Origin of the sequence: Acinetobacter sp. Ag2 (assembly GCF_001005515.1) — a bacterium.
GTDB lineage: Bacteria > Pseudomonadota > Gammaproteobacteria > Pseudomonadales > Moraxellaceae > Acinetobacter > Acinetobacter bereziniae.
The window spans coordinates 1-44,275 of record NZ_LBNA01000024.1; the positions used below are offsets into that span (position 1 = coordinate 1).

Here is a 44,275-nt window from a genome sequence, read left to right on the forward strand (position 1 = left end):
TAAAAGTGTCAACACACCCTACTTATTTTTAAAGCTCGTTGTTATTTTTATATGTCATCTTTCGATGTAAATTGAGATCAAAATACCCAAAAAATAAAGGAATGCCATCATACAGAACATCGAAAAAGAAAAAAGCAGCCAACACCTTGACTGCTTTTTTTACACACAATAGTGAGTTTAGATGCTCATATCTTCACTTAATGACAGTGGATTTGGCAGAATTTTTGCTAACTGACGGCATAGCGTCGTTAATTCCTTAGAATCATTTGGCATCAACGTGATATGTCCAATTTTACGACCTTCACGCTCAGTCTTGTTATAAAGATGCACATGAGCACCTTCTAATGCCAAAACCTCTTCCAATGGTGGATATTGACCAATGATATTGACCATCACCGTTGGACGTACAACTTCTGTTGAACCTAAAGGTAACCCAGCAACCGCTCGGACATGATTTTCAAATTGCGAGCATACAGCACCTTCAATTGACCAGTGCCCCGAGTTATGCACACGTGGCGCCATCTCATTGGCATACAAGCCTTTTTCAGTGACAAACAGCTCCAAAGTCAATACACCCACATAATTCAAATGATTTAAAAGGCGAGTGATATAGTCTTGTGCAACAGGTTGCAAATCTGAACTATTTGGAGCAGGAACGATCGAATGTGAAAGGATACCATTGTGATGATGATTTTCAGCCAATGGCCAAGTTTTTACATCTCCATCAATACCACGTACTGCGATAATTGAAACTTCACGAGAGAAAATAACGAAGCTTTCAGCAATTAACGAACCTGCTGGACCAAGCTCTGTCCAAGCTTGGTCAATTTGATCTTCTGAACGTAATACAAACTGACCTTTACCATCATAACCACCAGTCGCGGTTTTCAGGACAATCGGCAGTCCTAATTCAGCAACTGCAAGCTTGAGGCTATCCAGAGAATCTACCGCTTTATATGGCGCAACTGGAATCTCTAACGCATCAAACAACGCTTTTTCTGAAAGGCGATGTTGTGCAATGGCTAAAGCTTGGCGTGGTGGATGTAAGTCCTTATGTTTGGTCAATACATCTACATCAATCAATGGCGTATTTTCAAATTCCAAACTAAATACATCGGCACTTGCAATAAAGTCTTGCAAGCCATTTTCAGCTTTTGTTGAAAATACTTGCCCTAATATCGCAGATGGACAATCTGTATTGGCTTCAAGAAAAGTACATTGAATATTTAACGGTAGCGCAGCTTGCGCCATCATACGGCCGAGTTGACCACCACCAAAAATACCGATGGTTTTATTCATAACCTGTGTCCCGTTTTAAGCTTGACCCGGAATGTTTTTACTAGCCACTTTATCAGTTTGTGCCGCACGGAAATCTGCAACATTTTTTGCGATCTCTGGACGGGTTAAACCTAAAATCTGTGCTGCCATAATCGCGGCATTGGTTGCACCAGCAGGACCTATCGCCAATGTACCTACGGCAATACCAGCAGGCATCTGCACGATAGACAATAACGAATCAACACCATTTAAAATCGAAGACTTCACTGGCACACCAAGCACCGGTAGATCTGTTTTTGCTGCACACATCCCTGGTAGATGCGCTGCGCCACCTGCACCAGCAATAATCACTTGAATACCACGTTCACGTGCTGTTTCAGCATACTCAAATAAGCGATCTGGCGTACGATGCGCAGAAACAACTTCAGCTTCAAAAGGAACACCAAGCTGTTTAAGCATATTGGCAGTGTTTTCGAGAGTTGCCCAATCTGATTGAGAACCCATGATAATTCCAACTAGAGGAGCGTCTTGTACAGCGGCCGCATTCATTGCATATATTCCGTAAACGAATGTAAGGAAGTTTAAATACTGGTGATCAGTGTTTAAATGAATATCAAGAAGCTCGCTATTATAGACTGATTTTTCATCTCACGAAAATTTAACAGACGTAGCAATGCAATATTTTTTAATTTAACCACCTTAAATGCTTGAGTCGAAGGGCAATATCAGGCTGGAGTCCCTAAACAACATAAAAATCGAAAAAGCCAGCCAACTCATCAGGTCAAAAAATCATGATGGACGCTTCTAAAATCATCATGATTTTAACTCAGTCTATTGATCTTACTGACTTCTAAAGACAAAAAATACGCATCCCAACAAGCACAATCCTGCCCACAGATAGTCCAATTTAAAAGGCTGTTTAAATAAAAAAATCATAAAAGGAACAAATACCAAGAGTGTGACCACTTCTTGAGTAATTTTCATTTGTCCCAATGACCAACCATGTTGAGCCAAAAGGCGAGTCGCAGGAATCATAAAGCTGTATTCAAGTAGGGCAATCACCCAACCAAATAAGATGGCTTGCCACAAAGGTGCTTCATGGAGGAACTTTAAATGACCATACCAAGCCAAAGTCATAAAACAATTGGAGATAATCAGCAATAAAAGCGGTAGAGATAAAGCCATTTTTAGCTCAACAATGATGTATGCCTCAATAGATTACACTGCATTTTTTTAAAAGTGAAAAACCTTCAATCTCGATCATGCTGCCGCGCGTACCAATACACATGATGAGCAAAGAATCTAGATTTGGCATGAAGGGGAGAAAACTCAAGCTCACTTTGAGCTGTTTTTAAAAATTTAAGTAATACTAGACGCTTTTCTTCATCAACGATATTTCTATAAGAAGAATCATTTAAAAATATTTTTTGACCCTGATCAAGATAAAAATGAATGGAAACTTTTGAATTGAATAATAAAGGTGATTTGGTTGAATAATCATAGCTGTAAAAACCTAAAATTTCCTGTTTGGCATATTTTTGTGGCGCTTTTTGATTGAATTGAAGATACATATACTGATCATCAAACCAAATGGTGACATCTTTAGAAAATAGTCGGATTATCCTTGTCGTTGTAGCAAAATAAAGCAAAAACGTTAAGCTTACTGGACCTAAATAAAAACCGTCACCCAACAAAGAATAATAGGCAATGCCATAAATCAACATCATTGGCAAAGCAATCAATAAACTACTGATCGAAGAATAAGGATAAACCTGATTTAAGACGAATTTTTTTGCTGTTCTTTTTCGAGATTTTGACATGTTTGGCAATAATAAAATTTATGCGAGCAACTCTATTCAACTGCAAATATGCAGGATTTTATCCGCAAAAGCTATGCTTTAAAATCGTAACAAGAAAAACTATCTTTTCGCTTTAAGCCTTGCTATCGTTGCTCTCAAATCAAATGAATCGGCTACACCACAAGCAAAAAGTGATGAGTCTATAAAAGCACTGGAGTTAAAACGAATGCATCTGCATATTTTGGGTATTTGCGGCACCTTTATGGGCTCATTGGCATTATTGGCACGTGATTTAGGTCATAAGGTTACAGGTTCAGATGCAAATGTTTATCCGCCGATGTCAACCCAGCTTGAAAATGCAGGTATCACCTTGATGCAAGGCTATGACCGTAGCCATTTACAGCCCCACCCAGACCTTGTGATTGTTGGTAATGCCATGAAACGTGGTATTGATGCTGTTGAATATATGTTGAATGAAGGTTTGCCCTATATTTCAGGACCACAATTTCTTGCTGACCATGTATTACAAGGTAAACATGTCTTAGGTGTTGCAGGCACACATGGTAAAACCACCACCACAACCATGTTGGCATGGGTGTTGGATCAGGCAGGATTAAATCCAGGCTTTTTAATTGGTGGTGTACCTTTAGGTTTTAGTGAAAGTGCACGTTTAGGCGGTGGAAAATACTTCTGTGTCGAAGCAGATGAATATGATTCTGCATTCTTCGATAAACGTTCTAAATTCGTACACTATCATCCAAAAACTGCGATTTTAAATAATCTTGAATTTGACCATGCCGATATTTTTGATGACTTGGCTGCGATTCAAAAACAATTCCATCATTTAGTCCGCACCATTCCCAGCGAAGGTCGCATTATTGCACCGATCACTGAAACCAATATTGATGAAGTTTTGCAAATGGGGTGTTGGACACCAGTGGTTCGGACTTCATTAGATGCCAACGACAGTGCTGAAGTCTATGCGGAGCAACTTTCTGCGGATGGTTCACATTTTAAAGTCTTACAACACGGCATAGTCAAAGGCGAAGTTCAATGGAATATGACAGGGCAGCATAGTGTTGCCAATGCCTTAGCAACGATTGCTGCTGCGGAGCACGTAGGTGTCGACATTGCAACGGCTTGTAAAGCCTTATCGAATTTTGGCGGGGTGAAACGCCGTATGGAATTGCTCGATACTGTAAATGGTATTGAGGTATACGATGATTTTGCCCATCATCCAACAGCGATTGATACAACCTTAGAAGGTGCACGCAAACGTTTAGGCGAGCGTAAACTATGGGCAGTCATTGAACCACGTTCAAATACCATGCGTATGGGTAGCCATAAAGATGGGTTGGCGTATTCTGCACGTTTGGCAGATGAAGTCATTTGGTATCAACCTGAAGGCTTGGATTGGGATTTACAGCCCGTGATTGATGCAGCCACAAATAATGCTGTTGTGGCTCGTACCTTAGATGAGATTATCAATACCATTCGCACTGAGGCAGGCGAGGGAGATGCCGTAGTGATCATGTCGAACGGCGGTTTTGGTGGATTACACCAAAAACTAATTACTGCATTAAAAGCAAAATAAGTTTTCTAGAAACGAAAAAAACCACAAAATGTGGTTTTTTCGTTTAATCTGGGGTCGCTGTTTTCTGCAAAGCTTTAAAGTCTTTAAGTTTGACCCATCCTTCAACCATGTCATCTTCTATATGTTGATTTGGATCATTAAATACCACATAGACCCATGCTTGTTTTGCCCGATCTTTATACACTGAATATGCTGTAACATTATCATTTTGAATAACAAAAGTATCATTCATTTTACAAAAGTTTTTAGGCGCTGAATAAAAATATATACGATGTTTCGATTGAGCCACTAATTCCCAACGTGGGTTGATCTCTTGCTCTTTTTGATAAGCGCGTAAGTTTAATTCAAAACAACTTTCTGCATAACTCAGTATAGGGCTGATCAATAATGATAAAGCGATCAGAATTTTTTTTAACATGTTGAAGTATCTAACTCAATTTTAACAGTCCAATCCAGGTAGGACATTAAATGTATGTATATCTAGCTATGCTTTGACATCTGCAAAGCTTTTTTCTCGTTTAAACATCACGTCCACATATGAACATGTTGGCACAATTTTTAGTTGTTTTTCACGCGCAAATTCAACCAAAGTATCTAATAATTGGCGGGCGATACCCTGACCGCGTAGGGAATCATCAACCCAAGTGTGGTTGGCAATAATCTGCTGTTCACCACTCCAAACATAGCTGATTTCAGCAATACGCTGTCCTTGAGGATTATCTAAGAAAAACTCACCCTTATGTTGATTATCGATATGTTGGAATTGCATCTATTATTTCTCATTGATGATTTATGACACAATTCCACTTTAACAAAGCAAACTTAAGATTTCAAAACATCATGTATCGATTGATCTTTATCAAATACAGATTTTGAAAAAGGGCATAGAGGGATAATTTTCACATTTTTTGAACGTGCCATATCCACCACTTGATCCAATAACTTACGTCCCACACTTTGACCACGCAACTCATCTTCTACAAGTGTGTGATCAATAATCAACATATTTTCACCTGCCCATGTATATGCCATTTCAGCCAAATGGTGACCGTCTTCACCAATATAAAACTCACCTTTTTTTCCATCATCTTTGTGTCTAATTTCTAACATTTTATTTACTCTTTATATACATACAAACTTAAAAGCACATTCAAAATGCCATAAGTTTATTGGGTTTATTGTTAAGTTTTGTCCGACAATCCTAATTTTTATGTATCAAAACTTAAGCTTAACTTTATGCAAAAATCAGCCTAAAATTTAGTGCTAATCTTTGAAAATATGATCATGTCCAGTTCTTCTTCCCAAACGCCCACACCCCAATCTGCCCCCAGTGAAACGCAGCAATGGGTCAGTGTAATCAGCCTTGCCTTTGCTGCTTTCATTTTTAATACCACAGAATTTGTACCCGTAGCTTTACTCAGCGATATTGGTAAAAGTTTTAGTATGCAGGCAACGGATGTCGGCATCATGATTACTCTATATGCATGGGTAGTTGCACCGATTTCTTTGCCTATTATGCTCCTCACAAAAAATATCGAAAGACGCTTTTTGCTGATTGGCTTATTCATGGTTTTCGTTGCCAGTCATGCCTTGTCTTATTTTGCATGGAGTTTTGATGTACTGCTTGCCAGCCGAATTGGTATCGCATTTTCGCATGCGCTATTTTGGTCGATCACTGCCTCGCTAGCCGTTCGTGTCGCACCCAAAGGTAAGGAGTTTCAAGCTTTAGGTCTATTGGCCACAGGTACAGCGCTGGCGATGGTCTTAGGTATTCCTTTTGGCAGAATGGTGGGAGAATCTTATGGTTGGCGTAATACTTTTGGCTTGATCGCCATTGGCGCAGCTGTTGTCTGTTTAATTTTAGCCAAAACATTACCACGCTTACCAAGCGTTAATTCAGGCTCTTTAAGCAGCTTAAAAGTATTTCTAAAACGCCCTAGTTTAATGATGGTCTTTGCACTCACTGTGATTGTGATTACAGCACAGTTTACGGCTTATAGTTATATCGAACCGTTTGCCTTAAATGTTGCACATTTTAGCTCAACACAAACCACAACCTTATTACTCATCTATGGCGCAGCAGGCTTTTTTGGCTCCTATTTATTTGGAAAATTTGCTAAAAAATATCCCAAATTGCCGATCCCTCTCAGCAGTCTGATACTGGCGATTTCTATGCTGTTATTGACCACATTAAGCATCGATTTTGTCAGTTTCAGTGTGTTGAGTTTGTTCTGGGGAATGGCAATTATTTGCTTTAGTTTAGCTCAACAAGCCAAAGCATTAAATTTAGCTTCTGATGCAACAGATGTGGCGATGGCCATTTATTCTGGGCTTTACAATGTCGGTATCGGCGGTGGGGCACTTCTTGGAGGTTTAGTTACTGCCAGTTATGGGCTCAATCATATTGGTGTGGTTGGCGGTATCATTGCTGTATTGGGCACACTGCTTGCCTTAGTGCTGGTACAACGTAAAGATTTTATTCAAAAAGCGTAAATTTACAAATTTTAAAGTGACATCTCAACTCAATAAGTTTAATTTAATCAAAGTTATCTAGTCATTATATGATGATCAATGCAAACTTTCTTTTTCATTAGATTATTTACCACCACACTGCATCGGCAGTGTGGTTTTTTGCATTTAAAATAAATTGTAAAGCCAACCCTGCCAAATGTGCGGGGTTATTTTTTGGCTCCGTGATTGGGCACATCGTTACGGAGAAACTCATGTCAGACTCTCAAAACAAACAAGCCTTAATTGTTGTTGATATGCAAAATGGTTTGTTTTATGCATCGCAACCTCCATTTGAAGCTGATCGATTATTAAAAAATATCAATCAACTCATTGCATACGCTCATTTAAAACACATTCCTGTATTTGCAATTCGTCATGTGGGTGCTGCCAATACTGCTATGGCACCTCATAGTCCAATGACTCAATTGATTGCAGAATTAAACATTGATCATGATCTTGATCAGGTGTTGGAAAAAACTCGCCCAAATTGTTTTTTTCAAACTGATTTAGAACAACGATTGAAGTCATTGAATATACAAGAGCTGATTGTTTGCGGTTTAAAAACTGAATTTTGCATAGATAGCACTTGTCGTGCAGCAAAAGATTTAGGATTTAAGGTGCAATTGATTTCAGATGCGCACAGTACTGTTGATTCAGCCGTACTCAATGCACAGTTGATTATTCAACACCATCATCAAACACTCAGTCAGGCTTTTGCACAGCTAAAAACCTGCGCTGAATTTTGTACATAATTTAAGCTACATAAAAACACATTCAATATTTGCACATTTTAAATAAATGTGCGATTCTCTGCGCATATAAAGAAATTTTTATTTCTTACACAGTTTATTGAACAAGGGGAGTAGCCTCCTCCAATCAGAATATCGTCATTACGCTTTGAAAAGCCGGTATCTGAGCATTTTAGTCATGTTATAAACGCTAAAATGTAGGCAAGACCTTGATCATGTTGATACAGATGTTTAATCATCTGGCAACAGGTCAAGGTTTTTTTATGCCTGATTGCCAGATTCGGAGAATTTTATGGAATCTATAGGCAATCCATGGCTGTATTTAGCGTTCTTCGCTATCGTCATCGTGATGTTACTGATTGACTTTTTAGGCTTTAAGCAAAAAGAAGGTCAAGACGTTAAAATTAAAACTGCTGCCTACTGGAGTATTGCGTGGGTCAGTGTCGCTGCTTTATTTGGTGGCGGTTTATGGCTGTATTTACAGCAAACTGCGGGTGTTGCCATAGCCAATACGAAAACCATGGAATACTTTGCAGGCTATCTCTTAGAAAAATCCTTAGCAATTGACAACGTTTTTGTTTGGTTGATGATTTTTGCTGCATTTGCAATTCCCCAAGGCTTACAGCGTAAAATTTTACTCTATGGTGTATTAGGGGCAATTATTTTACGAACAATATTTATCTTTATAGGTGCTTGGTTCGTTCAAGAGTTCTCTTGGGTCCTCTATATCTTTGGTGCTTTCCTCGTTTATACAGGATTCAAATTCCTGAAAGGTCAAGATGAGGAAGAAACCAATATCGAAGATATGGCTATTCTAAAATGGCTACGTAAACACATGCGCATTACACCTAAACTGGAAGGCGCTAAATTCTTTGTCCGTCAAAATGGTGTACTTTGGGCAACGCCGTTATTTCTAGTATTAATTTTAGTTGAAGCATCTGATGTGATCTTTGCTGTCGATTCAATTCCAGCTATTTTTGCGGTCACCAGTGATCCTTTTATTGTACTCACGGCGAACTTAATGGCAATTTTAGGCTTGCGTGCGATGTTCTTCCTATTGTCTGGTGCTGCGTCTAAGATGCACTATTTACCTTATGGTTTAGGAATTATCTTACTGTTCATTGGTTTTAAAATGTTAATGTTGGATGTATTCCATATGCCAATTTGGATTTCTTTAGGGTTCATTGTTATTGTATTGACCATTACCGCTTGGCTGTCGATCCGCCATAACAAAAAGCATCAGGAAACCCGTTTATAAAACTAAACCAAGCCTTCCACTCGGAGGGCTTTTTTATCAGGACATCCTAAGCAAGGAATGCGTTTTAAATACCACTTGATCATGGGATGCTTTGGAATATTGAATTCATTCTTTACCGAGCTATTCCTGATCTCTAAATGGTTGATCGACAATGACCAATTTGTCCCATCTCTGCAAAAAACGCTTAGACTCGATTCGTTGTACAAAGGTGGCATAACTGACTAAACGAGCATTCCATCTTAACTTTAACTCAAATAAATCATTGAGCCCAAAAGGCGCAATCCATTCTAATTGACCAGACTGTTGTAGACGAACAGCTATTGCAGTTGAGGTTTCAACCCAAACAGATAAAGCATCAAATAATGAAGAATATTGACTAATCGCATTCCCATCATCGGTTTTGTACCATAGATGAACATAGGCTTGATTGACCACATCCCAATCATTGTTTGGGAATTTTTGCTTTAATTCTTGGCTTAAACGCCGTTGTTGTCTCCCAGTCTGATCCTTTAGATCATAAAAAATCACATCAATCTCGGTGTTATCAAGACAATAAACCTGATCGTGTAAATTAGACCATACCATATTGCGAATGACCCCTGCACTCAAATAGGCATCTGCATGTAGTTCTCGCAAATACTGTAACCTCATCATCAGTTGAGGGGAGCTATAAATCATCTGTTCAAGCTGTTTTGTATAGTTCATGGCTCTTTTTATTCAACGCTATTTCGCAATCATTCAATGTCTAAATGGTTTGAATATCGATTTATTTTCAGACGATTATCCAGATAAAAAACAATTTTATAAATCCCAGACTGTACATTCAACATACATCCTCATATCATACAGCGCATAAAACAATTTCTTTTTATCATGTTATAAAGCAAATAGATAAAAATACTCGATGATCTAAGGCTAATCATGCGTTCAAAAAAAATCAGTCTGGTTGTAGTCCCTCTTTTAATTACAGCATGCAGTAGCAATAACAAACCCCTTGTTCAAGATGTTTATAATAGCCAATATGACTGTTCATATGACTGGAACACTGATCTCTGTGAAGAGGAAACAGCATCAAGTTCTTCTGGCAGTCACTCTTCTGGTGGATACTATGCTGGCTCTCGTTTTATTGGTCCACAATATTATGAAGGCAATCGCAAAGTAAATTATTTAGGACGTAAAGTTGAACCCTCTACAAATCTAAGTGTTGGACAACCACAGGTTTCTCAAGTCACCAAAAGTAATAGCAAATCTTCGCCTGTGCGTGGAGGCTTTGGGCGCAGTGGGTTCTCTTTTGGTGGTTAGACATCTTATACGCAATCTTATGATTTAGAATATTATGAAAAGAAAATGCTTCCAAGCTCGTCCCAACTGGCAACAAGAACACGAAAAAATTGGTTTTGATTATTACAACTTACCTTCTCTGGATGGCTCCATTTACTGGTCTGAAGGGGTTGCTTATGAATTTACCCTAAAGCAAATTGAGCAACTTGAAGATGCCTCGAATGAATTACACCAGATGTGCATGCAAGTGGCAGGAGAAATCATTCAAAAAGGTGATTATCCTGATTATTTTCAAATTCCACAGGCTGCAATCCCACTCATTGAACATTCATGGCACAACCATGCACCTATGCTCTATGGTCGATTTGACTTTGCCTATGATGGTCGTCAAATCAAAATGCTGGAATACAATGCAGATACACCCACGGGGTTACTCGAAGCCTCAGTTGCTCAGTGGCATTGGATTGAACAAGTGGAAAATATTCCGCATCGTGATCAATTCAACAGTATTCACGAAGACCTGATTAATCGCTGGAAAACGATTTTTCCACGAGGTTCGCATATTCATTTCGCTGCTTGCCAAGAAGCCGGACGTGAAGATTGGGGAAATCTCGAATATTTAATGGATACGGCGTTCCAAGCAGGACATCGTGTGTCCGAACTTTCGATGGAAAATATCGGATGGGATGGACAAAACTTTGTGGATCTGAATGATCAATCGATTGATCAGCTATTTAAACTGTACCCTTGGGAATGGGTCTGGGAAGAAAACTTTTCTCAATATTTAAAACCCACAACACAATGGGTAGAGCCATGTTGGAAAATGTTGCTGTCAAATAAAGCAATTTTGGTAGAACTTTGGAAAAAGTTTCCAAACCATCCTTATTTACTTGAAACCCATGCCTTTGATACCAATGTTTTGTTACAAGGCAAATGGGTGAAAAAGCCTATTCTCGCCCGAGAAGGTGCAAATATCCGTGTAGTAGAAGATGATATTGATCAGGGTGCTGCTTCAGGAAGCTTCTACTTTGATGATTATGATAAATACGGTTATATTGCACAAAAATGGGTCAATACCCCATTGTATGACGGTAAACTTCCAACACTAGGTTTATGGATGGTTGGACATACTTGTGCAGGTATGTCGATTCGAGAAGATGAATTTGACATTATTGGGAATGATGCACATTTTGCAGCCCATTATTTTATAGAGTAATTTTAAACAGACCAATATTCAGTACAACACTGTCATTATTTTGGCGATTAAACATTTAAAAATCTCTAAATATCATATCCACTATTTAAACTAAGGGATTTATCCAGTGAGATAAATCCCTTTTATGACTCTGCTTATTGTTAAATTGTATGATCCGCAACACGTTTCATGTATTGATTTAAGCGGGTAAAAAACACGATCTGCAAAAAAATCGTAAAGGCAGAAACACACCACTCATACCACATTTCAAAAGCAGTATTTTCAAGATTAAAAAATTGATAAATGCCGAGCAGAATCAAACCAAAAGCAATTCCCGCAACAGTGGTCTGCAACAAAATAGGGAATGAGAGTGCAGTGACACGATTCATAAAATGCACGCCCTCATCACCACCGTTTGCAGCATAGCAACGTTGAATGCCAACAAACATAATGATCAGCGTCAATATGCCTTCTAAACCAATCACACGAGCATCATAATAAGGCGAAAACATACCATAATAATAAACCGCACTGACCACTAAAGCAGCGATCAAATAATAATTCTTGTAATGGCGTTTTTCTAAAGTATCTTCTGCTAGTTCATGCGCCAAAGCTTTGGTATTCCAAAAATACATAAATATTATTTTCTCTTATTTCCATCATTTGCCGACACTGTACCTATTCTTAGATTAAAGATAAAGTCACAAACTCAAATATTCGTCTAATGCTTTTCATTTTTTCACAATCTTCAACATCAATTACATTTTTGAGCACATAAGAAAATAAAACTGCTTACAGCAGCTTAAATAAATTTCAGGTACAATCAATCGAAAAAAGGATAAATTGCAGGTTTTACATGTCTTCTGTTGTGCAGAAAACGGCGATTCGCGGACGTTTTCTTGATATTCAAAATACCGTTTCCCAAGCCACTCAAATTTTAGATCAAACGCGTTATATTGAAGATGGGTTATTGATTACTGAACAAGGTAAAATTATCTGGTTTGGTGATTGGGAAGCAGGGCAGTCGCAATTAAGTAATGATATGAGCGTTGATCATTATCCTGAACAGTTGATTGTACCTGGTTTTATCGACACTCATATTCATTTTCCACAAACAGAAATGGTGGGTGCCTATGGTGAACAATTATTAGAATGGCTCAATACCTATACCTTTCCAACAGAAATTCAATTTGCAGATAAAAACTACGCAGATAAAATCGCACAGTTTTTTGTTCATGAATTACTAAAAAATGGCACAACAACAGCACTGGTTTTCTGTACAGTACATCCGCAATCTGTGGATGCTTTATTTGAAGCTGCAGAACGTCATCAAATGCGCTTAATTGCGGGTAAGGTGATGATGGATCGTCATGCACCAGAAGAGCTGACTGATACGGCTGAAAGTGCTTATATCGACTCAAAAGCACTGATTGAAAAATGGCATGGCAAAGGTCGTAATCTTTATGCCATTACGCCACGCTTTGCACCAACCTCTACACCAGAACAGTTGGCAAAAGCAGGGCAATTAAAAGCAGAATATCCTGATGTTTATGTCCATACGCATTTAAGTGAAAATAAAAACGAAATTGCTTGGGTCAAAGAATTATTTCCAGAACAACAGGGATATTTAGATGTTTATCATCATTATGGGTTAACAGGGGAGCGTTCTGTTTTCGCCCATTGTGTTCATTTAGAAGAACACGAATGGGATTGTATGCATGCAACTGATTCTGCGATCGCATTCTGTCCAACCTCCAACTTATTCTTGGGCAGTGGTTTATTTCCATTAAAAAAATCTTGGGAAAAACAAGTCAAAGTTGGTCTTGGAACTGATATTGGCGCAGGCACCGCATTTTGCCACTTACAAACACTTAACGAAGCCTACAAAGTTCAGCAATTACAAGGCGATAAACTTTCAGCCCTGGAATCGCTTTATCATGCAACGCTTGGTGGTGCTAAAGCGCTGCATTTAGATGATCGATTGGGCAATTTCAATGTAGGCAAAGAAGCTGACTTTGTCGTGCTGAATTTAAAAGCAACCGCATTACAGCAATTGCGTCAAGAGCGAGCAAAAAATATTGAAGATGCATTATTCGCCTTATTCACTATGGGGGATGACCGTAATATTCAAGCCACCTATATTTATGGACAAAAAGCCTATGCACAAGTCTGAAAAAAATCCTAAATCATCACCCTCCAAGAAAAAACTACTTTTGATAGGTGGTGTTTTTATCGTATGTGCGCTGTTGTTAAAACAAGATGCGCACTAGACATTTAGCTTCAAATTTCAGCATTTACATTTTCAAATCGTAAAAAGGATGCATCTGAACCTGATATGTTTTAAAATTATGCCATCTTTTAGGGTGTTGCTAGTCAACACCTTTTTTAATTTTAGAATTTGATGTTTAAGTTTTAGGTATTTCCCATGACTGTTGAAATGAAAGTAATGATTTCTGCTGAAGAAATTCATGCAAAAGTTCAAGAACTTGGTAAAAAAATTGATGCGCATTATGCCAGTAGTGATAAAGAATTGGTTTTAATTGGCTTATTGCGTGGTTCAGTGATTTTTATGGCAGATTTATGCCGTGCCATTACTAAAACTCACGAGCTCGATTTTATGACAGTTTCAAGCTATGGTGGCAATACAACATCCTCTCGTGATGTCAGAATCCTAAAAGATCTAGACGGAGAAATTCGTGGAAAAGATATCTTGGTGGTAGAAGATATTATTGATTCAGGCAATACCTTGAGCAAAGTTTTAGAAATATTAAGTACCCGTCAACCGAATTCAATTGAACTGTGTACTTTAGTCAGCAAACCTTCTCGCCGTGAAATCGACTTAGACGTGAAATTTCTAGGCTTTGAAGTAGAAGATAAGTTCATTGTGGGTTATGGCTTAGATTATGATCAAAAATATCGCCATATTCCATTTATTGGAGAAATTGGTCTATAAGATCATCTTCCGTAAACCCATTTTACCTAAACTGATTTAAGCGACCACGGTCGCTTTTTTTATGGCTTCCCCCAGCAACCGTCGAACAAAAATGCAACAACTTGTAGCAAATCCAACCTTTTACTTCCTGTAAAAATATTTGAATATTAAATTAATTCGATGCAGTAACTCACGACAAAATAAAGAAAAAGGAGAAAGATTATGATGTCATTGATTAGTGCAATTGTGATTGGTTTTATTGCAGGTCTTATTGCTCGAGCAATCCATCCTGGTGATGATAAAGCAGGTTTTATTGTAACCACAGCGTTGGGGATCGTAGGTTCATTGGTTGCAACCTACGGCGGTCAGTTATTAGGACTTTACCCTAAAGGTGCATCTGCCGGTTTTATTGCCTCTGTGGTGGGTGCAATTATCGTGTTATTTATTTACAACATGATTGCCAAACGAAGTTAAAATTTTGCATTTAGAAAAGCACCCATTCAGGGTGCTTTTTTTTCTAAGTGCTTATGAAATTATCGTTTTATAATCCAAATTTGTTCCATAACTTCTCAATTTCTTCAGCAGGGTAGGCACCCATTGCTTTATAGCCATTTGAGAAAATAATTGCTGGTGTACCGTGTAGCGCTAATTTTTTACCTAATTCTAAATTACGCTCAATCGGTGTTGGACAATTTGCTGGTGCAGTGGGTTTTACCCCATTTTGAATCAAATTTTTCCATGCATATTCACGATTTGCCGAACACCATACTTGCTTTGCAGGCAAAATAGATTGTGCTTTGATCGGATAGATAAAAGTATAAATCGTCACATCATTGAGTTTAGCTAGATTCCCTTCAAGCGTTTTGCAATATGGGCAATTTGGGTCAGAAAAGATGGCTAGCTGGCGTTTTCCATTCCCCCTGACTGTTTTTACTGCATCATTGAAAGGAAGACTTTTAAAATCAACCGTATTTTTTTCAACAACGAGATCTTTGGTTAAATTATGTTGATCTTTTAAACGAATCATAGAACCAACAAATATATGTTGAGCATCTTCATTGATATACACGATTTGATTATCTAACGTACCACTATACAGACCTTGCATTTCAGTCGTCTGTAAATGCTCAATTTTGACATTGGGATAGTTTTTGCTGAGTTTTGCTTTCACAGTTTCAATACTGGCAAAACTACTCCCACAAAAAGCAAAACTTAAACTCAACGCAATGATGTGCTTTAACATAAATCAAAAATTCAGAATATATTGTCAGTTATTAAAACACAGTTGCCTTGTGAGCTTGTTTGAAAACTGTGATTAAACCAACTTGAGTAAAATATGCTCGACTCAAATCCAGAGTTATAATAAAGGGATAAATTTAAATTATGGTGATGAAGTTTCACGTGGAACCCAGCTAAAAATCGCAGTTTGATTAATTTCAACGGAAATATGAACCAATTCGTTGTGGATTGATAATGCTTTACGAATTTGATCAGCATTTAAATTTTGATCAGATGTTTCAAGTGCCAAAATGACTGAAAACTTGGCTTTGCCCACCTTCCAGACATGGAGATCAGTTATTTTGGCGTTTACTTTAAGACCTGTAATAACTTCACGGATTTCATCCACTACAACATGATCCATTTCAGCATCCAGTAAAGTTTTGCCTGTTTCTTTAATAAGACCAAATGACCAACGTCCAACTAAAATTGCGCCCACAATACCCAAAGTCGCATCCAAAAAATCCCAACCAAAATATTTACCTGCAAATAATGCAATAATTGCCAAAACAGAGGTCAGTGCATCTGCGACTACATGAAGAAAAGCCGCTTTCTGATTTAAATCATGTCCATGATGTTCATCATGATCATGTGAATGATGGTCATGGTCATGGTCATGGTCATCATGCAGTAACCATGCACAGATTAAATTGACCAATAAACCTAAAATAGCAATTAGAATCGCTTCATTATAATGAATCTGAACAGGATGAAATAAACGTTCAATCGATTGAAAAGCCATAAATAAAGCGACAACCATCAGTAAAATTGCACTGCTATAACCTGCTAAAATCTCTATTTTCCATGTACCAAAACTAAAACGAAAATCCTGCGCATAATGGCGCGCGGCTCGATAAGCAGCATAAGCCAAACCGAGCGCCAGCATATGTGAACTCATATGCCAACCATCAGCAAGCAATGCCATCGAATTAAAAATCCAGCCTCCCAAAATTTCAAACAGCATCATCAAACCTGTCAAAATGGTTGCCCATAAAATTTTCTTTTGTGCCAATGGATTACCTTCATCAAACTGATGAGTGTGTTCACGTTGTATCGTTTTAAATTGCATGTGGGCATGATCCTATATACTCCCCATGAGTATATTATTTTATTTTTAAATATACTATAAGGGAGTATATTTTTAGCGGATCAGTTTATGAGTCATGTCCATCAAGATAAAAAAGTCCTTAACCGTGTCAAACGTTTAAAAGGACAGCTGAATGCCATTGAAGAGGCATTGAATGATCAAAGTACTTCATGTATTTCGGTTCTCCAACAAGTCGCAGCAGTCAAAGGAGCCGTCAATGGTTTAATGAATGAATTAATTGAGCAACATCTCACTGAACATGTGATTCAAGACCCTGAAGCTGTTGATGCAAATGAGTTACAAGAATTTTTAAAATTGCTTAAACGTTATTCATAAAATAAGCTCAATACAGGTGATTAGATAAAGTCTTAAAGTTTTAATTGACCCCCTACTGATTAAGTTCTAAGCTTTTCGGTATATACGATTTCTTCGTTGCCGATCTTAATACTTATCTTCGGCATTTATCCGCAAGATTATTTGCACTTTAAGTCCTAGATCTATGAATCAGCAATCATGGCGTCCATTTCTCATGGTCAGTCTTGCCTTATGTATTGGCACCATCGGTACTGCACTTGCGAGTCCGTTATATCCAATCTATCAACAGCTTTGGCACCTGCTCCCGAGCCAAATCACTTATATCTTTGTTGCATATATGTTTGGTTGTTTAACTACATTGCTGTTTTTAGGGCGTATGAGCAATAGCTTTGGCTTTATTCGTACCTTACAGATCGGCTTATTATTCGCTATTATTGGTCTGAGCCTCTCAGTTTTTGCCTCGAATCGTTATTATCTGGGTTTAGGTCGTTTCATTATCGGAATCGCATCTGGCTTAATCAGCACCTCGGCAATGCTAGGATTAATCTATACTATCCCAGATTCACACAAACAAAGTGCAGCACAATTAAGTTCAATTATTACCGTGATTGGTTTTGGGTTGGGACCTTTTATTGGCGGTGCAATTGCTCAATTTTCAGATCACCCCCTAATCACACCTTATTTACCTGTCATTGTCGCAGCGCTGCTGAGTTTATTCAGTTTATTTCGCATTAAAACTGTTCAATTTGAAAAACAATCTTTTTCCATTGCACCTCATTTACAATTACCAGAAACACAATTTAAAGGCTTATTTTATATCACCAGTTTTAGTGCGTTTTGTGCTTTCGGATCATTCAGTTTATTTGCATCTTTAGCGCCCTCATTTATACGTGATGTTATTCCGTGGCATGGTCCTTTGGTCAGTGGTGCAACCATTGCCAGTATTTTAATGGTTTCCGCGATTGCTCAATTCGCTGCCAAATCAATGAATATGCACAAAGCCCTAAATATCGGACTGATTTTATTAATCAGTAGTTATTTGATTTTGTCTGTCTGTATGCTGATGCATTGGAGTTTTTTATTCTTTATCAGTGTGATTTTGGTTGGCATGGGACATGGGCTCAGTTTATTGAGTGCTTTTGCATTGATTCATCAAATGACCCAAATCGAAAATCGTGCCGCTGTGGTTTCAACATATTTGTTTATTGCTTATTTTGGTACGATTGTGCCAATTATTTCCGCAGGATACTTATCCGATCATTTTGGTTTAATGATCGGTGTTTTAGGCTTTTGTGCAGGAGTCGGCACATTATGCTGTTACTTATTGATTCAGCATTTAAAAAACAAATACCGCTTAAAAATAGGCGCTTAGCACCTATTTTTAAATCAGTTATGGAACAATATCTATTTTAACCACTTCAATATCTGTTGGTTTGTAGCGATGCGTGTCGACTTCACCCACGATTTTTACTTTGGTGCCAGGCTTTAATTTTTTTAAATCAATCAGATCATCATCCACTTCGATTCCAATGGTTCCTGTACTGTCTTTTAATTCATAATGTTCATGCTTAATTTGACGCACAATCGAACCGGTTAAAGTTACCGCAGTTTCGTCACTGGCACGTAATGCTTGTTCAATGGTGATATTATTTTTCGCTGCTTCTTGAATAATCACATGATCTGCCTTACCCGCCCATACATTTGAAGTGATCACGAATACTGCGAGGGAAAGCAATAAAGGAGACTTTTTCATAATACACCCTTTTGAATATGTTATTGATCTTACAGTAAACAATTCAAACTCAGATGTAAAATCAGCTTACAAAAGCACAACTTTTCATCAAAAAAGCTGACACTTGGTCAGCGTTCATGTTCACTATTTTAAGCTTATTTACCAATACAGAACGATCCAAAGATAACTCCCAAGAGATCATCAGCACTAAAATCACCTGTGATTTCACCCAAAGCGTTTTGGGCAAGTCGTAGTGATTCCGCAACCAACTCTCCTGCATGATAAACCACAAGTTGCTCATGTGCCTCTGCCAAATAGCGCTGTGTGCGCTTCATTGCGTCTAAATGGCGTGTTCGTGCAATAAAGGTATCTTCCTCAGGCTGAAAGCCTGCATGCGCTGTAATCGCATCTATGAGTACTTGCACACCCACATCCTGTTTGGCTGAAACGGTGATATGGCGAAAACCTTGCAAATCATTTAATTCAGCAGATTGATCAGTGAGATCACACTTATTTCCAATCAGTATTAAACGCTTGTAATCTAAGTGGTTTTCAAAGTAATTTTGTGCAAGTTCTAAAGGATTTTCACCTTGGCTCAAGTCATAAACCAAGAGCAATAAATCGGCTTGCTCAATCTCTTTAATTGCACGACGAATGCCTTCTTTCTCGACCACATCGCCTGTTTCACGTAAACCAGCAGTGTCGGTTAAAGTGATCGGTAAGCCATTTAAACTAATTTTCTCATGCAACACATCACGTGTAGTTCCAGCAATATCCGTCACAATAGCACGATCATTTCCCGCTAAGGCATTAAGCAATGAAGATTTACCTGCATTAGGTTTCCCAGCAATCACCACTTGCAGACCTTCACGTAGTAATTGACCTTGACGAGCCGATTGTTGTACCGCAGCAACCGAAGTTTGAACCTCTTCTAACAAACTCAGTATTTTCCCATCCGCCAAAAAGTCAATTTCTTCCTCTGGAAAATCAATTGCAGCTTCAACATGCAAGCGTAGATGGATCAGTTTCTCCAACACGGTATTTACTTTATTGGAAAATACACCTTGTAGGGAACGTACCGCAGAACGCGCTGCAGCTTGTGAGGTTGCATCAATCAAGTCAGCAATCGCTTCAGCTTGTACCAAATCCATTTTGCCATTTTCAAAGGCACGCATGGAAAACTCACCAGCTTTGGCTGCAGTGGCACCAAGCTCCAATAAACGTGTCAGTAGCGCATTTTGAATCACTGGTCCGCCATGTCCCTGTAACTCAACCACATCTTCACCCGTAAAGGAATTTGGATTGGGAAAACAAATGGCTAAGCCTTCATCTAAGACTTCACCTTGATCGTCAAAAAATTGACGAAAACCAGCAAAACGTGCTTTGGGAAGATCTTTTTGTGTCAAAGCTTGCGCAATACTGTAAGCCTTTGGTCCAGAAAGACGAATCACACCTACACCACCACGTCCTGGTGGCGTCGCAATTGCGGCAATTGTGGTTTGGTTTACAGTGTTCGTCATCTAAATTTACTCAAACTTTGACAATAAAAAATCCGCCTAAGATTACCATCTTAAGCGGATTTTTTCAGCTATTGCTTAATCGTTAAAGATTAAACAACTTCATTTTCAACTTTGGCTTTTGCAACATTTTTATTGATAAACCACTGTTGCAGAATCGTGATCGAGTTGTTCACAATCCAATATAAAACCAAGCCAGCAGGGAAGAACAGCATAAATACTGTAAACATGATTGGCATGATTTTGAAAACTTTCGCCTGCATAGGGTCAGTCGGTTGTGGGTTCAATGATTGTTGAACAAACATCGTAACACCCATAATCAATGGAAGAATAAACCAAGGATCCATTGCAGACAAATCTTGAATCCACAGCATCCACGGTGCATGGCGAAGTTCTACAGACTCCATCAATACCCAGTACAATGCTAAGAAGATTGGCATTTGTAAAAGTAATGGTAAACAACCCGCCAAAGGATTGACTTGCTCACGTTTGTAAAGTGCCATCATTTCTTGAGAGAAACGCATACGGTCTTCACCAAACTCTTCTTTCATGCGTTGCATTTCTGGTGCAATCACACGCATTTTCGCCATAGAACGATAGCTCTTAGACGATAACGGCCAAAGAATAAGTTTAACCAATACAGTCAATAGAATGATTGACCAACCCCAGTTACCCACAAGGTTATGGAAGAACTGTAAACCTGCAAATAATAATTTGGCAATTGGCCATAACCAACCATAGTCTACAGTTTGGTTTAAACCTACCGCTAAATCTTTCAATTCAGACTGGATTTTTGGACCAGAGTAGAAAGTTGCATCAATGCTCATGGCTTTACCCGCTGGAACATTAATGGTTGGTGAAGTAAATCCAATGATGTTCATACCATCAGCAGATTTACGTGATTCCAATTTTGCCGTGTATTGCTGACCACCAAAGTGACCTGGCATCCAAGCACTTACGAAATAATGCTGAACGATCGCAACCCAGCCACCTTTTGCTTCAGTGTTGAGTTTTTCATCGGTAAAATTCGCAAATTTTAGCTTGTTATAATGCTCATCTGGTGTACCCCAAGCGCCACCCAAATAGGTTCCAAGTGTGAAAATACCTTGAGAGGTTTTTCCTGGATCATCTGAGTTATCACGCTTAATTTGACCAAACATTTGTCCTTGCCAATTTTGCGTACTACGGTTTACAACCTGATAGCTGACATCAATTGGGTATTGACCTTGTTTGAAACTAAACGTTTTGATGATTTCAACACCATCCGCTGTTTTAAATACCATCGGAACAGTTAAGACTTGAGAAGATTTACCTTCTTTGTCTTGTGCGGTTTTAGCATCAGCAAGGGTATAAGCACTTTTTTCAAACGCATAGCTTGGACGATCTGGTTTACTGTCTGGACCGTTCAATCCAATTAAACCAGATTGCGCAACATAGGTACGTTTTGCATCACTTTCAAGCATAACAAAAGGCTGATCACTGTCTTTGCTCTTGTCATGATTCAGTAATTCAATACGAACAATATCACCACCTTTTGGACTAATCCAAAGATGATAAAGATCAGTTTGTACTGAAATCAATTGTTGATTTGCTGTGGCTGGCGCAGCTGTATTTTGTTGTGCAGCAGCTATATTTGCTTGTGGAACATCGCTAGAAGCCGCAGTTGCTTGACCTTTTGGCAAATCGGCAGAGACATCATGCGCGACAACAGCCTGCGGAGTCGCAGCTTTTGTTGCATCATGACCATAGTCTTTTTGCCAAGCCAAAATGAGCAAATATGCGGTGACTAACATGGCCCCAAGGATTGCAAACCTGGCCCATTGTTGCATATCTATTACCCCAAGTGGTTAGAGTGATTTTGGTTCAATAAACGTTCACGCAAGGGTACAGGAACATGAAGCGTTTGAGAATCTATTTGCTGAAACGAAATAAAACGAATTGTTTTTTTTGGCACGGGATCATAACCATACCCGCCCCAAGGATGACAACGGCACACGCGTTTTGCAGCTAACCAGCTACCTTTCATTGCGCCGTGCGTATGGATTGCTTCTAACGAATATTGAGAACAAGTCGGAATATAACGACAACGAGGTCCAATGAGAGGACTAATCGCAATTTGATAGAAACGAATCAACCAATGCAATAAACGAATCATTGGTTTCCTCTATTTTTGAGGGGAAGATTGAGCTATTTTATGGTGCTTTTTAACGATGCGTTGCAATTTTAACCAAGCAAATTGTAACTGCTGAAAAAGTTCAGCATTGGGTACGGCTTCTATGCCGACTTTAGGCATCACCACAATATCCAACAGATCAATATTTTGCTGGTTTAAGCGAAAACTTTCACGCGTTAAACGTTTTATTCGATTTCTTTCGTGCGCACGGCGCACTTTTTTCTTAGCAACAACAATACCCAAACGGCTTTTAGGCTGTTCGGTCACTTTTGCTAAGAATATAAAATGGGGTTGATGCACTTTAAAAAGCGCACCATCAAATACACCTTTGTAATCTGCAGCGCAGTGGATTCTCACCGCTGGGCTGAAACTATAAAGAGACATAACACCCAAGTCGTGTATTAACTGTTTAACGAATTAAACAGTTAAGCTGTGACGACCTTTTGCACGACGGCGAGCTAATACTTGACGACCAGCCTTAGTAGCCATACGAGCACGGAAACCATGAACGCGCTTACGCTTTAATTCAGATGGTTGGAATGTACGTTTCATATCGAAACTCCAAAATTGATCTTTCTAAAGGTTCGCGATTGTATTGTGCATTCTTTATGCTGTCAATGAATATACACATATCTCTTCTATATTCGATCATATTTGTTGCATTTTTACCCACATGAAATTTTAACTGTCTTTTGAGCTATAAAAACAACAAAAAAAGTATTCACAACATAACTTATTATTTTATAGTATAAATAAGAGTTACCAACATATATATCCTCAAAGTTATCCATAACCTCATCTAGATTTAAATTCGTTTCCATGCTTTTAAATTTAAAAACCTGCTAATTTTGAATTTAAATTCATAACTTGAAGGTTATCCACAAAAAACTCGGTTCTTATAAATAAATTCAAATTTAAAATTTAAATTTATTATTATTAGTGTCGGTTATTTCTGTGGAAAACAGCTTTTTTACATTAAATAATAAAGATTTAAGCTGTGGGTATCTGTGTTTTTATTAATTTTATGGATTGTGGATAAGTTTATGTGGTAATTTATCCACAGCATGTGGAAAACCTTATCCACAAGTGCTTTGAATTTAAATTTATTTACAGAAAGTTGCTTTTTTGAGCGAATTTACTTTAATTGTTCATGACAGATGTGGATAACTTGGTTAGAATGGCGACCCCTTTATCTATAGGGTAGGGGGAATGTTGTGTTTTTTGAATTTAAAATGGAATAGAGGGGTTTCACATGCTTTGGACGGACTGCTTAACTCGCTTGCGACAAGAGCTCTCTGATAATGTCTTTGCCATGTGGATTCGTCCGTTGGTTGCAGAAGAAGTCGAAGATACTTTAAAACTGTATGCACCTAATCCATATTGGACACGCTACATTCAAGAACATCATTTAGAATTGATTTCAATCTTGGCAGAGCAATTATCTGAAGGTCGTGTACGTAAAGTTGAAATTTTGGTTGATTCACGTCCAGGTGCAATCCTTTCTGCTGCTGAACAACCCGCAACGACTACTGCTGCTTTAGAACAACATGCCAGCCCAGCTATAGCATCGCCAAAAGTAAAAAAAGACAAAGAGCAAGACGTTGTTTCTGCAAAAAATGTGAAAAAGAGACAACTTAACCCATTGTTTAATTTTGCTTTATTTGTAGAGGGGCGTTCCAACCAAATGGCGGCAGAAACTTGTCGTAAAGTTTTGACTCAATTGGGTGAATCTCAGCATAATCCGCTGTTTCTTTATGGTCCAACAGGTCTCGGTAAAACACATTTAATGCAAGCGGTTGGAAATGCTTTATTACAGGCAAAACCAAATGCGCGCGTGATGTATATGACTGCTGAAAGTTTTGTCCAAGATTTTGTCAGCTCTTTGCAAAAAGGTAAGGTTGAGGAATTTAAAAAGAATTGTCGTTCTTTAGATTTATTATTGGTCGATGATATTCATCTATTGGCGGGTAAAGAAGCCAGTTTGGTTGAATTTTTCTATACATTCAATGCTTTATTAGATGAGTCTAAACAAATTATCTTAACTTCGGATCGCTATCCAAAAGAGTTAACAGAACTTGATCCACGTCTAGTCTCACGCTTTTCTTGGGGGTTGTCTGTTGGTGTAGAACCGCCTGATATCGAAACTCGAATCGAAATTTTACTGAAAAAAGCTGAAAGTAGTGGTATTGATCTCCCGCGAAATTGCGCATTGTTTATTGCTCAACAAGTGGTTGCCAATGTTCGTGAGCTTGAAGGCGCATTGAATAAAGTCGTCGCAATATCCCGTTTTAAAGGTGCTGCGATTGATTTGGAAGTGGTGCGTGAATCACTGAAAGACGTTTTGGCCATTCGTGCGCGGACGATCAGTACAGAAAATATTCAACGCGTGGTGAGTGAGTATTTCCGCATTCCATTGAAAGAATTAGTGGGTCCAAAAAGAACCCGTATTTATGCTCGACCACGCCAATTGGCTATGGGCTTGGCTCGTGAATTAACTGGGGATAGCTTCCCAGAAATTGGTATGGCATTTGGTGGTCGCGATCATAGTACGGTCATGCATGCTTGTGAAAAAGTGCAGAGCTTACGTGATGAAGACCCAATTTTTAATGAGGATTATAAAAACCTCATGCGTCTGTTACAAAGCTAAAATTTGTACAAATTATACGCTTGCAATGCGGCATAAACTGCCGCATAGTACGTCATTAAAAAAATTTATTATCTGTCTTTTCTGTCAAATTTAGTTAGAGGATTTCCACCGTGCGTTTGAAAATCGCGAAAGAGAGCTTACTCAATGTTTTATCCCATGTGGTTGGAGCTGTTGAACGTCGCCATACTTTGAATATTCTTTCAAACGTGAAAATTCAAGCTACAAATCAAGCGCTTACCATTACTGGTTCAGACTTGGAAGTCGAGTTGGTTGCCAGCACAACCTTAGCGGATGGTGCATGTTTACAAGCTGGGGAAACCACTGTTCCTGCGCGTAAATTGGTGGATATCTGCAAATCCTTACCATCGGCAGCATTGATTGATTTACAGATTACTGAAGACCAGCGTTGTATTTTAAAATCAGGAAATAGCCGCTTTGTTTTGGGAACTTTGCCAGCAGAAGATTATCCATTATTGACCAATGAGCATAGTCAAGGCACACAAGTTCAAGTGACTGAACGTGAATTAAAGCGTTTATTTGAAAAAACCTCTTTTGCCATGGCTGTGCAAGATGTGCGTTTTTATTTGACTGGAACTTTATTGGAAATTGATGAAAATCAATTGCGAGCTGTGACGACTGATGGACACCGTTTGGCACTGTGTGAAACCTTAGCATCATCAACTGCAACCCAGTTGGTACAAGCGATTGTTCCACGTAAAGCGGTAGGGGAACTACAACGCCTTCTAAGCATCGAAGATGAACAATTGACCTTGTTGATCGGTCGCGAACTGTTGAATGTAACCATTCAAACACCAAGCCGTGATAAAGAGCAAGGTGACATTACTGTACGTTTCACGACAAAATTAATCGATGGTAAGTTCCCAGACTATCGTCGTGTGATTCCGCGTGGTGGCGATAAAGTGGTTCATATCCCGCATGATGTGTTCAAGCAATCATTACAACGTGTTGCGATTTTAAGTAATGAGAAATTACGTGGTGTGTTTTTGAATTTTAATGCAGATTCTTTGCAATTGCGTGCAAACAACCCTGAACAGGATGAGGCGATTGAGGATCTAGCCATTCAATACGCCAATGCACCTATGGAAATGTCATTTAATGCGCAATATATTTTAGATGTATTGAGTGTTTTAGATGGTGATGATGTTGCGATGACCATGTCTGAAGCAAATCAGTCGGTATTGGTTCAAGATCCAACCCAATCCAATCAAACCTATGTTGTCATGCCAATGCGTGTTTAATTGATTTATTTTTTAAATCATTTGTTATGCATATTACGCGTTTAAATATACAACGTGTTCGAAATCTTAAGACGGTTGCTCTCCAAGAGTTGCAACCGTTTAATGTTTTTTATGGACAAAATGGATCTGGAAAAACCTCGATTTTAGAAGCCATTCATCTATTGGCAACTGGACGTTCCTTTCGAACCCATATTCCTAAAAATTACATTCAAAATAATCAAGCTGATGCGATTGTCTTTGCGCAATCTATGACTGAAAAAATCGGTATGCAGAAACTACAGAGTGGTGAGCAACTGATTAAAGTCAATGGCGATACTGTGGCAACACAAGGGCAACTTGCCAAAATTCTACCTTTGCAACTGATTGATCCTTTAAGTACCGATATCATTGACCATGGCGCAAAGCCACGGCGACAATTGCTTGATTGGTTGATGTTTCACGTGGAACCAGATTTTTATTATGCATGGCAATATTATTCGCGAGCTTTGAAACAACGCAATACGTTGCTGAAATCGCAACGCAACCTGTCTTTGCAAGATTTGGAACCGTGGAACAAAATGCTCAGTGATTATGGTGAAATGTTGCATTCTCAGCGCGTCGAAATAGTCGATCGTTGGAAACAATATTTACAAGAAGATTTGGCGCAATTACTTCCTGATTTAAGTATTGATATGGAGTATAACGCAGGGTTCCATGTGGAACATGGCTTAGCCAATGACCTCATTCAATATCATCAAAAAGATGTTGATCGTCGCTATACTGAATACGGTCCGCACCGTGCTGACATCCGACTAAAAACCTCAATGGGGGATGCTGATGTGGTACTGTCCAGAGGGCAAAAAAAGTTACTCATAATGGCGTTAAAACTCTCACAAATTGCCATGTTACATGCCTGTAATAAGGAAACTGTGGTATTATTAGATGATGTAACAGCAGAATTAGATTTAAGTGCACAACAACGTTTAATTGAGCGATTGAGCCAACTTGGTAGTCAAGTTTTTATTACCACACTAGACCATGAATCAGTAAAAAAACATTTGCATGATTTGTCTATTTCCTACCAGTTATTTCAGGTGGATCAAGGTCAGGTAAGTGTTGTTGCAACATGATTTTAGATTTTAACCAATTTTGGAAAGACCTATTTTTCACTAGGGAGAAACCATGAGTTCAGAAGATCAAATCGCTTCTCAGACAGAACAAACCAATGAAAAGGCTTATGATTCCTCTAGTATCAAAGTATTACGTGGTCTAGATGCAGTTCGTAAACGTCCAGGTATGTATATTGGTGATACTGATGATGGTTCAGGTTTACACCATATGGTTTTCGAAGTCGTCGATAATGCGATTGATGAAGCCTTAGCAGGTCACTGTGATGAAATTTTAGTGACGATTCATGAAGATGAATCTGTCAGTGTTGCAGATAATGGGCGTGGTATTCCTACTGATATTCATCCAGAGGAAGGTGTTTCTGCGGCAGAAGTAATTCTGACCATTCTACACGCTGGCGGTAAGTTTGATGATAACAGCTATAAAGTATCAGGTGGTTTGCATGGTGTAGGTGTTTCGGTCGTAAATGCACTATCGAGCAAACTTGAATTAACGATCCACCGTGCTGGGCATATTCACCAACAAGAATACAAACATGGTGATCCTGTATATCCCTTGAAAGTGATCGGTGATATTGAAACCACAGGAACCACTGTGCGTTTCTGGCCAAGTGCAGAAACCTTCAGTCAAACGATTTTTAATGTGGATATTTTGGCACGTCGTTTACGTGAGCTGTCATTCTTAAATGCTGGTGTACGTATTGTTCTTCGTGACGAACGTGTCGCTTTAGAGCATATCTTCGATTTTGAAGGTGGTTTATCTGAATTTGTAAAATACATCAATCAAGGTAAAACGCATCTGAATGAAATCTTCCATTTTACTACGCAAGCTGAAAATGGAATTGGTGTTGAAGTCGCATTACAGTGGAACGATACTTATCAGGAAAATGTACGTTGTTTCACCAATAACATTCCACAAAAAGATGGTGGAACGCATTTGGCTGGTTTCCGTGCAGCATTAACACGTGGCTTAAACAGCTACATGGAAAATGAAAACTTACTCAAAAAAGAGAAAGTTGCCGTAACTGGTGATGATGCGCGTGAAGGCTTAACAGCAATCGTTTCAGTGAAAGTGCCTGACCCTAAGTTTTCATCACAAACCAAGGAAAAATTGGTATCAAGTGAAGTAAAACCTGCGGTAGAACAGGCAATGAATAAGGCTTTCTCTGAATACTTGTTGGAGAATCCTCAAGCAGCCAAATCGATTGCAGGAAAAATTATTGATGCTGCACGTGCGCGTGATGCGGCGCGTAAAGCACGTGAAATGACGCGTCGTAAAAGTGCGCTTGATATTGCGGGTTTACCAGGTAAATTGGCAGATTGCCAAGAAAAAGATCCAGCACTTTCTGAATTATACTTGGTCGAGGGTGACTCTGCGGGCGGTTCTGCAAAGCAGGGGCGTAATCGTAAGATGCAAGCCATTCTTCCATTAAAGGGTAAAATTCTCAATGTCGAGCGTGCTCGATTCGACAAGATGATTTCATCTCAAGAAGTGGGAACGCTGATTACTGCACTAGGATGTGGTATTGGGCGTGAAGAATATAATCCAGACAAATTACGCTATCATAAAATCATTATCATGACCGATGCGGACGTGGATGGTTCACATATTCGTACCTTGCTGCTGACTTTCTTCTTCCGTCAAATGCCTGAGCTTGTAGAACGTGGTTATATCTACATTGCTCAGCCTCCATTGTATAAGTTGAAGAAAGGTAAACAAGAGCAATACATCAAAGATGATGAAGCGCTTGAAACTTATCTGATTTCCAATGCAATTGATGAGTTAGAGTTGCACGTAAGTGCAGATGCACCTGCTATTCGTGGTGTGGCACTGGAAAAAGTGATCTCAGATTATCAAACTTCACAAAAAAGCTTGAATCGTTTAACGCTACGTTATCCAGCAACTTTGCTGGATGGTTTGTTAAGTTTAGATGCTTATAAACTTGATCAAAATCATGATCAAAATTATGTACAGCAATGGGCGGAAAAGCTTCAATCTGCTATTGGTACAGCTCAACCAAGCCTTCGTCCTGAGTTGAGTTTAGAGGCATTCGATAAAGACAATGCTGACGGAACTAAAACGACAGTTTATTTCCCACGTATTACCGTATATGTGCATAACTTACCGCATAGCTATTTATTAGATGCAGGTTTATTGGCATCGAGTGAATATAAACGTTTATTGCAAAATTCTAAGAGCTGGTTCAGTTTGTTGGAAGATGGTGCTTATTTGCAAAAAGGTGAACGTAAAATCAACGTTTCAACCTTCCACCAAGTGTGGCAACACATCTTAAGTGACTCTCGTCGTGGCATGATGATCCAACGCTATAAAGGTTTGGGTGAAATGAATGCGGAGCAGCTTTGGGAAACCACAATGGATCCTGAAAACCGTAATATGCTTCAAGTGACGATTGATGATGCAATTGAAGCAGATCGTATGTTTGCGTGTTTGATGGGTGATGACGTAGAACCACGTCGTGCTTTCATTGAAGAAAATGCACTCAATGCTGATATTGATGCTTAATTGAAGAAATACAGTGCAAAAAAAGGGAATAAACTTTGGTTTGTTCCCTTTTTTGTGATTAATAATTTAAATATATGATTCTAAATTTAAAAAGAGAGCAATAAAAAACCAGTTTATGAAAACTGGTTTTTTATTGCAAATGTTGAAATACTCAATTGTATTATTCACCGCCAAGGGTACATTCAAAGTTGGCTTTATCTACTGAACAGCGTGCTTTTTTCAGTACTGACATCATACCTGCATCATAAATGCCTTGCTTAGTCAGTTCTAAACGACCGTCACGCATTAACTTTTGATATTTAAGTTTATCTTCAGCCGTTAAATTCATCTTGTATTTTGCAGGAATGGTTGCTTCTAAACGGTTGATCATTGCAAAGCTTTTTGGCAAGTTTTTCACAAAATAATCGCGAGATTTTTGACCAAAACCAGCTGGGAATTTCTCTGGGCGAATGACAAAGTCAGCAGTTACTTGTAGAACTGGGAAGTTAAACATCGCCCCATTTGCACCTAGACCTTTTTGAATTTCAAGTGGTTTATAAGCATATGCAGGCGCACCAACCATATCAACTTGACCATTGTTGAATTTAGCAACAAAGTTAGTGATATCTGATGGCACTGCTTGTGCACCTACGCGCTGTACCAAGATTTTTTGTGCATTATCGTAGCTCAATACCGCAAACTTTTTACCAGCAGCTTTTTCGATTGAGTTGATGTTTTTATCACGTACGAAAATAAATGCTGAACCTAATGGTGCGATCCCTGCAACTTCGTATTTTTTACCACCTAGGGTTGTGGTCATTTTTGCTGCATTACGTGCATCTAAAGCAAAAGTAATGGCTTTTTGTGCAATCGCATTACTTGGTACACCACCAATTGAATCGATTGAACCTACAAATTTATTATATTGACGTGCGCGCATTGCGGTCATAAACACGCCATCACATTTACCCGCTTTAAAATCGTTATCAGCAACAGCTTCATCTTGTTTAGGGATAAGATTAATATCTGCACCCCAACTTTTTGCTGTCAATGCCCATTCTTGAGCCATCTGGAACGATTCACCAGATTTACCCAATAAGTCGAATACACAAACATCAATAGCAGCTTGAGATGCTGAGCTCACTCCAAGTAAAGAAGTAGCGGCAATAGCGAATGCAATTTTTTTCATATTTTCGTCCTGATCTATTTGTTCATCTTGAGGAACTTTCCTTAAGCGCAATATTAATCAGCTTTGTTTGAAAAAAATAGAGTATTTACTCCATTTATTTTTATTTTTTTGATAATTATTGTGAACTAGTTGGTTCATTTTATTACATATCATTCATTTTCATAACTAAATCAAATTTTTAAGTAAGTGGTACTGCTTTTATTACAAATTGTTTGTATGTAACAAGATTGTGTAATTTTCACTATTTTTTACTCAATTTAACTTTTTTAAAAATCAGATAGACATTAAAAAAGCGACGAATGGACAAATTTTATACTTGAATTGTGACTGATTCTTGATCAAAATGTTGTTGATAAGTCTGTGGGTAATTTTGGATTTCGAACGAATTTTGACTACAGAAAGTAAAAACTTTAATGCTCAAATACCATAAAAATCTTAAAAAATGGACTGTGAAAATTTTTCAACAAACAGTAATTAAATCTTAGTTATCCACAATTGTTTGATCAGAAACGCTTAAATTTGAACAAGATTATCAGGAAAACACTCTATTTCTTAATTTTGTAGTAATTCTAATATGTTCCACGCTTGTTTTTTAAATTATAAATAAAAGTTATGTATCTTTTTGAGAGATTGTAGAGGCTTTGACTTAAAAAATTATTCCAAAATGGACTGCGTATTTTCCATATTAAAAATTGATCAGATCTGATCAGAAGCATCAGTTATGTTAAATGTGCATCAAGAACACATTAAAAATGGCTTTGATCGTTGAAAATCAAAAAAGAATTGTCGTGGGAATAAAAAGGAATCAGATTGGGCGATGTTGCAGTGAACCATGAAGGATTTCATCAAAGGTTTATTGCATGATTAAAATTTTATTTTAAGTTATTGATTTATTTGTATTTTTGTAAATAAAACTAGAGGTGGATGCCTCCACCTCTAGCTGATTCAAAAAGCATTATTCGAAAGAACTTTCTAATGTTTCAAGTTCCATCATTAACTCTAGCATTTGCTCTTCAGCTTGTTCTAGCTTTGTTTTGAGTTCAGTTTGTTCATTCATTAATTTGAGCAAATCATCTTTACAATTTGCTTCATAAAGTGCTGAATCTGCTAAAGATTCCTCAATTTCAACAAGTCTAGGCTGAATTTTGCCAATTTGGCTTTCAATTTTCTCTATATTCTTGCGAATCGGGCGGCTCAGTTCACGTTGGCGTGCGGCTTCTTTCCGTTGAGCTTCCTTGTCGACTTTAGAGATGCTGGTTTTTTCAACGACTTGAGACTGAATAGGGGCACTTGGTTTTTGACCATTTTTCATCATATCAATACGTGCTTGACGTAACCATGCTGCATAATCTTGTAAATCACCGTCAAATTCTTTGCTTTGACCTGCATGAACCAAGATCAGTTCATCACATACTGACGCAATTAATTGACGTTCGTGTGAAACCAGAACCACAGCACCTTCAAAATCTTGTAGCGCCATAGTTAAAGCATGACGCATATCTAAATCTAAATGGTTGGTTGGTTCATCAAGGATGAGCACATTGGGACGTAACCAAACAATGAGTGCTAACGCCAGACGGGCACGTTCACCACCTGAGAAACTTTCACTAGGAGTGTCCATACGTTCGCCACTGAATCCAAAGCTGCCTAAAAATGAGCGTAAGGTGGCTTCGCTAATTTTTGGGTCTGCGATTCGTGCAAGTTGCAGCATTGGACTTGCATTGCCATCTAAAGCATCCATTTGATGCTGTGCAAAATATCCAATATTTAATAATTCAGAATCTTTGCGGACGCCTTGTATTAGCGCTAAATCACCTACCAGAGATTTAATTAGCGTCGATTTACCCGCACCGTTCATACCTAATAAACCGATACGGCTGGTAGGCGTGATCTGTAAATTAACATTGGTCACAATTAGTTTATCACCATAACCAATATCTGCATGTTCCAATGTAAGTAGCGGAGAACTCATTTTGCTGGGTTCTCGGAAACTAAACGTAAATGGATTATCGACATGCGCTGGTGCGAGTTCCTGCATTCGTTCCAGTTGTTTAATCCGGCTTTGAGCTTGTCGCGCTTTGGTGGCTTTGGCTTTAAAACGATCAATAAATTTTTGTAGATGTGCTTTGGCTTCTTGTTGCTTTTCGAAAGCTTGCTGCTGTTGTGCTAAGCGTTCCGCACGCGTAGTTTCAAAAGTAGAGTAATTGCCTGTATATAAGGTCAAGATCTGATTTTCAATATGTAAAATATGATCCGTAATAGCATCTAAGAAATCTCGGTCATGTGAAATTAAAATCAGTGTGCCTTCATATGCTTTTAACCAATCTTCTAACCAAAGAATTGCATCTAAATCTAAATGGTTGGTTGGTTCATCGAGTAAAAGTAAATCTGAACGACTCATCAATGTACGCGCTAAATTTAAGCGCATACGCCATCCACCTGAAAAGCTCGACACTAAAAGTTCAGATTGATGCTCAAAAAAGCCTAGTCCAGCCATCAATTGTGATGCTTTAGAAGATGCTGTATAACCGTGAATTTCTTCAAAACGGCTATATAGGTGTGCGAGCTCATCATTACTTAGGTTTTCTGGATGATTTAATTGATCTTGAATTTGCCAATATTCTTCATCGCCAGACAACACAAAATCGATGGCTTTCATATCGAGCGCTTTGATCTCTTGAGCCATATGGGCAACAGTCCAAATATTTGGGCGAGTCAGACTGCCACTATCAGATTCAATACCACCGAGTAATGCTGAGAAGAGGGTGGATTTACCTGCACCATTGACACCCGTTAAACCAATTTTCCAACCAGGATGAAGTTGCATTGACGCTTTTTGAAATAAAATGCGTCCACCGCGACGAATTGAAAGTTGATCTAACTGAATCATAAGAAGCTGACTGTTGCCTATTGGATGCGATATATTAAAGGATAAATCCCAGAGTTCAAAAAATGTATTGAATAAAACCGAAAACAAATTGGTTTTAGGGTGACAAATCATGAAAAGAGAAGTGAATCTGACAGCATACTTCTTCATGTTGCTTGGATTACAACAGCGGAATGTTAATTTTTTAGTATATTTTAACAATATTAAAATTTTATATATTTGATATTAATAATTGAATTTTAATTCGTTTTATTTTAAAGCTAATGCTATTGCTAACTTTCCGATCAAAAAATGATAAAAATGCTTAAATTTTGTGTAGTATGTATCACATTATTATTTATTAAATGTGTATTAAAGCAATTTATTGTGGACTGAATTGTTTACATAAATTGCAATTTATCTGTAAATAAATATGGAAGTTTAGATGATGAATAAGGCTAGATATTTACTTCTTATTGTTTCTATTTTTCTGTCACCTTGGGCACAAGCCAAGCAAAATGTTTGTGTCTTCGATTTGTTGGGAAAGGCAGGTGAGTCTTATAAATTGATGGAAGAATGGGCTTTGGCAGCAAAAGCATGGGGTGCAGACGTCAATTTAACGGTATATCAGTCAGAAGAAATGGTGGATAAAAACTTTAAGACCAATAAGTGTGATGCTGCTGCCATGACCACTATGCGCTCACGTGAGTACAATAAATTTGGGGGTTCAATTGATGCTTTAGGTGGAATTCCCAACAATGAAATTGCCAAAAAAGCGATTAATTATGCTTTGGATAAACGCAATGCCAAGCGATTGGTATCTGAAAAAAATGGCATTAAATATGAATTGGTCGCAATCACACCTATTGGGATCGCCTATATTTTTGTTCGTGATCGTTCAATCAATACCCTAGAAAAGGGTAAAGGGAAAAAATTTGCTTATCTGCATTACGATATTGCACAAAAGATTGCTGTTGAACGGGTTGGGGCGATTGGTGTGCCTTCTGATATTTTTAATTTTGTTAAAAGATTTAATGATGGTGAAGTAGATGCCATTGCTTCACCAGCTTATGCTTACAAGCCGTTAGAAATTTATAAGGGTATAGGGGCGAATGGGGCAATGTTTACTTATCCCGTAGTCAATGTGACGGCTGACTTAATTATTAAGTCCGATCAATTTCCTGATGGTTTCGGCATGAAGTCTCGAGAATGGTCAGTTAAACAATTGAACAGTTCTTTTAAAAAAATAGAAAAAATGGAAGCTGAAATTCCTGCAAAATATAAATTAAATGTGAGCAAAGACGATGCACTTCGTTATCAGAAATTGTTACGTGATGGACGCATAGAACTGACCAAAAGAGGGATTTACGATCCTGTAATGATGTCTGTATTAAAAAGGGCACGTTGTACTGTGGATCGTACCAATTTTGAGTGTTCGCTAGCAGGAGAATAAAAGTTGCTGGAGACAAAAAAGCCATCAATATTGATGGCTTTTCAAAGCAATTTTAACTGTAATTAGTCAATGAAAGTCACTTTGGCAATGGCTTTCTTACTGGCTTGAATCACTAGAGTCACATTTTCTTTCACTGTAAAACTAGCATCGACAACTTGCCAATCTACTTTAACTGCTCCACGTGAAACAGCATCTTTAGATTGAGCTGAATTTTTAGTTAAACCCGCCGCGCGTAAAATGGAAACAATCGAAATTTCTCCACCGTACTCGCCACGTGAAATGGTTACCTCTGGTGTACCTTCAGGTAATTCACCTTCAGTAATTAAGTTACCTGCACCTTTGTGGGCATGTTCAGCAGCTTCTGCACCATGGAATCGTTCAACCAATTCAAGTGCAAGAATTTTCTTGATTTCTTGAGGATTGCGCCCATCTGCCATTTCTTTGAGAAGAACTTCAATCTCATCCATAGACTTAAAGCTAAGTAACTCAAAATAGCGTTCAATCAAGCTATCAGGCATAGACAGCACTTTTTGGTACATTGCACCCGGCGCATCAAAGACACCAATATAGTTGCCCAAGGATTTAGACATCTTGTTGACGCCATCTAAACCTTCAAGAATAGGCACAGTGATACACACTTGAGCCTCTTGATCATAACGCCCTTGTAAGGTACGACCCATAAGGAGGTTAAATGTTTGGTCTGTTCCACCCAGCTCTACATCAGCTTCAAGTGCGATCGAATCATACCCTTGTACCAATGGGTACAAGAATTCATGAATGGCGATCGGTTGGTGACTGTTATAGCGTTTTGTAAAGTCATCACGCTCTAACATACGTGCAACGGTCTGCTGTGAAGCCAATTGAATCAAATCAGCAGCAGTTTTTGTTGCAAACCATTCAGAGTTAAAACGAACTTTAGTTTTATTTGGATCAAGAATTTTAAATACTTGTTCTTGGTAAGTTTTTGCATTCTCTAAAACTTGCTTACGTGAAAGTGGTGGGCGAGTTGCACTTTTACCTGTTGGATCGCCAATCATCGCAGTATAGTCACCAATCAAGAACGTGACATCATGTCCAAGATCTTGAAAAGCTTTTAACTTATTAATTAAAACTGTATGACCCAAATGTAAATCTGGTGCAGTTGGATCAAAGCCTGCTTTAATTTTTAAAGGACGATTTTCTTTCAGTTTCTTCAGAAGATCTTCTTCAGAAATAATTTCATGAGTGCCTCGGCGAATGAGGGCAAGTTGTTCTTCAGCCGGCAGGAAATTTGACATTACAAAAACCCAAATACTTCAGTTAGACTATTTGTGCGATATACTAACATTTTTTCAGCATAATGCAGGCGAAGAATATCTCATGACAACAATCTATATTGGCGTAATGACTGGAACCAGCATGGACGGCGTCGATTTTGTTGCAGCTTCATTTGATCCTTTACATGTTCATGCCACACTTACCGTCGCTTTTGATCCTGATTTAAGGGATGAATTGATGGCTTTGACTTTACCCGATGATAATGAAATTGATCGAATGGGTAAGGCCGATGTGGCGCTTGCAACCATGATTGGAAATGGTATTAATCAACTAATACAAGAAAATAACTTAGATAGAAGCCAGATCAAAGCTATTGGCTCACATGGGCAGACAATTCGACATCGTCCAGAACATGGCTTTACCTTACAAATTGGCGATCCGAATATCATCACTGAGATTACCCAGATTCCTCTAATTTCAGATTTTAGACGTCGAGATATGGCAGCAGGTGGGCAAGGTGCACCATTGGTTCCTGCATTTCATCAGGCATTGTTCCAACATGCAACGATTCATCGTGTGATTCTCAACCTAGGTGGAATCGCCAATGTCAGTATGTTGCCTGCGGGGAATGAACAAGGTGTTTATGGGTTCGATACAGGACCTGCCAATATTCTCATGGATGCATGGTGTCATCGTTATACTGGGCAACCTTATGATGAAAATGGCAATTGGGCAGCTTATGGTCAACCGATTCGTTCCTTGTTGGATCGTTTGCAGTCACATGAATATTTTTCCAAAGAACCCCCTAAAAGTACAGGTCGTGAAGACTTCAATTTAGAGTGGTTGGATGAGCAAATTTCCGATTGGCGTAATGATTTAGAATATGATGAATTAGAAGATACGCCTGAAAATGTCCAAGCGACATTAATGAAACTGACCACGCGTGCAATCAAAAAAGCCATCTATCGTTCACCTTTAGATACTGGTGAAGTCTATGTTTGTGGTGGTGGTGCATATAACTCCCATTTGTTAGAACAACTTCGTTGGCGTCTGCGTAAACATAATTGGTCTGTGCAATCGACTTCTGCCTTGGGCTTAGCACCAACATGGGTCGAAGCAACGGCTTTTGCGTGGTTAGCAATGCGTTTTGATCAGCAGTTGAGTGGAAATTTACCTGCAGTGACGGGTGCAAAAGGTTATCGTGTTTTGGGAACGATTACTGCTGTTTAAGGTTTATCATCAGTAAGGTGCGCGTCTCACCTTACTGATATGAGATTTAGATGAAAAAATATAGGTCTATGACAATGTTTCAAAAACTAGCCGATAAATTTAAGCATCATTTATCTGTAGTAAAACCCTAAGAACAGAATTTTTGTCGAACAATCATCGACCTGTTTAGCGTCAAGAATGTCCTGTACTGCTGTTAAAAAATCGTGAGTAAACTTTCAAGATCAGTAAAAATAAAATTTGAGATGCGCATGAGCTTAGCAATAGAAAAACAACGTATTGAGTCTTTTCAAAGAGAAGGTTTAACCTTTGATGTGATTGATTCAGGTCCTTTAGATGGACAGATTTTTGTGTTATTACATGGTTTTCCTGAAACCAATAAAAGTTGGACTGAAACCGCTGAGATCTTAAATGAACAAGGCTATCGAACTTTTGCTATTAATCAGCGTGGATATAGTCTTGGGGCGCAACCAGAAAATCGTCGGGACTATCGAAGTGCAGAGTTGGTAGCAGATGTAAATGCTTTATTAGAAATGATCCAGCAACCTGTATATTTGGTCGGGCATGACTGGGGTGCTGTCGTGGCTTGGGAGGTTGCCCAGCATTATCCTGAAAAAATTAAACATCTCATTACGGTTTCAGTTCCACATAAAGCCGCATTTATGCGAGCAATGCTGAGCAGTAATCAACTATTAAAATCATATTATATTGGATTATTTCAACTGCCGAAGATTCCCGAGCTGTTGTTTGAAAAAGTCCCAAAATTTGGCTTAGGTCTATTAAAAGATTCTGGAATGACTACGAAACAACTTGAAGATTTTCAACAGGACATGGTGGCTGAACAACGTTTAAGCTATGCATTAAATTGGTATCGAGGACTTCCATTTAGTTCAAACCGCCATCTTACTCAACCGATTCGCGTTCCAACTTTGTTTATTTGGGGCAAACATGATTCAGCAGTAAGTGCAAAAAGTGTCGAATTGAATCATCGTTATATTGCTGCACCTTATAGAGAAATTATTATGGATGCAACACATTGGATTCCTGTTCAAAATGCCAAAGCATTGAGTCAGTATATTTTAGAAACGATTTAATATTGATGTTCTAACCATAAAAATGCCCTCACAAGAAGAGGGCATGATTTGATTCAAAATATGCTTTGAATTAAATGGAGAATGATGAACCACAGCCACATGTGGTTGTTGCATTTGGATTTTCAACAATAAAGCGAGAGCCTTCTAGACCTTCAACATAATCTACTTTTGAGCCAACAAGATATTGGTAACTCAACGAGTCAACTAACATTTTTACATCGCCGTTGATAAATTCTGCGTCATCTTCGTTCATGCTTTCAGCAAAATTAAATCCATAAGAAAAACCAGAACAGCCGCCACCCGTTACATAGACACGTAACATCAAATCTTGATTACCTTCGCTATCACGAAGTTGGCGAACTTTATTTGCAGCATTGTCGGTCAGCTCAAGTGCTTGGGCGGTCATGATATTGTTCCTCATATTTCGAATGGCTTAAACAAAAAGACCATATATTCAGTATAACATACTCAATATATGGTCAGTGAGTGAACTTTAAAGTAAATTCAGACTAAATTTATCGGATTTAATCTAGATTTATTTATAGTTCTCATCTTGTAGGGCACACTCAAAGTTTTTAGGGTCATTTTTACAACGGAATTGCCAAAGAATTTTCATCATTTGCTTATTGTAAACACCTTGTTTGGTTAAGCTGATACGCGACTCACGCATTAACTTTTGATACCCTGGTTTATCGCCTTCAGGCACCTGCATCCAGTATTTAGCAGGAATATCTGCCTTCATCTTACCAATAATACTGTTGGCGCGAGGAAGCTGAGTTTTAATCCAATCACGAGACTTTTGACCATAACCAGCTGGGAATTTATCAGGGCGAATAATAATATTTCCAGTCACTTGTAAAAGTGGATAATTAACAATCGCACCTTTACTGCCTAGACCTTTATGTAACTCTAGTGGTTTAAATACAGCGGCAGGTGCGCCAATAATATCAACCTGCCCATTGTTAAACTTACTCCCAAAATTGGTTACATCGGCGCTTACAGCTTGAGCACCAATTTGTTGAACCATAATCTTTTGGGCTTGGTCATAGTCAAGAACTGCAATTTTTTTCCCTGCTGCTTTGGCAACAGTATTGATGTTACGGTCATTGACCATGAGGAAAGCATCACCAACAGGAATTACCCCGACCACTTCATACTTTCCATTGGTCATGTATTTGGCAAAATTTGGACTAGCAAGTCCTTGCATGATTTTTACCGCAAGATTAAGGTCAGGAATCGCACCTATGGCATCTAAAGAGCCTGTAAAGCTATTAAATTGACGACCACGCATTCCCGTAATACTGACAGCATCACATTTACCAGCTTTAAAATCTTCAGCAATGACGGCTTCATTAGAATTTACTTTTAATTCAAGATCTGCACCCCAGTTTTTCGCTGCAAGTTGATAATCTTTCATTAATGTAAAAACGTCGCCATTTTTACCAACCAAATCAAACACACACATGACTTGTTTTGCTTGAGTAGTAGAGACAGTAGCCAAAAGACCTGTAGCAACAATGAGGGCATGAGACCATTTCATTATTTTTTTCCTTTCCATGATCAATATTATTCATGTCCAACCAAACTGGACTTTTTATCAAGAATTTAATTCAGGATATGATTTATTACACAATCAAATATTCCACTCAATTCATCCATTTCCATGGTCATAATTTGAGTGAAAGTATCATTTGACATTAGCCAAATCATTGCCTGAAATGAATGAAATCACAATGACTTAAATGACAAAATTTCAAATCAGAATATAAATCTGATCATTTGGCAAATGGTCTTGTAAAACCTTGATTTTTGTTTTTCAAAGCTTCATTGCATTTGCTAAATTGACAATAGCATTGAGGTGTAGTTTGAACCCTTAGTCTTTATTGTTGTCACGCCCTCGACGATCATCACGTTTTTTATCACGTTGATTTTGGCGGTCATGCTGTTGCCATTGTTTTGGGTCAGCTCTATTGTCCCAGCGACGATCATGATTAGATTTGTTATTCCACTCTTGTCGACGTTGTTCCCAATGCTGTTTTCTCATTTGATCACGTTTTGCTTGTTCATATTGCCAACGTTGTCGATCATGCTGAGCTTGGCGCCGTTCTTGTTCAATCCGCATTTGCTGTATACGATAGGCACGCTCACGTTCCCAACGCTGACGGTCATTATTGCGGTCATATCTTGAATCATAGCGTGGAGCATAGCCATAATCACGATAAACCGGTTGTCCATAACCGCGTGTGTCATAACCTTCATCGGGAAATGCAACACAACCCACAGCAATAATAGATGTTATGAGCGAAACAAATAATGCTTTGATAGCCATAAGTTGTCTCCGTGTAACAATCAAAATAGCAAAAAAAAACTGAGATATAGCAAAATAGTCAATGACAAGTCATTTTAGTCAGATTAGCGTATTTAAAATTTATATTTGTATATCGATGACGAGACTTGTATAAGATTATAGTCAGTCAATTCCTGATCATGTAGAAAATATGAAGAATTTGGACATTTAAGGAAGAAACATAATGGTTGCTTTTCAACGTAATATTCATGAGTTAGTCGAAAAGGGGCAAGGTTCAGCGGGGCGTGCTGTAGATCGTTTACCGACATTTGCACAAGAGTCTTTAAGCAAGTTATTGGGATATCCTTACCAATTCCCTCAATTGGACAGCTTTACCAAATGTTTAATGGCTGCTCAACTCAAGCAAGGTAAAGTAGGCTTTATTGGTGCAAATGTAGAACGCTCTAGAAAGCAGTTTGAATCACAAATGCAATCTATTATCAATAAACCTACCCATGTTCAGTTTGTAGAAGATATTCGTTTACCATTACAAAGTGGTAGTGTTTATGCGCGCCATTATCATCCCGCACCAAATAAAAAATTACCAATGCTTGTTTTTTACCATGGCGGTGGTTTTGTCGTGGGGAGTGTTGATACCCATGATGAAGTGTGTCGATTAATTGCAGCACATGCAAAAGTTCAAGTTTTAAGTATTGAATATCCACTCGCTCCAGAAGTTGGACCTCGCGAATTGATCCAGTCATGTGAAGATGCTCTGGCTTGGGTATATCAAAATCGCCGTCAATTTAAAATCCTAAAAAGTCGAATTGCGGTTGGTGGAGATAGTGCAGGTGGCAATATTAGTGCAGTCGTGGCACAACGAACAGTAAATTCAGTATATGCACCACAAGCTCAATTTTTAATTTATCCTGCAGTTGATTTTAAGAGTCGACATCCGTCCTTCTTTGCTTATAAAGATGGTTTGGTTTTAACAGGTTCTGATATTGATTATGTGACAGACTATTACGTCACACGTTTTAATGTTGCCTTGGATGATCCAATCATTTCACCAACCAATGGTCCTCTCAAGAAACTTGCACCAGCCTTTGTGATCACAGCAGGGCATGATGTATTGCATGATGAAGGTAAAATTTACGCCTACAAACTCAGACAAAATGGTGTCAAAGTTCATTACCATGATTATGAAGATCAAACTCACGGTTTTATCAACCTAACGCCAGTATCACGAAAAGCAAAAAAATACGTCATTGAAATGAGTAAAGAGTTTCGTAAATTTTGGGATAAACAATAAAGCCGATCGCATATTGAGTATCAACAACTATTGTTTCACGTGAAACAATAGTTGTTGATCAAAAAAACAATCAAGCTAAGTAGAAAGCAAAATACATAAGCTAGCTAAGCTGACTATATATAAAGATACACAATATAAAGATGCTTAGACCATTTAAACAATTCGAACTTCAACTTTATCTCAACAGATAAATGTAGGGTATTGGTAAAGGTGGTGAAATGTCATTTTTCAATCATATAAAAGCACACTAATATAAGCGCAAACGTATCAAATCAATTTAAGGAAAAAAGACAATGATTAAGAAAATCTGTATGGGTGTTGCTTTGGGCATTCTCATGCAACCTGTATTTGCCAATACAGATATGCAAATCAAAACCAACTTGGGCAACATCAATATTGAACTATATGATGATCAAGCTCCAATTTCCGTTAAGAATTTTAAGAGCTATGTAAATAGTCAATTCTATAATGGCACCATTTTCCATCGCGTTATTCCTGGCTTTATGATCCAAGGCGGTGGCTTCGATAGTAATATGAAAGAGAAAGTAACGCAGGCGCCGATTCAAAACGAATCGAGTAATGGTTTAAAGAACCTTCGTGGCACTTTAGCAATGGCGAGAACCAATGCACCAAATTCAGCAACCAGCCAATTCTTTATTAACGTTGCAAATAACGACTTTTTAAATAAGTCTGCGGGTAACCCAGGTTACGCCGTGTTTGGTAAAGTTACTCAAGGACTCGATATCGTAGATAAAATTGTTCAAACCCCAACAGCAACAGTTGGGATGTATCAAGATGTACCTAAACAAGCTGTAAAAATCATCAGTATTCAAACCATAAAGAGCAATGTCAAAAAATAATTAAAAAATAAAGCAGAAATATTTTGGTCATATTTCTGCTTTATTATTAAAAGCTTACGCTATAATAAGTCTAAAAATGAACCAAAATAGTGCATAAAAATACAACACTCAATAAAACAATCAGTTAAAAGCACTTGCTTGTGTAAGAAATTGCCCTATAATGAGCTCATCCCGACGCGATACAGCAAACGAACTTAGCTTAGAGGGTTAAGTTGTTAAATGTTTATTGCGTCTTATTTATCACTGACGAAGTGGTAAATTGATCATTAAGAGAATATGAAGAACAACTTGTGTGGATTTTTACTGATTGATTGATCGAAATATTATCATTGATTGATTGGTTTAAATTACTCGAAGTTTATTTGAGAGAATTTGTCAGTACATTGATGAGCCAGAATTGTGACCTTAAGTCACTAATGATTTTAACTGAAGAGTTTGATCATGGCTCAGATTGAACGCTGGCGGCAGGCTTAACACATGCAAGTCGAGCGGGGAAGGTTGCTTCGGTAACTGACC

The 44,275-nt window shown here is 38.3% G+C and carries 44 protein-coding genes and 1 rRNA gene; 21 read left to right on the forward strand and 24 right to left on the reverse strand.

Annotation, left to right across the window (positions count from 1 at the left end):
* Positions 1 to 177: 177 nt before the first annotated feature.
* From AAV97_RS01645 to AAV97_RS01660, 4 genes are all read right to left on the reverse strand, one after another.
* Positions 178 to 1,299 (reverse strand): 5-(carboxyamino)imidazole ribonucleotide synthase, encoded by a 1,122-nt coding sequence (locus AAV97_RS01645; protein ID WP_009584727.1) that lies wholly within the window; start codon positions 1,297 to 1,299, stop codon positions 178 to 180.
* A 15-nt stretch (positions 1,300 to 1,314) separates the two neighbouring features.
* Entirely contained in the window at positions 1,315 to 1,827 is a 513-nt protein-coding gene (purE, locus tag AAV97_RS01650) for a 5-(carboxyamino)imidazole ribonucleotide mutase (RefSeq protein WP_004718991.1), read from the reverse strand.
* 291 nt (positions 1,828 to 2,118) lie between these two features.
* Positions 2,119 to 2,463, reverse strand: a complete 345-nt coding sequence (locus AAV97_RS01655) for a DMT family protein (protein WP_004824031.1) — start codon at positions 2,461 to 2,463, stop codon at positions 2,119 to 2,121.
* A gap of 65 nt (positions 2,464 to 2,528) precedes the next feature.
* Entirely contained in the window at positions 2,529 to 3,098 is a 570-nt protein-coding gene (locus tag AAV97_RS01660; RefSeq protein ID WP_005034866.1) for a hypothetical protein, read from the reverse strand.
* Between the two features lie 205 nt (positions 3,099 to 3,303).
* On the opposite strand from AAV97_RS01660, the gene mpl reads away from it, so the two are divergent.
* Complete coding sequence (gene mpl / locus AAV97_RS01665; protein WP_005034862.1) at positions 3,304 to 4,671, forward strand: UDP-N-acetylmuramate:L-alanyl-gamma-D-glutamyl-meso-diaminopimelate ligase; 1,368 nt, start codon at positions 3,304 to 3,306, stop codon at positions 4,669 to 4,671.
* A 43-nt stretch (positions 4,672 to 4,714) separates the two neighbouring features.
* Here the strand turns inward: mpl and AAV97_RS01670 are convergent, their stop codons facing one another.
* The 3 genes from AAV97_RS01670 to AAV97_RS01680 all read right to left on the reverse strand — a co-directional run bounded on the left by AAV97_RS01670 (position 4,715) and on the right by AAV97_RS01680 (position 5,781).
* On the reverse strand, positions 4,715 to 5,089 hold the full coding sequence (locus AAV97_RS01670; protein WP_046759632.1) for a hypothetical protein: 375 nt from the start codon (positions 5,087 to 5,089) through the stop codon (positions 4,715 to 4,717).
* Between the two features lie 66 nt (positions 5,090 to 5,155).
* Entirely contained in the window at positions 5,156 to 5,440 is a 285-nt protein-coding gene (locus tag AAV97_RS01675) for a GNAT family N-acetyltransferase (RefSeq protein ID WP_004824026.1), read from the reverse strand.
* Between the two features lie 53 nt (positions 5,441 to 5,493).
* Complete coding sequence (locus AAV97_RS01680; protein WP_004824024.1) at positions 5,494 to 5,781, reverse strand: GNAT family N-acetyltransferase; 288 nt, start codon at positions 5,779 to 5,781, stop codon at positions 5,494 to 5,496.
* Positions 5,782 to 5,955: 174 nt separating this feature from the next.
* Here AAV97_RS01680 and AAV97_RS01685 point away from each other — a divergent pair, with 174 nt between their 5' ends.
* Positions 5,956 to 7,164, forward strand: coding sequence for a sugar transporter (locus AAV97_RS01685; RefSeq protein WP_005034857.1), 1,209 nt, complete (start codon positions 5,956 to 5,958; stop codon positions 7,162 to 7,164).
* A gap of 106 nt (positions 7,165 to 7,270) precedes the next feature.
* Here AAV97_RS01685 and AAV97_RS21520 read toward each other — a convergent pair whose 3' ends face one another.
* Positions 7,271 to 7,396: a hypothetical protein gene (locus tag AAV97_RS21520; RefSeq protein ID WP_009584758.1), complete on the reverse strand. Its 126-nt coding sequence runs from the start codon at positions 7,394 to 7,396 to the stop codon at positions 7,271 to 7,273.
* On the opposite strand from AAV97_RS21520, the gene AAV97_RS01690 reads away from it, so the two are divergent.
* Both AAV97_RS01690 and AAV97_RS01695 read left to right on the forward strand, forming a co-directional pair.
* Complete coding sequence (locus AAV97_RS01690) at positions 7,395 to 7,934, forward strand: cysteine hydrolase family protein (RefSeq protein WP_046759633.1); 540 nt, start codon at positions 7,395 to 7,397, stop codon at positions 7,932 to 7,934. The two genes, AAV97_RS21520 and AAV97_RS01690, sit on opposite strands and share 2 nt — an antisense overlap.
* Before the next feature lie 289 nt (positions 7,935 to 8,223).
* The gene (locus AAV97_RS01695; RefSeq protein WP_046759634.1) at positions 8,224 to 9,189 is read left to right on the forward strand and encodes a TerC family protein; all 966 of its coding nucleotides are present in this window, start codon (positions 8,224 to 8,226) and stop codon (positions 9,187 to 9,189) included.
* Between the two features lie 120 nt (positions 9,190 to 9,309).
* Here AAV97_RS01695 and AAV97_RS01700 read toward each other — a convergent pair whose 3' ends face one another.
* Positions 9,310 to 9,894, reverse strand: coding sequence for a nucleotidyltransferase family protein (locus tag AAV97_RS01700; RefSeq protein WP_046759635.1), 585 nt, complete (start codon positions 9,892 to 9,894; stop codon positions 9,310 to 9,312).
* Positions 9,895 to 10,110: 216 nt separating this feature from the next.
* On the opposite strand from AAV97_RS01700, the gene AAV97_RS01705 reads away from it, so the two are divergent.
* Together AAV97_RS01705 and AAV97_RS01710 are read left to right on the forward strand one after the other, a co-directional pair.
* Positions 10,111 to 10,491, forward strand: coding sequence for a hypothetical protein (locus tag AAV97_RS01705; RefSeq protein ID WP_009584754.1), 381 nt, complete (start codon positions 10,111 to 10,113; stop codon positions 10,489 to 10,491).
* Positions 10,492 to 10,525: 34 nt separating this feature from the next.
* On the forward strand, positions 10,526 to 11,686 hold the full coding sequence (locus AAV97_RS01710; RefSeq protein ID WP_046759636.1) for a glutathionylspermidine synthase family protein: 1,161 nt from the start codon (positions 10,526 to 10,528) through the stop codon (positions 11,684 to 11,686).
* 140 nt (positions 11,687 to 11,826) lie between these two features.
* Here AAV97_RS01710 and AAV97_RS01715 read toward each other — a convergent pair whose 3' ends face one another.
* Positions 11,827 to 12,300, reverse strand: coding sequence for a hypothetical protein (locus tag AAV97_RS01715; RefSeq protein WP_004824006.1), 474 nt, complete (start codon positions 12,298 to 12,300; stop codon positions 11,827 to 11,829).
* Between the two features lie 221 nt (positions 12,301 to 12,521).
* Here AAV97_RS01715 and guaD point away from each other — a divergent pair, with 221 nt between their 5' ends.
* The 3 genes from guaD to AAV97_RS01730 all read left to right on the forward strand — a co-directional run bounded on the left by guaD (position 12,522) and on the right by AAV97_RS01730 (position 15,071).
* Positions 12,522 to 13,838 (forward strand): guanine deaminase, encoded by a 1,317-nt coding sequence (guaD, locus tag AAV97_RS01720; protein WP_046759637.1) that lies wholly within the window; start codon positions 12,522 to 12,524, stop codon positions 13,836 to 13,838.
* Positions 13,839 to 14,090: 252 nt separating this feature from the next.
* The gene (gene hpt, locus AAV97_RS01725) at positions 14,091 to 14,618 is read left to right on the forward strand and encodes a hypoxanthine phosphoribosyltransferase (protein ID WP_005034840.1); all 528 of its coding nucleotides are present in this window, start codon (positions 14,091 to 14,093) and stop codon (positions 14,616 to 14,618) included.
* A 201-nt stretch (positions 14,619 to 14,819) separates the two neighbouring features.
* Positions 14,820 to 15,071 carry a GlsB/YeaQ/YmgE family stress response membrane protein gene (locus tag AAV97_RS01730; RefSeq protein WP_004824000.1) on the forward strand — a complete coding sequence of 84 codons (252 nt, stop codon included), beginning with the start codon at positions 14,820 to 14,822 and terminating at the stop codon, positions 15,069 to 15,071.
* A 67-nt stretch (positions 15,072 to 15,138) separates the two neighbouring features.
* On the opposite strand, the gene AAV97_RS01735 is transcribed toward AAV97_RS01730, so the two are convergent.
* Both AAV97_RS01735 and dmeF read right to left on the reverse strand, forming a co-directional pair.
* Positions 15,139 to 15,840, reverse strand: a complete 702-nt coding sequence (locus tag AAV97_RS01735) for a DsbC family protein (protein WP_004823998.1) — start codon at positions 15,838 to 15,840, stop codon at positions 15,139 to 15,141.
* A 138-nt stretch (positions 15,841 to 15,978) separates the two neighbouring features.
* Complete coding sequence (gene dmeF, locus AAV97_RS01740; RefSeq protein ID WP_046759638.1) at positions 15,979 to 16,944, reverse strand: CDF family Co(II)/Ni(II) efflux transporter DmeF; 966 nt, start codon at positions 16,942 to 16,944, stop codon at positions 15,979 to 15,981.
* An 87-nt stretch (positions 16,945 to 17,031) separates the two neighbouring features.
* Here dmeF and AAV97_RS01745 point away from each other — a divergent pair, with 87 nt between their 5' ends.
* Both AAV97_RS01745 and AAV97_RS01750 read left to right on the forward strand, forming a co-directional pair.
* Entirely contained in the window at positions 17,032 to 17,298 is a 267-nt protein-coding gene (locus AAV97_RS01745) for a metal/formaldehyde-sensitive transcriptional repressor (protein WP_004823994.1), read from the forward strand.
* A 163-nt stretch (positions 17,299 to 17,461) separates the two neighbouring features.
* Positions 17,462 to 18,649 (forward strand): MFS transporter, encoded by a 1,188-nt coding sequence (locus tag AAV97_RS01750; RefSeq protein ID WP_046759639.1) that lies wholly within the window; start codon positions 17,462 to 17,464, stop codon positions 18,647 to 18,649.
* An 18-nt stretch (positions 18,650 to 18,667) separates the two neighbouring features.
* On the opposite strand, the gene AAV97_RS01755 is transcribed toward AAV97_RS01750, so the two are convergent.
* From AAV97_RS01755 to rpmH, 6 genes are all read right to left on the reverse strand, one after another.
* The gene (locus AAV97_RS01755; protein ID WP_009584746.1) at positions 18,668 to 19,030 is read right to left on the reverse strand and encodes a NirD/YgiW/YdeI family stress tolerance protein; all 363 of its coding nucleotides are present in this window, start codon (positions 19,028 to 19,030) and stop codon (positions 18,668 to 18,670) included.
* A 134-nt stretch (positions 19,031 to 19,164) separates the two neighbouring features.
* Positions 19,165 to 20,529 carry a tRNA uridine-5-carboxymethylaminomethyl(34) synthesis GTPase MnmE gene (gene mnmE, locus AAV97_RS01760; protein WP_046759640.1) on the reverse strand — a complete coding sequence of 455 codons (1,365 nt, stop codon included), beginning with the start codon at positions 20,527 to 20,529 and terminating at the stop codon, positions 19,165 to 19,167.
* Positions 20,530 to 20,618: 89 nt separating this feature from the next.
* Positions 20,619 to 22,355, reverse strand: a complete 1,737-nt coding sequence (gene yidC, locus AAV97_RS01765; protein ID WP_004823987.1) for a membrane protein insertase YidC — start codon at positions 22,353 to 22,355, stop codon at positions 20,619 to 20,621.
* 5 nt (positions 22,356 to 22,360) lie between these two features.
* Entirely contained in the window at positions 22,361 to 22,681 is a 321-nt protein-coding gene (gene yidD, locus AAV97_RS01770; protein WP_005034824.1) for a membrane protein insertion efficiency factor YidD, read from the reverse strand.
* Between the two features lie 9 nt (positions 22,682 to 22,690).
* The gene (gene rnpA / locus AAV97_RS01775; protein ID WP_004823984.1) at positions 22,691 to 23,083 is read right to left on the reverse strand and encodes a ribonuclease P protein component; all 393 of its coding nucleotides are present in this window, start codon (positions 23,081 to 23,083) and stop codon (positions 22,691 to 22,693) included.
* A 33-nt stretch (positions 23,084 to 23,116) separates the two neighbouring features.
* A complete protein-coding gene (rpmH, locus tag AAV97_RS01780; protein ID WP_000831329.1) occupies positions 23,117 to 23,251 on the reverse strand; it encodes a 50S ribosomal protein L34 in 135 nt (44 codons plus the stop codon).
* A gap of 700 nt (positions 23,252 to 23,951) precedes the next feature.
* Between rpmH and dnaA the strand changes: the two genes are divergently transcribed.
* The 4 genes from dnaA (at position 23,952) to gyrB (ending at position 30,235) form a co-directional block, all read left to right on the forward strand.
* Positions 23,952 to 25,346, forward strand: a complete 1,395-nt coding sequence (gene dnaA / locus AAV97_RS01785; RefSeq protein WP_009584751.1) for a chromosomal replication initiator protein DnaA — start codon at positions 23,952 to 23,954, stop codon at positions 25,344 to 25,346.
* Between the two features lie 110 nt (positions 25,347 to 25,456).
* Positions 25,457 to 26,605, forward strand: a complete 1,149-nt coding sequence (gene dnaN, locus AAV97_RS01790) for a DNA polymerase III subunit beta (RefSeq protein ID WP_004823980.1) — start codon at positions 25,457 to 25,459, stop codon at positions 26,603 to 26,605.
* A 26-nt stretch (positions 26,606 to 26,631) separates the two neighbouring features.
* The gene (recF, locus tag AAV97_RS01795; protein ID WP_046759641.1) at positions 26,632 to 27,714 is read left to right on the forward strand and encodes a DNA replication/repair protein RecF; all 1,083 of its coding nucleotides are present in this window, start codon (positions 26,632 to 26,634) and stop codon (positions 27,712 to 27,714) included.
* A 52-nt stretch (positions 27,715 to 27,766) separates the two neighbouring features.
* A complete protein-coding gene (gyrB, locus tag AAV97_RS01800; protein WP_005034820.1) occupies positions 27,767 to 30,235 on the forward strand; it encodes a DNA topoisomerase (ATP-hydrolyzing) subunit B in 2,469 nt (822 codons plus the stop codon).
* A gap of 160 nt (positions 30,236 to 30,395) precedes the next feature.
* On the opposite strand, the gene AAV97_RS01805 is transcribed toward gyrB, so the two are convergent.
* Both AAV97_RS01805 and AAV97_RS01810 read right to left on the reverse strand, forming a co-directional pair.
* Entirely contained in the window at positions 30,396 to 31,403 is a 1,008-nt protein-coding gene (locus AAV97_RS01805; protein ID WP_004823975.1) for a putative solute-binding protein, read from the reverse strand.
* A 955-nt stretch (positions 31,404 to 32,358) separates the two neighbouring features.
* Complete coding sequence (locus AAV97_RS01810) at positions 32,359 to 34,293, reverse strand: ATP-binding cassette domain-containing protein (protein WP_046759642.1); 1,935 nt, start codon at positions 34,291 to 34,293, stop codon at positions 32,359 to 32,361.
* Between the two features lie 424 nt (positions 34,294 to 34,717).
* Here AAV97_RS01810 and AAV97_RS01815 point away from each other — a divergent pair, with 424 nt between their 5' ends.
* A complete protein-coding gene (locus tag AAV97_RS01815) occupies positions 34,718 to 35,722 on the forward strand; it encodes a putative solute-binding protein (RefSeq protein WP_035300451.1) in 1,005 nt (334 codons plus the stop codon).
* A gap of 62 nt (positions 35,723 to 35,784) precedes the next feature.
* Here the strand turns inward: AAV97_RS01815 and tyrS are convergent, their stop codons facing one another.
* Positions 35,785 to 36,999, reverse strand: a complete 1,215-nt coding sequence (gene tyrS, locus AAV97_RS01820) for a tyrosine--tRNA ligase (RefSeq protein ID WP_046759643.1) — start codon at positions 36,997 to 36,999, stop codon at positions 35,785 to 35,787.
* An 82-nt stretch (positions 37,000 to 37,081) separates the two neighbouring features.
* On the opposite strand from tyrS, the gene AAV97_RS01825 reads away from it, so the two are divergent.
* Both AAV97_RS01825 and AAV97_RS01830 read left to right on the forward strand, forming a co-directional pair.
* Positions 37,082 to 38,209, forward strand: a complete 1,128-nt coding sequence (locus AAV97_RS01825; protein ID WP_046759644.1) for an anhydro-N-acetylmuramic acid kinase — start codon at positions 37,082 to 37,084, stop codon at positions 38,207 to 38,209.
* A 248-nt stretch (positions 38,210 to 38,457) separates the two neighbouring features.
* Positions 38,458 to 39,300 carry an alpha/beta fold hydrolase gene (locus AAV97_RS01830; RefSeq protein ID WP_009584725.1) on the forward strand — a complete coding sequence of 281 codons (843 nt, stop codon included), beginning with the start codon at positions 38,458 to 38,460 and terminating at the stop codon, positions 39,298 to 39,300.
* Between the two features lie 70 nt (positions 39,301 to 39,370).
* Here the strand turns inward: AAV97_RS01830 and erpA are convergent, their stop codons facing one another.
* The 3 genes from erpA to AAV97_RS01845 form a co-directional block, all read right to left on the reverse strand.
* Entirely contained in the window at positions 39,371 to 39,706 is a 336-nt protein-coding gene (gene erpA / locus AAV97_RS01835) for an iron-sulfur cluster insertion protein ErpA (protein WP_004823963.1), read from the reverse strand.
* 129 nt (positions 39,707 to 39,835) lie between these two features.
* Positions 39,836 to 40,840, reverse strand: a complete 1,005-nt coding sequence (locus tag AAV97_RS01840) for a putative solute-binding protein (RefSeq protein WP_009584755.1) — start codon at positions 40,838 to 40,840, stop codon at positions 39,836 to 39,838.
* A gap of 333 nt (positions 40,841 to 41,173) precedes the next feature.
* Entirely contained in the window at positions 41,174 to 41,629 is a 456-nt protein-coding gene (locus AAV97_RS01845; RefSeq protein ID WP_046759645.1) for a hypothetical protein, read from the reverse strand.
* Between the two features lie 202 nt (positions 41,630 to 41,831).
* Here AAV97_RS01845 and AAV97_RS01850 point away from each other — a divergent pair, with 202 nt between their 5' ends.
* The 3 genes from AAV97_RS01850 to AAV97_RS01860 all read left to right on the forward strand — a co-directional run.
* The gene (locus AAV97_RS01850) at positions 41,832 to 42,899 is read left to right on the forward strand and encodes an alpha/beta hydrolase (protein ID WP_046759646.1); all 1,068 of its coding nucleotides are present in this window, start codon (positions 41,832 to 41,834) and stop codon (positions 42,897 to 42,899) included.
* Positions 42,900 to 43,192: 293 nt separating this feature from the next.
* A complete protein-coding gene (locus AAV97_RS01855) occupies positions 43,193 to 43,759 on the forward strand; it encodes a peptidylprolyl isomerase (RefSeq protein WP_046759647.1) in 567 nt (188 codons plus the stop codon).
* Positions 43,760 to 44,182: 423 nt separating this feature from the next.
* Positions 44,183 to 44,275 (forward strand): 16S ribosomal RNA (locus AAV97_RS01860); the annotation flags it as partial.

Excerpts from the sequence above, each read along its gene's own strand:
- AAV97_RS01645 (WP_009584727.1), bottom strand. The coding sequence starts at position 1,299 with ATGAATAAAACCATCGGTATTTTTGGTGGTGGTCAACTCGGCCGTATG.
- purE (WP_004718991.1), bottom strand. The coding sequence starts at position 1,827 with ATGAATGCGGCCGCTGTACAAGACGCTCCTCTAGTTGGAATTATCATG.
- AAV97_RS01655 (WP_004824031.1), bottom strand. The coding sequence starts at position 2,463 with ATGGCTTTATCTCTACCGCTTTTATTGCTGATTATCTCCAATTGTTTT.
- AAV97_RS01660 (WP_005034866.1), bottom strand. The coding sequence starts at position 3,098 with ATGTCAAAATCTCGAAAAAGAACAGCAAAAAAATTCGTCTTAAATCAG.
- mpl (WP_005034862.1), top strand. The coding sequence starts at position 3,304 with ATGCATCTGCATATTTTGGGTATTTGCGGCACCTTTATGGGCTCATTG.
- AAV97_RS01670 (WP_046759632.1), bottom strand. The coding sequence starts at position 5,089 with ATGTTAAAAAAAATTCTGATCGCTTTATCATTATTGATCAGCCCTATA.
- AAV97_RS01675 (WP_004824026.1), bottom strand. The coding sequence starts at position 5,440 with ATGCAATTCCAACATATCGATAATCAACATAAGGGTGAGTTTTTCTTA.
- AAV97_RS01680 (WP_004824024.1), bottom strand. The coding sequence starts at position 5,781 with ATGTTAGAAATTAGACACAAAGATGATGGAAAAAAAGGTGAGTTTTAT.
- AAV97_RS01685 (WP_005034857.1), top strand. The coding sequence starts at position 5,956 with ATGTCCAGTTCTTCTTCCCAAACGCCCACACCCCAATCTGCCCCCAGT.
- AAV97_RS01690 (WP_046759633.1), top strand. The coding sequence starts at position 7,395 with ATGTCAGACTCTCAAAACAAACAAGCCTTAATTGTTGTTGATATGCAA.
- AAV97_RS21520 (WP_009584758.1), bottom strand. The coding sequence starts at position 7,396 with ATGAGTTTCTCCGTAACGATGTGCCCAATCACGGAGCCAAAAAATAAC.
- AAV97_RS01695 (WP_046759634.1), top strand. The coding sequence starts at position 8,224 with ATGGAATCTATAGGCAATCCATGGCTGTATTTAGCGTTCTTCGCTATC.
- AAV97_RS01700 (WP_046759635.1), bottom strand. The coding sequence starts at position 9,894 with ATGAACTATACAAAACAGCTTGAACAGATGATTTATAGCTCCCCTCAA.
- AAV97_RS01705 (WP_009584754.1), top strand. The coding sequence starts at position 10,111 with ATGCGTTCAAAAAAAATCAGTCTGGTTGTAGTCCCTCTTTTAATTACA.
- AAV97_RS01710 (WP_046759636.1), top strand. The coding sequence starts at position 10,526 with ATGAAAAGAAAATGCTTCCAAGCTCGTCCCAACTGGCAACAAGAACAC.
- AAV97_RS01715 (WP_004824006.1), bottom strand. The coding sequence starts at position 12,300 with ATGTATTTTTGGAATACCAAAGCTTTGGCGCATGAACTAGCAGAAGAT.
- guaD (WP_046759637.1), top strand. The coding sequence starts at position 12,522 with ATGTCTTCTGTTGTGCAGAAAACGGCGATTCGCGGACGTTTTCTTGAT.
- hpt (WP_005034840.1), top strand. The coding sequence starts at position 14,091 with ATGACTGTTGAAATGAAAGTAATGATTTCTGCTGAAGAAATTCATGCA.
- AAV97_RS01730 (WP_004824000.1), top strand. The coding sequence starts at position 14,820 with ATGATGTCATTGATTAGTGCAATTGTGATTGGTTTTATTGCAGGTCTT.
- AAV97_RS01735 (WP_004823998.1), bottom strand. The coding sequence starts at position 15,840 with ATGTTAAAGCACATCATTGCGTTGAGTTTAAGTTTTGCTTTTTGTGGG.
- dmeF (WP_046759638.1), bottom strand. The coding sequence starts at position 16,944 with ATGCAATTTAAAACGATACAACGTGAACACACTCATCAGTTTGATGAA.
- AAV97_RS01745 (WP_004823994.1), top strand. The coding sequence starts at position 17,032 with ATGAGTCATGTCCATCAAGATAAAAAAGTCCTTAACCGTGTCAAACGT.
- AAV97_RS01750 (WP_046759639.1), top strand. The coding sequence starts at position 17,462 with ATGAATCAGCAATCATGGCGTCCATTTCTCATGGTCAGTCTTGCCTTA.
- AAV97_RS01755 (WP_009584746.1), bottom strand. The coding sequence starts at position 19,030 with ATGAAAAAGTCTCCTTTATTGCTTTCCCTCGCAGTATTCGTGATCACT.
- mnmE (WP_046759640.1), bottom strand. The coding sequence starts at position 20,529 with ATGACGAACACTGTAAACCAAACCACAATTGCCGCAATTGCGACGCCA.
- yidC (WP_004823987.1), bottom strand. The coding sequence starts at position 22,355 with ATGCAACAATGGGCCAGGTTTGCAATCCTTGGGGCCATGTTAGTCACC.
- yidD (WP_005034824.1), bottom strand. The coding sequence starts at position 22,681 with ATGATTCGTTTATTGCATTGGTTGATTCGTTTCTATCAAATTGCGATT.
- rnpA (WP_004823984.1), bottom strand. The coding sequence starts at position 23,083 with ATGTCTCTTTATAGTTTCAGCCCAGCGGTGAGAATCCACTGCGCTGCA.
- rpmH (WP_000831329.1), bottom strand. The coding sequence starts at position 23,251 with ATGAAACGTACATTCCAACCATCTGAATTAAAGCGTAAGCGCGTTCAT.
- dnaA (WP_009584751.1), top strand. The coding sequence starts at position 23,952 with ATGCTTTGGACGGACTGCTTAACTCGCTTGCGACAAGAGCTCTCTGAT.
- recF (WP_046759641.1), top strand. The coding sequence starts at position 26,632 with ATGCATATTACGCGTTTAAATATACAACGTGTTCGAAATCTTAAGACG.
- gyrB (WP_005034820.1), top strand. The coding sequence starts at position 27,767 with ATGAGTTCAGAAGATCAAATCGCTTCTCAGACAGAACAAACCAATGAA.
- AAV97_RS01805 (WP_004823975.1), bottom strand. The coding sequence starts at position 31,403 with ATGAAAAAAATTGCATTCGCTATTGCCGCTACTTCTTTACTTGGAGTG.
- AAV97_RS01810 (WP_046759642.1), bottom strand. The coding sequence starts at position 34,293 with ATGATTCAGTTAGATCAACTTTCAATTCGTCGCGGTGGACGCATTTTA.
- AAV97_RS01815 (WP_035300451.1), top strand. The coding sequence starts at position 34,718 with ATGAATAAGGCTAGATATTTACTTCTTATTGTTTCTATTTTTCTGTCA.
- tyrS (WP_046759643.1), bottom strand. The coding sequence starts at position 36,999 with ATGTCAAATTTCCTGCCGGCTGAAGAACAACTTGCCCTCATTCGCCGA.
- AAV97_RS01825 (WP_046759644.1), top strand. The coding sequence starts at position 37,082 with ATGACAACAATCTATATTGGCGTAATGACTGGAACCAGCATGGACGGC.
- AAV97_RS01830 (WP_009584725.1), top strand. The coding sequence starts at position 38,458 with ATGAGCTTAGCAATAGAAAAACAACGTATTGAGTCTTTTCAAAGAGAA.
- erpA (WP_004823963.1), bottom strand. The coding sequence starts at position 39,706 with ATGACCGCCCAAGCACTTGAGCTGACCGACAATGCTGCAAATAAAGTT.
- AAV97_RS01840 (WP_009584755.1), bottom strand. The coding sequence starts at position 40,840 with ATGAAATGGTCTCATGCCCTCATTGTTGCTACAGGTCTTTTGGCTACT.
- AAV97_RS01845 (WP_046759645.1), bottom strand. The coding sequence starts at position 41,629 with ATGGCTATCAAAGCATTATTTGTTTCGCTCATAACATCTATTATTGCT.
- AAV97_RS01850 (WP_046759646.1), top strand. The coding sequence starts at position 41,832 with ATGGTTGCTTTTCAACGTAATATTCATGAGTTAGTCGAAAAGGGGCAA.
- AAV97_RS01855 (WP_046759647.1), top strand. The coding sequence starts at position 43,193 with ATGATTAAGAAAATCTGTATGGGTGTTGCTTTGGGCATTCTCATGCAA.